The following is a 57671-nucleotide window of genomic DNA, read 5'->3' on the forward strand; positions in this document are numbered from 1 at the left end:
CCGCGCGGCAGGCGCGTAGCGAGCGCGAGGTGGTCAAGAAGGCCGACGCGGTAAAGCAGGCCAAGCGCGAACCGGTACGCATCGAGGCCGCGCCTGCGCCGGTGACCAAGAGCGAGCGGGCCAAACTCGAAACCCAGATTCCGCTGTTCGTCGGCGCCGCCACGCCGGGCGAACTGCCGCCGTTGTCATTGCTGGACGAGGCGCCGCCGCAGGGGCCTGGCTATTCCGAGGAAACCCTCGAAGTGCTCTCGCGCCAGGTCGAGTTCAAGCTCAAGGATTTCAAGATCGAGGCCAAGGTGGTCGGCGCCTATCCGGGTCCGGTGATCACCCGTTTCGAGATGGAACCGGCACCGGGCATCCGCGGTTCGCAGGTGTCAAGCCTGGACAAGGACATCGCGCGCGGTCTTTCCGTGGTCAGCGTGCGCGTGGTCGACGTGATCCCCGGCAAGAACGTGATCGGTCTGGAGATCCCCAACACCAACAAGCAGATCGTCTACCTGTCGGAGATCCTGCGTTCGGACAAGTACGACCAGCTGAAGTCGCCGCTGGCGCTGGCGCTGGGCAAGGACATCGGCGGCAAGCCGGTGGTGGTCGACCTGGCCAAGATGCCGCATCTGCTGGTGGCCGGCACTACCGGTTCGGGCAAGTCGGTGGCGGTCAACGCGATGGTGTTGAGCCTGCTGTACAAGGCCAGCGCGAAAGACGTGCGGATGATCATGATCGATCCGAAGATGCTGGAGCTCTCGGTGTACGAGGGCATCCCGCACCTGCTGGCGCCGGTGGTCACCGACATGAAGGAGGCAGCCAACGCGCTGCGCTGGTGCGTCGCCGAGATGGAGCGCCGCTACAAGCTGATGGCCGCGGTCGGCGTACGCAATCTGGGTGGCTTCAACAAGAAGGTGAAGGACGCCGAGAACGCCGGGCAGCCCTTGCTCGATCCGCTGTTCCGTCCGAATCCGGACATGCCGAATCTCGCCGCGGAGCCGCTGGAGCCACTGCCGTACATCGTGATCATCATCGACGAATTCGCCGACATGATGATGATCGTGGGCAAGAAGGTTGAAGAGTTGATCGCCCGTCTCGCACAGAAGGCGCGTGCCGCCGGCGTGCACCTGATCCTCGCTACTCAGCGTCCGTCGGTGGACGTGATCACCGGTTTGATCAAGGCCAACATCCCGACTCGCATCGCGTTCCAGGTGTCCAGCAAGATCGACTCGCGCACGATTCTCGATCAGTCCGGCGCGGAAGCGCTGCTCGGTCACGGCGACATGCTGTACCTGCCGCCCGGCACCGCCACGCCCGAACGCGTGCACGGCGCTTTCGTCGACGACCACGAGGTGCATCACGTGGTCGCCTGGCTGAAATCGCAGGGTGCGCCGCAGTACATCGAAGGCGTGCTGGAGGAAGTGCAGGCCACCAGCGACGGCAAGTACATCAACGACTCCGGCTTGCCGCAGGATGGCGAGGAAGGCGGTGGCGATGCCGATACGCTGCTGTACGACAAGGCGGTGGCGGTGGTCACGCAGACGCGTCGTGCCTCGATCTCCGGCGTGCAACGCCATCTGCGCATCGGCTACAACCGCGCCGCGCGACTGGTCGAGCAGATGGAGCAGGATGGTGTGGTCAGCGCGCCGCAGCACAACGGCAACCGCGAAGTGCTGGCCCCGCCGCCACCCAAGAACTGACGGCTGGCGTCCATTAAGCGATCGCTGCGCACACTGCCAGCCTTCGCCATCTATGTTCCAAGGGAAGACCGATGAAACGCTTGATGCTAGTCCTGTCCACCTTTGTGCTGGCGTTGTCACTGAGCGCCGTGGCGCAGGCTGCCACGGGGCCGGCGCGCACGCGGCTGGACGCGTTTGCCACCGGCCTGCATTCGCTGACCGGGCAGTTCACCCAGTCGTTGACCGACATCAACGGCCAGAGCACCAAGACCAGTTCCGGCACGCTGGCGCTGGAAGCACCACGCCAGTTCCGCTGGGACACAGTGGCGCCATACAAGCAGACCATCGTGGCCGACGGCAGCCGCGTGTGGATGTACGACCCGGAGCTGGAGCAGGTCACCGTGCGCGTGCAGAGCACCGAGGAAGCGCACAGCCCGCTCACCGTGCTGACCGACGTCAAGCAGCTGGACAAGAACTTCAAGGTCGCCGAACAGGGCGAGCACGACGGACTGAGCTGGTTGCGGCTCACCTCCACCGCGAAGGATCCACAGTTCGACTACGCCGACCTCGGCTTCGATGCGAATGGCCTGGCGCGCATGACGTTCCGCGACCAGCTCGGTGCCACCACCGACATCCGTTTCTCCGGCTGGCAGCGCAATGCGCCGATTCCGGCGTCCGCCTTCAACTTCGTGCCGCCGAAGGGCGCCGACGTGATCGGCGACGTGCCGGTGATCACCACGCAGCCGTTGAAAGACTGATTCCGCGATGCCGGTGCTGCGCCAGTTGCCGGGTTGGGCGTGGATCGGCGGCGGCGTACTGGCGTTCATCGCGGGCATCGTCAACGCCGCCGGCTACATGGGGTTTCGGCATCAGTCGATCACCAACCTGACCGGTTCCAGCAGTCTGCTCGGCGTCGCGCTGGGTACCGGCGACAGTGGCGAGGCATGGCACTGGGCGTTGTCGATCGGCGCATTCGTGACCGGCGCCGTCCTCAGCGGATTGATCGTGCAGCAACGCACGCTGAAGCTTGGCCGTCGCTACGGGGCAGCGCTCGTGCTGGAATCGCTGCTGCTGTTTGCCGCGGTGCCGTTGCTGGATGCCGGCAGCTCGATCGGCCTGTACCTGGCAGCGATGGGTGCCGGGTTGCAGAACGGCATGGCCAGTACCTATAGCGGCATGGTGTTCCGTACCACCCACGTCTCCGGCATGTTCACCGACTTGGGCATCTATATCGGTCAGCGCCTGCGTGGCTTGGACGTGGACACGCTGCGCATCCGCGTCTGCGTGCTGGTGGTGGTGACCTTCACGCTCGGCGGTGCGGCTGGCGCGTTGTTGTTCCGTGTGCTGCAGGAACGCACGCTGTTGATTCCGGCGGTGCTCACCGGCCTGTGCGGTGTGACCTACGGCTTGTATTGCCAGTACACGATGAAGTCGGCTACCGGTATCAACGCGGACTGACGACGGCGCGCTTCAGCTCGCCGTGGCGCAGCGATTGCGGCCGTTGTGCTTGGCCTCATACAGCGCCTTGTCGGCACGCGACAGCCATTGTTCGATGGATTCACCCGGATGCAGCGCGGCGATGCCGATGCTGACAGTCACCGGGATCATGCATCCGTCGTGGGCCACCGTCGTACTGGCCAGTGCCGTGCAGATGCGCCCGGTGATTTCCTGCGCATGCTGCAGGCTGGTGTCGGGCAGGCACAGCACGAACTCCTCACCGCCATAGCGGCCAACCAGATCGCCTTGCCGGCAGTGCTGCTTGATCACCTCGATCGCACCGCGGATCACCGCATCGCCGGCTAGGTGGCCATGAGTGTCGTTGATCTGCTTGAAACGATCGAGGTCGAACAGCGCGATGCAGACCGAGCGCCCCTGTGCGCGCTCGCGCACGCCCCCGGCCAGTTCCAGAAAACGGCGCCGGTTGTAGACGCCGGTCAGTCCATCGGTGCTGGCCAGCTCGTCGAGGCGCAGGTTGGCGGCGAGCAGGTCGCGCGTGTGTTCGGCGATCTGCTGCTGCAACTGGGTGGCCTGCCGGCGCAGATAGAGCGTGCGCAGATGGACCAGCAGGAACACCAGCGCGATCAGCAGCAGTACGGCGATCAGCCGGCTGATCGTGGTTTCGTACCAGAGCGGCTTGACCACGATGCCGACACGGGTTTCGACGGTGCGGGGTTGCATGCCGTGGGTCGCCGCACGCAACTGCAGCCGGTAGTCGCCGTGGGGCAGGTTGGTATAGATCGCGCTGGGCAGACCGCCTCGGGGGATCTTGGTCCAGTCGTCGTCGAGGCCTTCCATGCGATAGCTGTAGGAGGTTTCGAGCGGTGTCTGGTAGTCGAGCAGGGCGAAGTCCAGCCGCAGGTTGCGGCTGTGCGAATCCATGCGGATGGTCTGGCCGTCGCGGGGAAGTTCCCCGAACGGCACTTCGTTGCCATTGACGATGGCATGGGTGATCGTCAGCGGCGCGGCTGCGGCTGCCGGCGCACGCCAGTGCGGCCGGATCACAGTCAACCCGCCGAGACCACCGAACAGCAGTTCGCCACCCGGCGCCCGCGCGGCACCCACGTAGACATAACTGGGGATGTGCAGGCCATCGCGCGGGCCGAGGTTGTGCACGGTCTGCGTGTCGCTGTCGATCATTGACACGCCATTGGAAGTGCTGACCCACAGGTTGCCGCGGTCGTCATCCTGTATGCCACTGATCTTGTCGCTGGTCAGTCCCTGCGCGATGCCGATGGTGCGGAAACGGTAGGGGCTGCCTGGCGAATAATGGTCGATCACACCCAGCCCGCCGGAGGTGCTTACCCACAGTCGCTGCTGCGGATCCAGCGTGATCGAGCTGATGTAGTTCTGCGGCAGGCTGGAGGGATCGCCGTTGCGGTGGGTCAGATTCTCGAAGCCGTCACGGTCCAGCGAGTTGCTGGCAATGCTGATGCCGTGGGTGGTGCCGTACCACCAGCTGTCGCCGACGCGATCGATCTGCCGCACGGTGTCGCTGCCGAGGCTGTTCGGATCCTTCGGATCGTGACTGACATGATCGAGTACACCGCTACTGGTGTCGTAGCGATACAGGCCGTCATAGGTGCCGATGAGGATGCGTGAGCCGTCCCGTTGCAGGCTCAGTACCGGTTTGTTTCCCAGCTCCGGCACGATCGAGGGCTGGATGGCCAGCGTGTCGGGATTGATCCGGGCCAGCCCCTGGGTGCCGACCACGATCGAACCATCCGCTGTCTCGACGAAGGTCTGCACGTCGCGACGGATCTGGTTGCCGCCCAGCTGCAGATGGCTCATGCGGCCGACTTTGAGATCGATCATGTCGATCCGGCCAGAACCCAGGCCAAGCCAGATGCGGCCGCGTGTATCGACATAGATGCCGCGTACGCTGGTATCGCTCAGCGCGTTCTGCTCCAGCGGCGAGGGCAGCAGCGAGAAGGCCGTGCGCGCGTTGGGGTTTGTGCGGGCGAGGCCGAGGTCGGTAGCGACCCAGATATTGCCCGAGCGATCCTGCAGCAAGCCGCGCACCGAATCGCCCGGCAACGAGGAGGCGATCGCTGCATCGTGCTTGATCTGGCGCAGTTGGGTATCGCCCGCGGTGTACGCGAGCACGCCGCTGCCGTCGGTGGCAATCCACATCGTGTCCGCTGCGATCTCCAGAAAATCGCGCGCGGTGGCTTGCTGGGCACCGTTCCGGGAGCCGCTGAAGCCCGGCACCGGATGCCACTGGCCGTCGGTATCGCGATAGGCCGCGCCGGCCTGCCCACTGCCGACCCATAGCCGGCCAGCACGATCCTCATGGATGGCCCAGATCTGGTTGTTCAGCACGCTGGCCACGATGCCGGCCGGATACTCCGGCTGCTCGAACGCGGTCGCGCCGGCACGGCGCACGAACAACCCCTTGTTATTGCCCAGCCATAGATTGCCGGCGCGATCCTGCATCACGCTGAAGTTGCGTGGCGCGGTGCCGGCACCGGTTTGCATCCGGGTAATCGTGTCGGTGTGCAGATCGAGGTGATCCAGCCCCGCATCGGTGGCGATCCAGACACCACCGGCGTGATCATCGGCGAGGTCGTAGATCTTGCCGTCCGAGGTGCCGTTCGCGCCGATCGGATAGTTGTGGAAGCGATTGGTCGCCGGGTCGAGGCGCACCAGTCCACCGGCGTTGGTGCCGATCAGCAAACCACCGTCGGGCAGTGCGAGCAGGCTGCGCACATAGGCGTCGGGCAACGCCGGATTGCTGCCGTCGCGAGTGTCGAAGACCTGCGTGCGATAGCCGTCATAGCGGGCCAGGCCGACCATCGTGCCGACCCAGACCAGACCGCGCTGATCCTGTGCGATCGAGGTGGTGATCGACTGCGGCAGCCCTTCGGCAATGCCGGTCTGATCGAACCAGGGTGCGTCGAACGGTGCCCATGGGTCGCCGGGCGAGGTTGCAGCAGCAGCGGCGAAAGACAGCAACAGCAGCCCGAGCAGGCTCAGACAGCAACGGCGAAAGCGGCGCTGCGGATCACTCATGCGGCGCGCAGGTGACCGGGTCCATGCATGCAGGCAATGCCTGTATCCATGGCCATCGATGTAGAGGAAAAGTGCAACCCGGACTTCACTTACGTCCCGCCCCCCGGCGTGCATGGCGGGTCAAGGCCGCCATGGAGTCCATCATAGCGGCAAATCCCGCTCACGATGACGGCAGGGAAGATCAAGCGGGGTGGCGCACCGCTTGCGGCAGAGCATGCGTGCAAGCTCGACGCAGTCGGTGCGCCTCTGCCTTACCCGCCTGTGGCGGGCGTCAGTGCCAGGGCTTTTCGTAGCTCGTCACGCGCTGCGAGGAAATCCGCCTGCCAAGCCGGGTCCCGCAGCAATTGGGCTGCGATGACGGTGCCGGCGATCCGGCCTGCTTCCACGTCGCTCGGGAAATGCACGCCCATCACGACGCGATGCCGGGCGTAGAGTGCCGCACGATCGAAGATGGCAGTTCGCTTCTCCGGCAACATGTTGGCCAGCAGGACCGCGGTGGTGTAGCCGAACGTGGCATGCCCGCTCGGATAGCTCCAGTCGCCGGGCTTTTCCACGCTCAGCGGATGCACCTGGTCGGAGACCTCAGCCGGTCGCGGATGGTGCCAGAAGGATTTGGCCGCGTCGACGGTGACCTTGTCGAGTTTGTTTACACGTTTGAAAAACGCGGCCGTGCGGGGCAGAGCATCAGCTGTCAGACCCGGGCCGAGCACGTCGGCAAAACGGAATGCCGAACGCTCCGCGTCGGCCTTGGCCGCTTTGTCATCGGCCGTGGTTCTCGCCGACTGCACAACGAGTACGGCCTGGAGATCATCCAGCGCGGCTGGTGACCCTGCTGCTGGCGGTGGTGCCAGCAGCAGGGTCAGGTCGATGGCATCCGTCCTGGTGCTCCCATCGGCGGCAAGTGCCGGGACGACGGGCAGCAACAGTGCAACGAGCAGGAGAAAACGGCGGGCCATCATTGGAAATTGGCCGACAGAGTGACGAAAAAGTTGCGCTCGGGAATGGTGTAATACAGTGGCGTGCCAGCACCACCGGTGGTGCCAGCCAGGGCGTTGATGGTCGTGTTGTTGAACACGTTGTTGACCTGCACGCCGATCTTGAAGTCCTTCAGGTCACTGATGTGCGGATCGAACTTGTAGCTCACGGCGAAGTTGGTCACCGCATAGCCGCCAATCGGCGTGTCGTCCTCCACATTGGCCGTGTAATAGGTCTTGCCGACGAACTTGTCGACCAGGGACGCGTAGAAGGGACCGTTGCTGTAGATGAAGCCCAGCGCAGCGGTCTTGTGCGGCGTGTTCGCGTTCCACGCGTTGTCGGTGGTCTGGATCGCACGGTTGAGCGAGCCGTTGGCGTATACACTGAAACCGCCGCCCAGCATGTAAGTGCCTTCGAGCTCGAGGCCTTTGTAATGCACGCCGCCGCCGTTGTAGAACTCTTTGATACCGCCGATCTTGCGGCTCTGGACGAAATTGTTGAAGTTGATCTTGTAGATGTCGCCCGACAGCGTCAGGCGATCGTTGGTCCAGGTCGTGCCGAGCTGGAGATTGGTGGTTTTTTCCGGCTGCACCGCACTGTCGGAGACGGTGGGGTTCGGCACGTAGAGCAGGTTGAGGTTGGGTGCCAGGTAGCCTTTGGCCCACTGTGCGTAGGCCGTCCAGTTCGAGCTGAACGCATAGTGGAGCGCAGCCGATGGCAGGGTGGCGTTCCAGGCCTTGGAGTAGTTCAGCGGGGTTCCCGTTTTCTGGTTCACCGAGGCGTCGAGGTTGCGCTTGAAGTAGTTGTACTTCACGCCGCCGATGAACCAGGCGTTGTCGGTGATGTTCCACTGATATTCGACAAACGGCTGGACCGTGACCAGCGAGTCGTTCATGCGGCGATCGGCCGATGCCAGCGCCAGCGTAGGTGCGCCGGGCGCGATCACGGGATTCAACTGGTTGAGCGTGTCGTCGAATTCATACAGCCAGCGTATGTCGTCCTGGTGGTCGTACCACACACCGGTGCGCACTTCGCCCGGACCGATCTCCTTGCTGAGACGGAAGATGTCGCCCCACGAGCGGTTGGTGTTGCGCATGTGCTGGCCGGGCACGTCTGTTGGGCTGTAGAAGGTGCCATTGGGCGTTTCGCCGTTCGGGTCTTCGCCGTTGTAGCCGAAATGGTTGTAGCCGTAGGTGTAAGCCTTGTTGTCGATCGTCCAGCCGGCGAACTCCGAATGCAGGCCGATGTAGCCCATGTTGGTGTTGATCTTGTCCTGGTTGTAGCGGTAGTAGGCCTGACTGGTCGGGTCGTTGTTCAGTCCATAGTTCACGCCGTACTGTGCGATCTGCGCCTTGGTGGCGCCGAACGGCACGTACTGGTTGAGGTTGTTGTACATGGCAGCGAAGGTCAGCGTGGTGTGGTCGCCCAGCGGCTGCACGACCTTGGCGAACACGCTCTGACGGCGCTGGCCGGAGTAGGTGAGATAGCCGTCCGAATCGCTGTTCTGCACGTTGATCACGGCGCTGGTGCCGCTGTTGGTGAAGCGGCCCGTATCGATGCGGGCGCCTTCCACGGACGTGTTCCAGCTGCCCAGAGTGATATACGGGCTGATGCCGAATTGATTCTTCGGACTGATCGAATCCACCGAAATGGTGCCGCCGAACGTGGCATTGCCCAGCGTGCTGGCCGTGCCAGGCCCGCGATCGACCACGACACTGCTGGTTTCCTGATTGGTGAAGTACGAGGTGGAATGGTGCGTGAAGTCGTTGGAGTCCATCCACGGAATGCCATCGAACGTCACGTTGTACTGACCGTCCTGGAAGCCACGAATGGAAACGACCGCCGATTCCATCAAGCCAGAGCCGTTTGGCGTCACGGTGTACACGCTCGGTGCGATGGCCGCGGCGTCGGAGTAGTCGCCGGTGGGCGCAATGTTTTCCTGTATGTACGTGCTGCCGATGATCGACTGCGGCTGGGTCGCCACGGTCGAGCCCTGGGTGGGGGCGATATCGCTCACGGTCGTGGCGGTACCGGTGACCTGGACCGCGCTGAGATTCTGGGCATTTTGTATCGTGGCGGTGTTCGCTGCCGCACCGTTGGTAGAACCCGTAGTGGCATCTGTCGTCGTGGTGTCGCCGGCAAAGGCGGGGCCGGACAGAATGGCGGCGATGCAGAGGGCGAGAAGGGCAGGTTTGCGAAAATCGGTGGTCGAGGTCGGCCGCGTCATGGGTTGTCCCAAAGTTGTTGTTGGTTAGGGGCGCAGTGCGGGGCGCAAACCTAGTTATCCGATATGACAATTTGGCAACAGCCGTATTAATTGAAAATCTTTCGACATAATCGAAAGTTAATGCGCTAAGCCAGAGCTAAGCTTGGTAATGTGATTCGATTGAAATCGGCGTAATGGGTGATTTTCATCACCGATTAATGCCGTCGAATATCGCGATTTAGAAGAGCGCCTGGATCGGCGCTTCGCGATCAAGGCGCACACCTGGACATGCGTGCGGAGCGGGGCATTCATCGCTGGTGACTGGCCGCATGTCTTATCATCCGACTATGTCATCCCGTGTTTCATCCAGCGCCCCCGGCCTGTTCGCCGAACCCGATGCACTCAAGCCGCTGGCCGAGCGCATGCGCCCGCGCAGCCTTGACGAGATCGTCGGCCAGCAGCGGCTGGTCGGGCCGGACAAGGCGCTGCGCCGCGCGCTCGAAGCCGGCAAGATCCATTCGATGGTGCTGTGGGGGCCGCCCGGTTGCGGCAAGACCACGCTGGCGTTGCTGGTGGCGCGTTACGCCGATGCGGATTTCCGCGCGATCTCCGCCGTGCTGTCCGGCCTGCCGGACGTGCGCAAGGCGCTGGCCGAGGCCGAGGTGAATTTTGCGCAGGGCCGGCGCACCGTGCTGTTCGTCGACGAAGTGCACCGCTTCAACAAGACCCAGCAGGATGCGTTCCTGCCGCATATCGAAAAAGGCGTGATCATCTTCATCGGTGCCACCACCGAGAACCCGTCGTTCGAACTGAACTCCGCGCTGCTGTCGCGCTGCCGCGTGCACGTGCTGGAACCGATCTCGACCGACGATATCGTGGCGGCACTCAAGCGTGCGCTGGGCGACAGCGAGCGCGGCCTCGGCGAGTTGCAGCTGCAGGTAGGCGACGAGTCGCTGGAATCGATCGCCCAGGCCGCCGACGGCGACGTGCGCCGTGCGCTGACCCTGCTGGAAATCGCCGCCGAGTTGGCCGAAGACAAGCGTATCGACGAAGTCACCTTGACTCAGGTGCTGGCCGACCGCACCCGTCGCTTCGACAAGATGGGCGAGCAGTTCTACGACCAGATCTCGGCGCTGCACAAGTCGGTGCGCTCATCCGATCCCGACGCCGCGGTGTACTGGCTGTGCCGCATGCTCGATGGCGGCGTCGATCCGCTGTACCTGGCCCGACGCATGACGCGCATGGCGGTGGAAGACGTCGGCTTGGCCGAGCCCCGCGCCTGGCGCATGGCGCTGGACGCGTGGGATACCTATGAACGTCTCGGCAGTCCCGAAGGTGAGCTCGGCCTGGCCCAGTTGGCGATCTGGCTGGCGATCTCGCCCAAGAGCAACGCCGCCTACATGGCCTACAACAAGGCCCGCGCCGCGATCCGCGAGGGCGGCACCTTGGAAGTGCCGATGCACCTGCGCAACGCGCCGACCAAGTTGATGAAAGGCCTCGGCTACGGCAAGGGCTACCAGTACGACCACGACGCCGAAGGTGGCATCGCCCTCGACCAGCAATGCCTACCCGACGAACTCGTCGGCAGCGTGTTCTACGAACCGGTCGAACGCGGGCTGGAACTGCAGCTGCGCGAGAAACTGCTGGCCCTGCGCGCCGCCCGCGAGAAGGCCCGCAAGTAGGAGCCCGCTCGCGGGCGATGCTCTGATGAAACGATGCATCGCGCTTCAGGCACTGCTGCGCGCGCCCTTGCCGTAGTCGCGACGTCCGGCATAAATTCCCTGCATCAATCGGGAGGGTGAATCATGCGCGTGCTCGTGGCAGGTCTGATCGGCGGCATTCTGATGTTCGTGTGGGGTGTGATGGCGCATATGGCGCTCGGCCTGGGCAATGTAGGCATCAAGCAGCCGGTCAATGAAAACGTGGCGCTCAGCGGCCTGCAGGAAGGGCTGGGCGGACAGGCCGGTGTGTACATACTGCCGTCGCTGGATCCCAAGAAGATGGGCGACGCGGCCGAAGTCAGGACGTATTCGATCAAGGCTGTCCGCTCGCCGTATGCCTGGGTGGTCTATCAGCCGCAAGGCACCGACATGATGCAGATGGGCCCGCAGATCGGCCGGCAATGGGCGTCCGATACCCTGAGCGCGCTGGCGCTGGCGTTCGTGATGGGTCTGGCCGTGCTCGGCTTCCGTCGCCGTCTCGCCATTGCTGCCGCCGCGGCGGTGTTCGCCTGGCTCAGCACCATGCTGCCGTACTGGAACTGGTATCGCTTCCCGCTCGACTTCACGCTCGCCGCCCTCGCCGAACAACTGATCGGCTGGCTGATCGCCGGCGCCGCAATGGCCTGGTGGCTGGGCCGCAGCGAACACAAGCTGGCCAGCTGAGTTGTTGCCTTGCTCCCTCCCCTACGTGCAGCAGGGGAGGGCTGGGGAGGGGTGAAGCTCCCACGCCAACCGCAAGTTGCATTGCGGCAATAGCCGCCCGGCAGCGATAATTCAGGGTTCAAGCCTTATCTGGACTCGATCATGCTGGATCCCGCACTGCTGCGCTCGCGCCTCGCCGAAACCGCCGCACGCCTCAAGGAAACCCGCAACTACACGCTCGACGTGTCCGCCGTCGAGGCGCTGGAGAGTTCGCGCAAGCAGCTGGCGATGGAGACGCAGGAGCTGCAGAACCTGCGCAACACGCGTTCCAAGGCGATCGGGCAGGCCAAGGCAAAGGGTGAGGACGTCGCCGCGCTGATGGCCGAGGTCGCCGGCCTGGGCGACAAGCTCAAGGCCAACGAGCAGGCACTGGCCGATGCGCAGGCGAAGCTCGCCGAGATCGCGCTGGGCATTCCGAACATCCCGCACGCGTCCGTGCCGGTCGGCAAGGACGAGCACGACAACGTCGAGACAAACCGCTGGGGCACGCCGCGCAGCTTCGATTTTGCGGTGAAGGATCACGTCGAGCTGGGCGAGCGTCACGGCTGGCTCGATGGAGACGCCGGCGCCAAGCTGTCCGGTGCGCGCTTCACCGTGCTGCGCGGCCAGCTCGCGCACCTGCACCGCGCACTCGGCCAGTTCATGCTCGACCTGCACACCGGCGAACACGGCTACCTCGAATGCAACGTGCCGGTGATCGTCAACGCCGAGAGCATGCAGGGCACCGGCCAGCTGCCGAAGTTCGAGGAAGACCTGTTCGCCACCGAAGTCGGCGAGACGAAGCGCTACCTGATCCCCACCGCCGAAGTCTCGCTGACCAACCTGGTGCGCGACACCATCCTGGACGCCGACGCATTGCCGCTGCGCATGACCGCGCACACGCTGTGCTTCCGCGCCGAGGCCGGCAGCTACGGCCGCGACACCCGCGGCATGATCCGCCAGCACCAGTTCGAGAAAGTCGAGATGGTGCAGATCGCCCGCGCCACCCACTCGTATGTGCAACTGGAAGAAATGGTCGGCCACGCCGAGAAGGTGCTGCAGAAACTCGGCCTGCCATACCGCAAGCTGCTGCTGTGCACCGGCGACATGGGCTTCGGCTCGACCAAGACCTATGACCTCGAAGTGTGGCTGCCCAGCCAGCAGGCCTATCGCGAAATCTCCAGCTGCTCCAACTGCGAGGACTTCCAGGCGCGTCGCCTGCAGGCCCGCGTGCGCAACGCCGATACCGGCAAGCCCGAACTCGTGCACACCTTGAACGGCTCCGGCCTCGCCATCGGCCGCACGCTCATCGCGGTGATGGAGAACTACCAGAACGCCGACGGCTCGATCACCGTGCCTGAAGCCCTGCGCCCGTACATGGCCGGGCTGGACCGCATTGCATGAACGCGCCGGCGCCCGTTCGCGGGAAGTGGGACAAGGTCGAGTTCTACACCAGCTACTTCTTGCTGCTGGTGCTGATCTCCTTCATCGGCACGCGGCTGGCTTTCGCCACCGTGTGGCAACTGCCGACCATCGACTTCGTCCTCTCGGTCATCGCCATGCTGCTGGTCCTCGCCAGCTTCTGGTTCGGCCGCCACAGCCGCCGCTGGCGCCTGTGGACCATCGGTTTCGCCACCGCCACCCAGATCGTGCCGATGGTGATCCGCGAACCGGTGCTGTTGTTCCCGTTGCTCGGTGCGCTGATCCCGATCGCGATCCTGGTGGGGTGTCTGATGGCGCTGTCGAAGAAGGACGCAAACGCTAGCCCACCGACAGGTTCCTGATAAACTTCGACGCTCGCTGGCAGCTCAAGCTGATCAGCAACAAATTTGGAGAGGTGGCCGAGCGGTTTAAGGCAGCAGTCTTGAAAACTGCCGTAGTGGTAACACTACCGTGGGTTCGAATCCCACCCTCTCCGCCATATAGCAAAGGGCCCTGATTTTTCAGGGCTTTTTTTGTGCTCGGAGAAATTGGCGCGTGGATGCCGGCATTCATGTGGGTCTGCTTGTCCATTTATGGCAGACGGGTAGTTTCAGACTAACCTCCTATGAGGGGAAGATTTTCGCGCTAGATCCTTGGGTGGCATTCCAAGTGAAGAAGTGCCCTTGGCTGTCGCGCCGCCAGCAGCACTGAGACCTTGCAAGCGCAGTGGAGATGCGGCTCCGAGTGCGCCATGATCGGAGGACTGTGCCGTTCTTAGCCTTAGTTCTGTCGCCTTGAGCCGAAAGTGGCTAATTGCATATGGGGATGGCCGTTTACGGCACGAAAAGTGCTTTGAATAGCGTTTTGCAGGAAGGGGCCAAGATGGAATTTGAAGAGAGCGAATCGACGGGGGCTCAAGAGGGCGCCATCTTCCAGAGCAACTTGCCATTGGGGGAAAAATTAGAACGCGCCCGCCGCGAGCTTCTGGATCTATCCGCTCGAAATCGGCTTCTGAATATGCCGAGGGGCGCGAGCAAGGGCCGTTCCATTGAAATCGTCGACGAGAAGACCAGTGAGGTCTTCCGCCTGTTAGCGCGGGAGGGGAAAGCGTTCACTTTCGTCGCAGGAAGGGCAGCAGAAACCGATGCTCTGGTGCCTGTTGAAGGCGAGGCGGCAAAGGAGGCTGATGAAATCTTGGAGCTGGCGCAGCCCGACGACGAAACCACTGACGAGCGAGGCATCCTACGACGCCACACGGATACGAAGCTCCAAACCCGCTTGACAGGGAAAGGGCTCCAAAAGCGTCTGTTGGAGCTCTACCTGGATTCAAAAACACTGGAAGAAGAGCAAGGTGTCAATGTCCTGTTCCTTACGCTGGGAGCGATGAAGTGGGTTGATCCGAACAATGCAGCCAATGTTCGATATGCCCCACTTTTGCTGGTGCCCGTGACACTGGATCGAGGCAACGCAGGCGAACGATTTAATCTTCGCGCGCGGCCCGAAGATTTCGCATCAAACCTGTCTCTGGAAGCCTATCTTGATCGCGTCCATGCCATACGCATGCCGGCCTTCGAAGCCAGTGACAACTTTGACCCGCTGCCTTATCTGGAAGAGGTCAGGACATGCATTAAGACCAAACCCGATTGGGATGTGCTGGTCGATGACATGTCGGTTGGATTCTTCTCTTTCGCCAAGTTTTTGATGTATCGCGATCTGGACGCAGCAGTCTGGCCGCAAGGGGCGAAGATCAGCGATCGGCCTCTGATCCGCGGCTTGTTGTCCGACGGGTTCAGTGGTGGCAGCGGCATGGCGGATGAAGACGCCAATATTGATCCGCTGATTCCGCCCTCGGACATGCTCCACATCCTCGACTGTGACAGTTCGCAAGCACTCGCGATCTACGAAGTGCGTAGAGGCCGCGACTTGGTCATTCAAGGTCCGCCGGGCACAGGCAAGAGCCAGACCATCGCCAACATCATTGCCTCGGCCATTAAGGATGGAAAGAGCGTTTTGTTTGTGGCCGAGAAAATGGCCGCGTTGGAAGTGGTGAAGCGGCGGCTCGATGAAAAAGGCGTTGGCGATGCTTGCTTGGAACTCCACAGCAACAAGACAAACAAACGTGCGGTGCTAGAAGAGTTACGGCGAACTTGGGAGCTAGGCGCGCCGCGTGGCGAAGATCCGGGCACGCTATTTGCCCGACTGACCGAAGCACGTGATGCACTCAATGCACACGCCACCCGCCTGCACCAGGTGGAGGATGCATCGGGTCTCTCAGCTCATCAAGTGATGGGACAGCTGACGCGCTTGCGGGCGGAGGGTGAGAAAGCCAACGACCTTGCTTTGGGTTCGCCTGAACAGTGGGGTCTGGATGGGTTTGCCATGCGTCGGGGGTTGTTGGTCGATTTGGCCACTCGCGTCGAAGACATCGGCAAGCCCGCCGATCACGCTTGGGTTGGGGTTGGGCTCGAAGCCATCACCCCTGCAGATATGGACAGGCTGATTGATAAAGTTCAATCCTTGGCCACACATTTGGCCAATGCATCGACGCATTTCGAACAAGTGGCGGCGTTGGTCGAACTTGAGTCACCCCATCGCTTCACCGATCTCGCCTCCATCGTTGAACTCTGTCAGCGAATCGCCAGAGCCCCGGCACTTTCAGCAGAGGCCATGGGACATGGAGCATGGACGCAAGAGGAAACAATCCAGGCGCTCCTGCGCGAAGGGCAGCGTTATGAACAGGCGCGTCATGCGCTCAATGGAAAGCTGAAGGATGCGGCGTGGGATGCTGATCTAACTGGAGCCCATCAGGCGCTGTCGGAACTTCCAGCAACATTTGCGTCTGCTCAGTTCGAGCGCCTGAAACACGCCGTCGAAACGTTGCCGCGTCTATTGACCGAGAGCGATGCCCTTGCACACGCTTTAGGACGGGAAACAGGTGCGACGCTGGCGGATATGGAATTGCTCGGGCGCATTGGCGAGCGAGTGGCAGCGGCACCGCCGGCAAGTCCCGAAACTTTTGCTTCCGATCTCTGGGATGGTGGCGTGGAGCGCGCAGGCGATCTTGCTGCCGCGGTCGCCACACTGGAAACCACGCACACCACGCTCGGCACCCAGCTTTCCGAGATGGCGTGGGATCTGGATCTGGCACCTGCTCGTGCGACGTTGGCTGCTCGTGGAACCAGTTTCTTTCGGCTCTTGAGCGGTGAATGGCGCCGGGCGAATCGTTTGGTTCAATCCGTCGTCACCACTCCAAACCTGCCATTGCCGGTCACCTTGGCGCTTTTGGACACGTTGGCTCGTGGGCAAGCCGCCAAGCGAAGCATTCAGAAGGAAGAAACTTTTGGTCGGAGCGCGTTTGGCGACGATTGGCGGGGTGAGCGTTCACGATCAGCGCCCATGCTGGCACTCGTTGAGTGGATGCGCTCTCTCAAAGGTTTGGGCGCGGAGCCAAGAATCATCGCATCGCGTAGTCCTGAGAAAACTGACATCGCATTTCGTTCCAAGCACCTCAACGAACTTCGGACTGCCATCACTCCGGCGCTCCATGACGTCTGGACCGATCTGGCCCAAGTGCGGGCAGCGGCCGTGGGCGAAGTGCCCGTGGTGGAGAAGGCTGATCTCCCGACTCTCCTGCAAATGGCTGTCCGGTATACGCATGCACGTTCCACTGCTGGTGCTGTTGCGGCGGCACTTCCCGATGCCGCTGGCGATATTGGCGCCCTGCTGGATCGCCTGGCAGCGGGACAATTGGCTCGAGAAGCCGTGCGAACCCAAGCCGCCTTCGGCCTAGATGCGTTTGGTGACGCTTGGCACGACGAGACCTCGGATTGGGCCTATTTGGTTGGGGCTTCCGCGTGGATGGTTGCCAATGCAGACATTCGAGCGCTCGCCGGGCGGGTGAGGGAGCGTGCCAGTTTGCTCCCGCGTGCGAAGCTGCTGGTGGCAGCAAAAGCCCATGCGCTGACCAGCTTCAACGCGATTGCCGCTGATCTTCAACTGGATCTCGTCGCCTCCGTGGGAGCGTCCAATGTGGAGGAGGCGGTCATCGCCACAGTGACGTGGCGATTAAACCGCTGGATTGCCGAGCATGAGCAGTTGTTTCGGTGGGTGGCATATCGAGACCGGGCTGCACAAACCACGAAGTTCGGATGTGGTGATGTGGTTGCCCGTTTGGGCGATGGCAGGTTGGCATCAAAGGCGGTCGTTCCAGCCTTTGAAATGGCGTATTTCGAGGCGACCTATTCCCGCATGGTGCGTGCCCGCCCGGACCTCGGCCGCTTTGACGGTGTGACACATGGTCGTTTGGTGCGCGAATTTGCCAAACTGGACCGGGAGCGAATCAATGCCGCGCAAGTGGAAGTGGTGCGCGCGCATTACCGAGCGGTTCCACCGAGGGATGGTGGTGCGTTGGGACCCTTGGGGGTATTGCGAGGGGAAATCCAGAAGCGGCGGGGGCATATGCCCGTCCGAAAGCTGATCGAGCGCGCTGGGCCTGCGGTAAGGGCGTTGAAACCCGTGTTCATGATGAGCCCGCTTTCCGTCGCTCAGTTTCTAACACCCGGGGCAATGACATTCGATCTACTGGTGATGGATGAGGCCAGCCAGATCCAGCCAGTCGATGCACTGGGTGCAGTTGCGCGTGCTGAACAGGTGGTGGTTGTGGGTGATCCCAAACAGCTGCCACCCACCGCGTTTTTCGCGAAGATGACCGCGGCCATCGACGAGGATGACGATGAAGACAATGCCGCCACGGTGGCCGACATTGAAAGCATCCTCGGCCTGTTCACTGCGCGCGGTCTGCCGATGCGCATGCTTCGCTGGCACTACCGCAGCCGGCATCAGTCCTTGATCGCGGTGAGCAATCAACAATTCTACGAAAACAAGCTCTTCATCGTCCCCAGCCCCTACACCGCCCATAGCGGAAATGGACTGCGGTTTCACTATGTCCCCGAAGGGCTATTTGACACGGGCAACAAGCGAAACAATTTGGTCGAAGCCAAAGTGGTTGCGCAGGCGATCATTGCCCATGCCCAAAGCCATCCGAAGCTCTCGCTGGGCGTTGCTGCGTTCTCCGCTGCACAACGTCGAGCCATCATCGACGAGTTGGAAGTACTCCGTCGTGGCTTGCCGGCAGAAGTCGAGGAGTTCTTCAAGGCGCACCGGTCTGAACCTTTCTTCGTGAAAAATCTGGAAAACGTCCAGGGTGACGAGCGCGATGTCATCTTCATTTCGGTGGGCTATGGTCGTTCCGTGCCAGGAGGGCGGGTGCCAATGCGTTTTGGTCCTCTGGGGACCGAGGGTGGTGAGCGTCGTTTGAACGTGCTGATCAGTCGGGCGAAGCGTCGGTGCGATGTGTTCGCATCAATGACCGACGAGGACATTGAGCCCAGCTTCGCCGCCGGCAAGAAGGGTGTGTTTGCCTTTCGTTTGTTCCTCCAATATGCCCGCACGGGCAAGCTTTTCACCGCTGAACATACGGGTCGAGATTTCGACAGCGTGTTTGAGGAGCAGGTTGCTCATGCCTTGCGGACGCGAGGCTATGAAGTTCAGCCTCAAGTCGGTATCGCAGGCTTTTTCATCGATTTGGCGATCATCGACAACGACCGACCTGGCCGCTACCTGCTCGGAATTGAGTGTGACGGGGCGCCTTATCACAGCGCGCGGTCTGCTCGGGATCGTGACCGCCTACGTCAAGCTGTATTGGAAGAGCACGGGTGGACGATTCATCGGATCTGGAGCACCGACTGGTTCCAGCGTCCCGCTGAGCAATTGGAGTTGGTGGTTCAACGCATCGAGGCGATCAAAGCAGAATTTGATGAGCACCAGGAAGAAGTTCGTTTGACCGATCAGTTGGACGTTGAGGCGCCTTATGTAGAACGCGAAGACACCCAGGTCGGTGGTGACGCCGACACGGAGTTTGTTCCCTATGAAGAAGTGGCCCTCAAAAAGCCTGCGCATCGGTCAGAAGATCTCCATCTCACGCCGCCAGGCATCTTGACTGATCTGGTTGTTCAAGCTGTCACGACGGAAGGCCCAGTTCATGCTGACCAAGTGACCACTCGCGTCCGCGATGCATGGGGCCTCAAACGGACTGGTGCACGGATAGAAGAAGCTGTCAACAAATCCGTGGACATCGCTGTGCGACTTGGTCGGATCATTCGTCGCGGAGAGTTCTTGTCGTTACCTGACGTCGTGCCAGTGCCGCGGGATCGCTCAGAAGTGGTCGCGATCGCTCTGCGGAAAGCTGAGATGTTGCCGCCCAGCGAGATTGAGGTGGCGATATTGACTGTGGTGCGTAAGAACTTCGGGGCCACGCGTGAACAAGTTATCCAAGCGGTCGCGCGAGGGATGGGTATTCAAAACACCAGTGCCCAGGTGCGCGCTGTCATTGATGAGGTGGTGGCTTCGGTGCTCACGGCTCGGCGATTGGTTGAAGTTGGAGGGATGTTGACCAACGTGGCTGATTAAGAATGCGCGTCAGCACTTACGAACTGGCTAGCAGAAAAGGTGTCAGGGACAGGTGTCAGGGACCAAAAGAGGTGTCAGGGACAATTTCCTGAAAGGTGCTGCGGACGGATCGGTTCCGCTCGTGGGTCGAAGCCGGAGCCGGCTGTTTCGGCGTGGTGCGACAGATCGTACGAGCACCACGTTCTTCAAATTGTCCCTGACACCATTTTTTGTGTGCATGGGCGAGAACTGCAGCGATCAGAGATCCAGTGCGTGGATGACTTGGGTCGAATCGCCCGGGTCGAGCCGGCGACGAAAACCCAGATAGCTGGCGAGGTCGCGCATCCCCTCGTTGTCGGCGGCGTCGAGTGAGAGCATCTGCTTGAAGCCGTTCCTGCGGGCGAGATCGATCAGGTGGCGCATCAGCAGCACGCCGAGGCCGCGCTGGCGCCAGTCGTCGGCCACGGTCACCGCGCATTCGCAATGGCCTTGTTCGTCGGTAGCGCTGTAGCGGCTCACCCCGACTTCGCGCAGCTTGCCGTTGTCGTGGGCCAGCGCGACAAAGGCCATTCGCTGATCGTAGTCGACATCCATCAACTGGTTGATCAGTTCCGGGCTGGCCTCCTTGAACCCACCCAAAAAGCGGAACCGGCGCGAATCCGGTGACAGTCGGTGGATGAAGTCTTCCTCGCGCTCGCGATCCTCTTCCCGCAACGGGCGAATCAGTACGCGCGTACCGTCATTGAGCGATTCGATCCAGTGCGTACCGCCCAGTGACTCGAAATGGAGGGCGGAGGCGTCGTCGACGCTGGCTTGAAGATGAAGGGTGCTGGACATGGTGGTGTTCTCGATGCGTGATCGTGCGGCTCCGCAGCCCGGCAGGCGGGCACGGCAACTTGGCTTCCTGCACGATTCATTTGTACGCCGCTACCGGGCGGTGCCAGTTGACCTCCGTCAATTGGTCGCCGTGTCACGCTGCAGTGCGACGCTATGCGCGGGTGAAATGGGCGGATGGCGGCGTGCGGCGCGAAGGAGCTCAGCCGACGCCTTTCTGCTTCGATGCGACGTCGGTGCGGCAGAGGCCGGCCAGCAGGTCGGGACGCAGGATGCGCACGGATTTCCGGTTGACTTCGAGCACGCCCATTTCCTCCATGCGCGAAAACAGCCGGCTCACCGTCTCGACCACCAGACCGAGATAGTTGGCGATGTCATAGCGTGACATCGACAGGTTGAGCGCCGTGCCGTCGCGCTGCAGGCGCTGGTAACGGTCGGACAGGCTACGCAGGAAGGTGGCCAGCTGTTCCTGCGCCTGCTGCCTTCCCATCATCATCAGGTGCCGATGTTCCTCCACCACTTCGCGACTGATCACCCGCATCAGTTGTCGATGCAGCGCAGGCACCTCGCTGGTGACCTGCTGCAGCTGGGTGTAGGGCAATTCACAGATGCTGGAGCGTTCCAGTGCCTCGGCGTGGCTGACGTGCTGGTTCGATGCCAGCGCGTCGAAGCCGATGATCTCGCCGGGTAGGTGGAACGCGAGTATCTGCATGTTGCCCGATTCGTTTTGCACGAAGGTCTTCAGCGAACCGGAGCGCACCACGTAGAGCGCATTGAACTTGTCGCCGTCGCGGTACAGCACCGCGCCGCGATCCAGCATGCGCTTGTCCTTCACCGTGGCATCCAGCCGGTTCAGGTCGTCCGCGCCGATGCCGGCTGGCAAGCACAGCTCCTGCAGCGCGCAGGAGCTGCAGCTGCGACGCAACTGATTGAGATCGAGCACAGTGGCGGTGGGTTCCATGAACACCTCTCGCACGGGCGGAAACCACCAGCCATGGGATTTCCTGTCTTCAGAACCTAGCACGCGGCTGCTGCAAAGCCAGTGAATTGCTGAGTTTCCCGTTGGCGGCGGCCTCAATGGCCTGATCAGGGTGGCTGATTGTCGCGCTGACGGTTTTGGTCGCGACAACACCAAGCTCTGGCTGCAACTCGAATGGTTATGGTCAGCAAGCATTGGTACGCGCGTTGCCGACTTCGGTGCTGCGATATCTGCGGCCGGATTGATCGTGGTCAAGTTGTCGCAGGACGGTTGGCGCGAAGCTAGTCACACCGGCATCAAGTGGGGAGTGGCAGATGAGAGCCATGCAGGGAGTGGTCGTCCGCGCGGATAGCGCTGCAGCTGTGCGAGCGCCCGATGCGGCTGCGCTGCCGCAGCACGGGGTGGCAACGGTGACCGCGCGGTTCAAACCTGTGAAAGGGAAGCCGCTGGCTGCGGGTGACACAAGACGGCCCGGACCGTTGTCGTTACTCAAGGGGACAAAAGCATGAGCATCAAATCCATCGGCATCGGTTGGTTGCTGGTCTGCATCGGCGTGTTTGGCTGGTTCGGTCTGATCAACCCTGCACGGGCCATTCCGGCGTTCGCCCGGCAGACCGGCCAGGCCTGTGTGGCTTGCCACGTGAGCTTTCCCGAACTGACGCCTTACGGGCGCATGTTCAAGTTGAGCGGTTACACCATTGGCACACGGCAGGCGCTGCCCTTGGCTCTGATGGCGCAGTTCGGGGTTACCCACGTGCGCAACAACCGCGACGACCAGGGCCAGAAGATCGTGCCCAAGACTGACAAGCCAGTACTCTCCGCCGCCAGCGTGTTTGCCGGCGGCAAGATCAACGACAACATCGGCGGCTGGATTCAATGGACCTACAACAACCTGGCCGGCAACGGCGATGTCGGTCACAGCGGCATCGACAACACCGATCTGCGCGTGGTGGGCCGCTCGGAAAACACCGACAACACCGACATGCGCTGGCTGTACGGACTCACCGTCAATAACAACCCGACTGTGCAGGACGTGTGGAACAGCACGCCGGCGTTCGGCTTCCCGTTCACCACGCCACCGAATGGCATTGGCGCCGCGGCAGCCACCATGCTCGACGGCCAGCTCGGCCAACAGGTGGCTGGCGTGGGCGGCTACATGTACTGGAACCGCACCGTCTACTTCGAGCTGTCCGGTTACCAGACAGCCGACGGTTTCTTTGCGCCGCTGCGCGCCGGCACCGACACCCAGACGCCCGGCGGTGTCCATCGGCTCAGCGGGGTCGATCCCTACTGGCGGCTGGCCTGGAACCGCGAGTGGGGCGCCAACTCGCTGATGCTGGGCACCTACGGCGGCCACTTCCGGGTGTATCCGGACAACACGCTGCCATTTACCGACACCGATCGCTTCACCGACATTGCGGTCGATGCGCAGTTTCAGCACATCAGCCAGGACCACACCTACACCTTCCAGTACACCCACATCCACGAGAACCAGGACTACCGTGCCAGTTATCCGGCCACCCTGGCCGGAGTGCCGATCGGCGTGGGTCCCACGCCAGTCAACGCGCACGACACGCTGATCACCGACAAGCTGAAGGGCACCTACTATTTCGACCGCAAGTACGGCACCACGCTGGCGCTGGTCAGGACCCACGGCACTGCCGACGCGGGCCTCTACGCCCCCGGATCCGTAGGTGGCAGTGTCAACGGTCGTCCGGACACCGAGGGCTACATCCTTGAACTGGATTATCTGCCGCAGCAGAACCTGCGCCTGATGCTGCAGTACTACGGCTACAGCAAGTTCAACGGATCGCGACGCAACTACGATGGGTCAGGGCGCCCGGCGAGCGACAACAACACGCTGTTTGCCAACATCTGGCTGGTGTACTGAGATGTCCGTCACCACAGCATCAACGTCCTCGGGAGAACGCCGCATGAAGCGCATCGGAGTTGGCCTTGCCACACTCGCCTGCCTGTTCACCGCACTGGGCGCCACGGCGTTCGCGGCCAGCGGCGTCACCCCGGTATCCGCCAGCGATGATGCGGCGATCAAACTGGCCAGCCAGGTCTGTTCCAGTTGTCACGGCCCCGGCGGCAACAGCCAGTCGCCCACCTTTCCGCGGCTGGCCGGACAGCAGCAGGCGTACGTGCTGGCCCAGATCAAGGCGTTCAAAAGCGGCGAGCGCAACGAGCAGGAAGCGCACGATTACATGCTCGGCATGACCACGCTGATCGATGACGCCACCGCCGAATCGCTGGCGCGCTACTTTGCCAGCCAGCCCCCTCCGAAGGGCATTTCGGGCGATCCGGCGGCGGTGGCGGCCGGCAAGAAAATCTTCGAGCAGGGCATTCCCAGGCAGGTCGTGGCATGTGCCACCTGCCATGGTGCGCATGCCGAGGGCAACGGCATCTTTCCGCGGCTGGCCGATCAGCACGCGGCCTACATCGTGCGTCAGCTGACGGTGATCCAGCGCAACCTGCGCAATTCTCCAGTCATGCACGGCATCATCAAGAACCTCACGCCGGAGGAGATGAATGATGTGGCGGCCTACCTGCAGTCGCTGTGACGACGGCAGCCGGCAGTGATCGGTTGGCCACAGCCAACCCGTGCTGTGCGGGTTGGCGCGACGACGAGTCCACACACATCAAAGGAATCAGAACTATCCGGGTCAGAGTCACTTACCCGACACCCTTCTTCAGAGCTGGCGCTTCGCCTTCAGTTGCACAAGCACTTTCACAAGACTGCTCTGACCGCCATCGCGTAGATCAGCGAGCGTAGTGGTGAGCGCAAAATCCGGCCGCAGCCCCACCGACTGAATAGCAAACGGCCGCGTCCGACTAGGCGCAAAGTGATCTCGCGCCAACATGTCGACCAACGCGCCCTCATCATGCGCGCCTTCGCCAAGAGTGCCCGCAGGATCGAACACCGAAAAATTGCCGCTGAGCCGCACGGCATAACCAGAGCCAGACAGCGGTGTACCCGGTTCGCCGTTGAACTCGAAGCCGCCGCCTGCACCAACGGTGCGCTCGCCGACCACAGTGGCGCCCGAGGCCCACAACCAGCTCGCCATGAATTCGCCTGCCGAGCGCGTGCCGGCGTCGGTCAGCACGACCAGTGGCGCATGGGTGGTGACGTGGCCGCAGCTCGGGTCGGTGTGTTCCTTGGCGAGTTGCACGGTGCCGGCATGCTTGCCGGCGAACAGGTCGAGGGTGGCGAGCGACGGTTTGGTGCCGAGCGCATCGGCCAGCAACCACGCTTCGCGGTCGAAGCCGCCGAGATTGCCGCGCAGGTCCAGCACCAGTACGTCTGCATCGCGGGCCGCGCTGTCGGCTTCGCGGATGACGTTGCGCACCACCGCGCAGTAGCCGGCAAGCATGGCGGTGTCGTCGCTGGCACCGGGTTGTTTGCTGGCCGCATCGGCAGCGGTCACGAAGGCGTCGTCGTACTGCGGCGCGAACGCACCCATGCGCAGTGTGCCGATGCGCAGGCCTGCAGCCGTGAAGCGTTGCGGTAGGTCGGCTCGGTTGATCGCGGCGGTCATCGATTTGGCCAGTTCTGCATCCACTGGCTTGTAGTGCAACGTAACGGTTTTCGTCTGGCTCTTGGCGTCCTGCAAGTGCAAGGCAACTGCGCCGCCGAGTCCGGCAACGCGATGCACTACCGGCGTGGCGAGCCCAAGCTCCGTGGCTGCTTCCGCATAACGGCCGCGGCGTTGACCGCCGAAGGTCAGCGTCGCCGCGTGTTGCATCCACGCATGGACGTCCTGGCCGTCGATAGCCAGCACCTGATCGCCCTCGGCGACGTGCGCGTTTCCAGCGGTGGCATCGAACACGCGCCAGACGATCACGCTGCCGTCGCTGGCGGTGCGAAACAGCACGCCCAGGGTTTCGGTTTTTCCCGCCTTGGCGCCGACCAGCGCGACGTGCTGGTCCTGCAGCGCTGCAAGTGCGCGGGTGAGTGCATCGGCGTCGGGAAGGGCAGGTGCGATGTGATCAGCCGACCAGAAAGCGTGGCCCTGGACCTCGTCCGGAAAGTCGTGGCGGTAGCGTTCCACGTAGCGCAGCGAGGGATAGCTGTGAGTCACCTGCGCACGCAGTTGGCTGCCGTCATCGACCTTGGCTGCATATGCACTACCCAGCATGGTCAGTGCGCATAGCGCTGCGATGGTTCGAATCTTCCCCTGCATGACGTTCCCCTGGCTGCGTGGTGTCGAGCGCGATGCCTCTGATCGTGCGAGGAAGCATGAAGGCAGAATCATGCCGGGTGTCCTCGATGCGATGGAGTGTCGCAAGTCATGCCGAAAGCCGCGGTCGGTCCGACATCATTCTTTGAGTTACCCCGAACGAAAATGCAGCGACGCGGTAGCAGGCCATTTGCGTCACTCAAAGCCGCAAGCCGCCACCACCCACACTCATCTCGAACGTCGTGGATGGCGGTCAGTACCGCGTCGGTTAATCGCCGGGTATCCATTTGCACGATCTACTCGATCAGAAGGTACTTGTCTTCACGCGCTGCGTTATCTTGAGAGAGTGATTGGCCAGTGCGCGGTTACTTCGCGTTGGGCACGCCCAAGTCACCCCCTGCCAACGGAAGGTCATCAGCTCATCCCGGACAGTGAGATGCACTATGCATGACGAGACGCGCAACACGACCGACAGCACGACTGGCCTTGAACCTGATCCTGACACCCGCGATGCCCAGCGCTTCCCCCGTCTGGCCGACGAAATGGCCGAACGTGTCGCGGCTTATGGCGAGGTCGAGCAGGTGCCCACCGGTACGGTTCTGTTTGAACGCGGTCAACGTGGCGCGGATTTCTTTCTGGTGCTGGAAGGCGGCATCGAAATTATCGATCTCGACAGCGATGGCCATCCGCGAACGATCGCCACGCATACGCGCCATGGATTCACCGGCGAGCTCGATCACTTCAATCTACGCAGGATCCTGGTATCGGGCTTGACGGTGGCCGATAGCCGTTTGATCCGCATTACTCGCGAAAACTTCCGCAGGCTGGTCAGCGCAGAGCCTGACATCGGCGAGATCATCATGCGCGCGTTCATTCTTCGCCGCGTGAGCATCATCCAGCAGGGTATTGGCGGCGTCGTGTTGATAGGGCCGAGCCATGGCGCTGACACGCTGCGGCTACAGCGATTCCTGGTTCGAAACGGTTACCCGCATCGCCTGATCGATACGGATCTCGACCCGAAGGCGGCCGGGCTGCTCGACACGTTCGAAGTCCAGCCGCATTTGTTTCCCGTCGTGGTTTCGCCAGACCATCAGATGTGGATGAACCCGTCGACGGCGGATCTTGCCGATAGGCTGGGGCTGACCGAATCGCTCGAACCTGGCCACGTCCATGACCTCGCCGTGGTGGGAGCAGGGCCGGCGGGGCTCGCGGCAGCGGTATATGCCGCCTCCGAAGGCCTGGACACCATCGTGATCGAAGGCATGGCGCCCGGAGGTCAGGCCGGCACGTCGTCGAAGATCGAGAACTATCTGGGGTTCCCTACCGGCATTTCCGGGCAGGCGCTGGCTGGGCGTGCGCAAATTCAGGCGCAGAAGTTTGGTGCTCGTCTGGCCATCTCACGCAACGTGGTGAGCCTTCACTGTGCGTCGCAGCCCTACCAGCTGGAGCTGGATGATGGGCAGCGGGTGACGGCGCGCGCCGTCGTGATCGCGACAGGCGCGCGCTATCGCAAACTCGATGTGCCCAACTACGACCGCTATGAAGGACAGGGTATTCATTACGCTGCCACGCCGATGGAGGGGAAACTTTGCGCGGGCGAGGAAGTGGTAGTGGTGGGTGGCGGGAATTCCGCCGGTCAGGCTGCGGTGTTTCTGTCGCGCATCGCCGCGCACGTGCATGTGCTTGTGCGCGCGACGGGTTTGGCAGCGACCATGTCCGACTATCTCGTTCAACGTATCCATCAATCGCCGCGGATTACCCTGCATACCGAAACGCAGATCGTGGCCCTTGAGGGAGGCGACCGGCTGCAACAGGTGACATGGTCCGGGCGGCGCGACGGTTCATCCGAAACCCGGGCAGTCACCAATGTGTTCGTGATGGTCGGCGCCGAGCCGAACACGGATTGGCTTCATGGCTGTCTCGCACTGGATGCAAAAGGTTTCGTCACTACCGGCGTCGATGGCGACGGCATGCCCACCTCCGTACCGTTCGCTACCAGCAAGCCCGGCATCTTTGCGGTGGGGGATGTGCGTAGCGGTTCGGTCAAACGGGTGGCGTCCGGTGTCGGCGAAGGGTCGGTGGTGATCCAGGCGGTGCATAAGTTTCTGAATCCCGAGGCGGGCTAGATTCATCGTCACGCGCTCCTGCTGTCGCTCATCCACCTTTCATCGCAAGAAATCACTCCTTGAGCAGCTTTGGAGTTTTCGCCACTATGCCCGGGGCGCCCATACAGCCCGGCGCTCAACCGCCATGCCTGCAACCCGCAGCCTTGGCATACAAGGGGGCGATGATGATAAGGATGTTGCGTCTGGCCTGCCTGGGCATCTGCGCCTTGCTCGCAAGCCAAGCCTGGGCAGACACCTGCCAATTGAAGGATTACGGCACCTTGCCGGTGGAAATGGTCGGTGGTCAAGCCACGACCATGGTGAAGATCAACGGGAACGATACGCGCTTCATCCTCGATACCGGGGCTTTCTTCAACACCATGTCGCGTGCCAACGCGATGTCGCTCGGGCTCAATCTGCGACCTGCGCCATTCGGTTTTCGCATCGGCGGCATTGGCGGCTCGGCGGGCGTCCAGTTCACCCAGGTCAAGGACTTCAACATCCTCGGTACGTCGCTCCACAATATCGCTTTCATCGTCGGCGGCACGGATACGGGCCATGGCTTGCTCGGCGCCAACCTGCTCGATCTGGTCGATCTGGAAATCGATCTGGCACATGGCAAATTGACCCTGCTCAGTGCGGATCACTGCGATAAACAGTCGCTGGCCTATTGGTCCAAGGATGGCAAGTACAACATTGCCGACATCGAGCCGGCGGTTAACCAGAACGACCGGCGCACTTTTTTCAGCGTGACGATCAACGGCAAGAAGGTGCGGGCGGTGCTCGATTCAGGGGCATCTGCCACCGTGCTCAGTCGTCGCGCCGCCGAGCGGCTCGGCATCGACCTTGCTGCGCCTGAGGTCAAAGCTGGCAGTAGCAGCATCGGCATTGGCGCCAAGGCGGTCAAGACATGGACGGTACGCATTGATACGTTCTCGGTCGGCACGGAAACCATCCAGCACAGCCAGATGCAGGTGATTGACGGAAACATGGGTGACACCGACATGCTGCTTGGCGTGGATTTTCTGCTCGCCCATCACATGTTCATCGCCAACAGCCAGAAGAAAGCCTATTTCACCTACAACGGTGGGCGCGTGTTTACCTACGCCGACGCGCCGAGCGACAGCGATAAACCCGATGCCGGCGCTGCTGCGGACGACAACGGCGCAACGCCAAAAACCGCGCCCGATTATGCTTTGCGTGGCGAAGCGGATCTGTCACGCGGCGAACCGAGGGCAGCCGTAGCCGACCTGGATGAGGCGATCCGCATGGCGCCCGATCAAGCCGCTTATTATGTTGCCCGCGCGCGGGCACGTGTGGCGAACAAGCAGCCGAATGCGGCGCTCGACGATCTGGACAAGTCACTGAGCCTGGATCCGAAGAACGTCGATGCCTTGCTGCTGCGTGCTGAATTTCGCCTCGTGCACAAGGATCGCGCGGGTGCGACAGTCGACGTGACGGCGGCAAGTGGCTTGGCGCCTGCGGGATCTACGCAGACGCGCGTGATTGCCAGCCTGTATATCCAACTCGATCAGCCGGCTGCGGCGCTGCCGATACTCGACGACTGGATTCGCTTGCATGCCAATGATGCCTTGCTTGGCTCGGTGCTCAACGCGCGCTGCTGGGCGCGTGGCCTGAGCCATCAGATGCTCGACGATGCCTTGAAGGATTGCCGCAAGGCGATCAAGCGCGATGGCGAAAAGCCGGCCTACCTCGACAGCCTCGGCCTGGTGCAGTTGCGACTGGGGCATTACCCCGAATCGATCACGGCTTACGAGCAGGCCGTCGCGCAATTGCCGCATTCCGCGTGGACGCGCTATGGCCTTGGCCTGGCGAAAATCCGCAGTGGCCAGACCGACGCGGGCCATGCCGACCTGGTCGCCGCACACGCGCTCGATCCGGACATCGAGGCACGTGCCACCAAGTATGGTTTGACCGCGGCGGGGCCATAGATCGCAAGGGAAATATTCCGAGTGCTATCCGGGCCACCTCAATGGGATCGCCCGGTCCTGAAAACCACTACTTCATCGACAGCCAAGCGAGTGTGGCGATGACCAGCGTTTCGACGCCGGTGCGCAGGGTAGGCTGGATGACTGGCGCGAATCGTGGGTTGTGGTTGGTCGGCAGGTCGTTGAGTCGGCCGGCTGCTTTTGCTTTCGCATAGACATCCGCATCGGTGCCGCCGACGAACCAGAACACCGATGGCACTTTCCACTGTGCGCCGAAGCAGCCGAAGTCTTCACTCGCCGAGGTCGGCAAGGTTTTTTCGACGCGCCCCTCCGGGAAATACTGGCGGAACGCATCGCCGATTTTCTGATTCGCGTCGGCATCGTTGACGACCAAGGCGTAATGATCCAATTGCGTGATTTCCGGTGGCTTGGGCGCGCCCGACGCGGCCGCTTCGGCATTGACGATGCGCGTGATCGCGGCAAGCACGCGCTGGCGCACGCCTTCGTCGAAGGTGCGCACATTGAGCTTGATGATCGCCTCGTCGGGGATCACGTTCTCCTTGGTGCCGGCCTGCAGCGAGCCGATCGTGACCACCGCAGCTTCGGTCGCGGCGAGCTCGCGCGAAACGATCGTCTGCAGGCGCAGCACGGTCGACGCGGCCATCACCACCGGATCGATGCTTGCCTGCGGCATCGAGCCGTGCGCGCCGCGACCGAACAGGCGGATCTGCAGACTGTCGCCAGCGGAAGTAATCACGCCGGCGCGGCCGCTGATGGTGCCGGCCACGCCGACCATCACGTGCTGGCCGAGCACGATGTCGGGCTTCGGGAAGCGCTCGAACAGGCCGTCGTCGATCATCGCCTGCGCGCCGGTGCCGGTTTCCTCGGCCGGCTGGAATACCGCCATCACGGTGCCACGCCAGTGCTCGCGCGCCTGTGCGAGCAGGGTGGTCGCGCCGACCAGCCAAGTGACGTGCATATCGTGGCCGCAAGCGTGCATCACCGGCACCGTATGGCCATCCTTGTCCTTCGCCGTGACCTTGCTCGCGTAGGGCAGACCGGTCGCCTCCGCAACCGGCAACGCGTCCATGTCGGCGCGCAGCATCACGGTCGGGCCGTCGCCGTTGCGTAGCAGGCCGACCACGCCGGTGCCGCCGACGCCGGTGGTGACTTCGAAACCGGCTTTGCGCAGATGCGTGGCAGCAAGATCGGCCGTGCGTGTCTCCTGCGTCGACAATTCCGGGTGGGCATGGATGTCGGTGTAGAGCGCTTCGAGATCGGGCAACAGGCTCGGCAGATTCGCCAGCCACGTATCGGAAACACTCGCGTTTTTCGTGTTCATGCAAACCTCACGGCGCAGGCGTGGCGGGACCGTCGGGCCATTCTTCGCACGGACAGTCGGAGTGCATGCTGGAAGGCGACCGGGGACGCTACTGTCTGCCGAAGCCGGAGGCAATGCAAACCCGCATGGCGTACTGCAACGCGACCAGCCGGACAGCCACTGCGTTCCTCAAATTGCTCTTGCACGATCCTTTCGCTGTGGAGTCGAAGGCATCACCGAATCGATTGATTATTTCCGACCAGCGTCAATCTGGACCGGCCCAACCTCGGCTACAGTGGAGCTTCACCACGGCCGAGGCTGGATCATGAGCAAAGACAAATCGCATAAAAAGGACAAGTCGAAAAAGCACGACCTGTTTTCGTTGATGCTGGAACAGAGTGAAGTCTTCAGGGACATGGTGGCGCACTTTCAGAGTGCCTGGACGCCGAAAGTGTTCGTGCGCGGTAGTGTTGTGGCAACCGACACGGCTCCGGCTTCGGAGGCAGCTGTTGCAAAGAAGCCGGCTCGGGCTGCCAAGCCGGCGAAAAAACCTGTCACGAAGAAGGTCGCTCCGGTGAAGAATGCCGTGGCCGCACCAGCTGCGAAGAAGCCAGCCATCGCAACAAAGAAGAAGAGTGCGAAGGCTTCAGGTGCGAAGGGCTCCACGCCTGTCGAGGCAAAGAAGAGCACGGTCAAGGCAGCCAAGCGTCCGGCGAAGAAAGGCTCGCCGAAGAAATAGCCGGCTTGCTCACTCGGAGATACGCAACTTGTTGCTGTCTGCGGGCGATCTGCTGAAGCTGTTTGCGGACTCTTGTCCCAACCATGGGATCAGCCCGACCTCGGTCGAGTTGATCCCATGGTCCGACCCCATAGGGTTGAGGAGATCGGACGTGGAGAAGCGCTTTCCGGAAGAACGGGTCATTGGCTTCCCGCGGGAGCCTCAAGCACGCCATTCACTTCGCCTCCAGCAACGCTAAACCGCAGCCGTCCACCCTCAAGACTTGCCCGCAAGCCCCGATACTTCACCAGATACCTCAGCCCAACCATCGCGGCACCCAACCCCGACATCGCGCCAACCCAAAGCGCCCAGCGCGGCCCGAACGTATCTGCCACCCATCCCACCAGCGGCGCGCCGATCGGTGTACCACCCAGGGCAATGGCTAGCAGGATCGCCATCACCCGCCCGCGCATCGCCGGCTCGGTGGACAGTTGCACCAGGCTGATCGTCGAGGTGGTGAGGGTCTGCGCGGATACGCCGATGATGACGAGGGCGAGGCCGAACAGCCGGACGTTGGGCATGACCGCGGCCAACGCGAAGCCGAAGCCAAAGATGGCTGCACCCGCGAGCAGCAAGGCGATATGTGGTTTGCCGCGCTGGGCCGCCAGCAGCGCACCGGCGACCGAGCCGATCGCCATGACCGAGGTCAGCAGCCCGTATTCGGTCGCGCCGGCGTGGAACACGGTGACCGACATGGTGGAGATGAAGATCGGAAAGTTGAGCCCGAACGTGCCGATCAGGAACAGCATCAGCAGCACGGCTTTCAGGTCGGGTCGATGCCAGACATAGCGAAAGCCGTCGACGAGACTGCCGCGGGTACGCACCGGCCGGCTGCCGATATGCAGTTCACCGGTGCGCAGGAAACCCAGTGAACAGAGCACGGCAACGAACGACGCCGCGTTGATCAGGAACACCCAGCCGGTGCCCACGCCGGCGATCAGCACGCCGGCAATGGCGGGGCCGATCATCCGCGCCACGTTGAACGAAGTGGAATTCAACGCTACGGCATTCGACAAGTCGGCTTCGCCGACCAGATCGGACACAAAGGTCTGGCGCGCAGGGGCGTCGAACGCGGCGACGCAGCCAAGCAGGAAGGCGAATACGTAGACCTGCCACAACTGCACGAGTCCGCTGACGGTGAGCAGGCCCAGCCCGAGCGCCAACAGGCCCATCGCCGCCTGAGTGGCGATCAGCAGCTTGCGGCGGTCGAGGTGATCGGCGGCAAAGCCGGTCAGCGGCAGTAGCAGCAATTGCGGCCCGAACTGCAGCGCCATCACCACGCCGACGGCGGCGGCATTGTGACGGGTGAGCTGGGTGAGGACGATCCAGTCCTGCGCGGTGCGCTGCATCCACGTGCCGATATTCGACACGATCGCGCCGCTGGCCCAGACGCGGTAGTTGTAGTTGCGCAACGAGCGGAAGGTGCCTTTCATTTCACTCACGGCTTCCCGGGACTATTGCCGCCGTGCAGCCGTCCGAACATGCGTGCTGCAACCACGCCCATGAGCAGGACACCCAGTCCTGCAGCAGCCACATCAGCAGTCGAACGCAGGTCGAAGTTTCCCACTCGGCATAGCAGGATGTAGCTGAGAGCCAGGTTGAAGCATCCCCACAGGACGTTGACGGTCGAAGAAGAAAGCCCAACGCCATGCGGCGTGGCAAACGGACTCTGGAACGGCCGCCCCATCACGCCGCTGACAAAATGCGGAACCGCATTGGTGAGCAAGGCGCCGCCCAGAAACCAGGCGACATACGGTAGCGATGCCATGCTCACGCGCTCCTGCTGTCGAGCAGGTCGATGATCTGCTGCGTCGTGCCGGTTTCGCCCAGCCGCGGGAAGATCCGCGTGATGCTGTTGTGGTGGGCATCGGAATTCGTGTCGGTCATGGCGTCGACGGCGAGGGTGACGTTGTAGCCGTTCTCGTATGCGTGGCGCGCGGTCGATTCGACGCCGATGCTGGTGGAGACGCCGACGATCACGACTTGGGTGACGCCCAGCTTCTTCAGGTGCTCATCGAGGCCGGTGTGGGTGAATGCGCCCCAGGTGCGCTTCGTCACCGTGTAGTCCGTAGGTTGCTGGTCGAGTTCGGGCACCAGCTCGGCCCAGTCGGCGGGAAGCTCGCCCAGCTTGCGCGCCTGTTCCGCGCGACCCGGAGCGCCACCGTTGACGTTGACCAGCACCACGGGCAAGCCGTGACGGCGGAAGGCATCGGCCAACGCGCTGGCCTGCTTCACGACCTCGGCAGCCGGATGCGCAGTGGGGTAGGCGACGATGCCTTTCTGCAGATCGATGACGATCAGTGCGGTCTGTGGGTCAAGCGTGGTGAGTGCCATGGGGATTCCTTGGGGATGTGAGTGGCGACAGGTCAGGCAGGGCAGGTCAGGAGTCGGCGATGCGCTTGAGCAGCTCGACGGCGTTGGCGAGCTGCTTCCGCTCGGCCGGCGTCAGGTTTGCCCGCATGCTGCGGAACAGCCAGTCTTCCCGCGCCGCGCGGCTGGCCTTGATCAAGTCCCGGCAGGCCGCCGTGAGAGAGATGACGGTTTGCCGACCGTCGTTCGGGTCCGGCGCGCCGCTGACGAGTCCGGCCGTTTGCAGCACGGCCACCGTGGCGCCCATGGATTGCGGGCGCACGCCCTCGGCCAGTGCCAGCGTGGTCACGGTCGCGGGGCCGCCACGTTCCAGGTGCCCGAGTACCGAGACCTGCGACCAGGTCAGCTCACCCATGTGCAACTCCTCACGCAGGCGCCGCTTCAGCTTGCCCAGCACGACACGAAGTTCGCCGGCCACGGCCAGCGTGCGCGCCGCCCCCGGATCGCTCTTTGGTTTGACCATGGTCACGCCTGGCAAGTAAGAAGGAAAACTACGAAGGTTAACTTCATATATCCATGATGCGCGTGCAAGCGGACGGCGTCAAGTCGTCAAGCTGACGATGACGGCTGGTCGGGTGTATGTTTCACGGGATTCATGACCCGGACGGAGCTGGCCTTGATGTGAGCCGCCGGTCTCTGCGCAAGACAGCCGCGATGGATCGGTTTCGCCCTCAGTCTCCCCAGGTAACGAACATCACCACCGCCGCTGCAGCCATCGCGACCGTCGCCAGCCACCCGAACACCTTCAACGGCCACGGCATGGTGAACTTGCCCATCACTTTCCGGCTGGAGCCCATCAGCATCATCACGATCATCAGCGGCACGGCGGCCACGCCGTTGATCACCGCGCTCCAGTACAGCGCCTTGATCGGGTCGAGTGGGGTCAGATTCAGGGCGATGCCGGCGAGGCTGGCGAGGATCAGCACGCCATAGAAAAACTTGGCCTCGTGCGGCTTGTGCTCCAGTCCACTGAGCTGGCCGAACGCGCCGGACGCGGCATAGGCGGTGGCGCCGGCCAGCACGGGCACGGCCAGCAGTCCGGTACCGATGATGCCGGCGGCGAACAGCGCGAACGCCAGCTTGCCGGCCAGCGGTCGCAGCGCTTCGGCCGCCTCGGCCGAGGACTGGATGTCGGTCTTGCCGTGGGCATGCAGCACCACGGCAGCGGTGAGGATGATGAAGAACGCGATCAGGTTGGAGAAAATCATCCCGATCGTGGTGTCGATGCCGATCCGGCGCAGGGCGCTCGGTGCCTGCTTCGGCGCCCTGCGCAGCGACCTTCGCCGCTTGTTCGATCCAATCTCTTCCACTTCCTGCGATGCCTGCCAGCAAAACAGGTAAGGACTGATCGTGGTGCCGAGCAGGGCGACCAGGCCGACGGCGTATTTGGCGTTCCAGCTGATCGGCGGCACCACGAGGCTCTTGAGCACGGCCATCCACGGCACGTCGATGACCATGACGGTGGCCACGTAGGCGAACAGGCTCAGCGTGAGCAGCTTGAGCAACGGCGAGTAGCGCGTGAACGGAATGAAGATCTGCAGAATCAGCGACAGCACGGCAAAGACCGCCGCATAGACCAGCGCAGGGCCGCCAATCAGCAGCTTCAGCGCGGCGCCCATGGCACCGATGTCCGCCGCAAGATTGATCACGTTCGCCACGATGATGGATACGACCAGCCCATACACCAGCGCCCTGGGGTAATGCGTACGGATGCCGTCCATGAGCCCATGGCCGGTGACCCGGCCGATGCCTGCACTGATCGCCTGGATCGCGATCATCAGCGGCATGGTCAGCAGCGCGCACCACAGCATGCCGTAGCCGAACGCGGCGCCCACTTGCGAGTAGGTGGCAATGCCGCTGGGATCGTCGTCGGCCGCGCCGGTGATCAGGCCCGCACTCAGGTTTGCCCACGGCGGCTTTTCGATGCCGCCGTCTTCGGTGTTTTTGCGATCGACCATGGGATGGTTCCGGTGCGGGATGCTGCTCGGACATCGGACCTGGCGTGTGGTCAGAGGGGAGAGTGCCACTGCGGCGCCAGCATGCGTGTGCCTGTGCGTTGTGGATGTGAACAGTGCTTCTGCCGGCCGGCAGGCGGGCTTGGTATGTCCAAGTCCGGGTCCCGCGCATGGCGGGCGGCGATCAAGTCTGGTGCTGTGCAAACCCCGATGCGATGAACCAGGCGGCACCTGCAATCAAGCGGCGGTTCCGCCCACGCGCCCCAACGCCACCCCGATCGCCTCCAGCAACTGCTCCCCACCGAACGGCTTGCGCAGGAACACCCCGCGCTCGGGAATTTCCGCACACTGCACCTCGGGGTCGGCGGTGATCACGACGACAGCGATGCGGGGGTAGCGGTTGATCGCTTTCTGGCAGAGGTCGATACCGCTGACACTGCCGGCCAGGATGACGTCGGCGACGATGACGTCGATGCTCGGCGCATTTTGCATATGGCTGATCGCGCCCGCGGAGCCCAGCACCCGGATGGTCTGGAAATCTTCCGTGGCGGACAGGTGCAGGTCGATGGATTCCAGCACGAGGTCATCGTCGTCGACGATGAGTACGGTTTTCTTCGTTTCCACAGACTTCCCCCGAAAGCATTCAGCGCCGTCCAGCATATTCCCAGTCCGATGCCAACGGGGGCTGACTCACCTCGATTGGCAGGGGATGGCCGCGCGGACAGCGGATCGCTCAGCCCTTCACATCGGGCACATTGACCGCGCTGCCACCGCCGCGCTTCAGCAACCAGGCCAATACCGGCGGCGTGACCATGGCGGTGAGCAGCGACATCGCCACGATGATCGCGTAGATGCGGTTGTTGAAGACGCCGGCGGCGAAGCCGAGGCTGGCGATCACCACGCCGACTTCGCCGCGCGGCACCATGCCGAAACCGATAATGGTGGCGCTGCGCTTGCCCAGCGACAGCGAGCCGAGCCAGCCGCCGATCAGCTTGGAGACGATCGCGATCGCGGTGACCGCGCCCAGCATCAGCAGCGCGTCGGCGCTGGCCAGCTCGCGCAGGTCGATCTTGCTGCCAGTGACCACGAAGAAGAACGGCGTGAGCAGGGCGAGCAGCGGCATGGTCTGCTGTTCCAGCGTGTGCTGCTGGCGGGTTTCCGAGGCGATCATGCCGGCCAGGAACGCGCCGATGATCGCGGCCAGCCCGAACAGGGTGGACAGGTAAGCCAGCCCCAGGCACAGCGCCAGCACGATCATCAACGGCGAATGCGGACCCAGCGGTTTTTCCAGCCAGCTGGAGTTCCAGCGCATCACCCGCGCGCCGCCGAGGCCGACCACGGCGATGAAACCGATCGCGCCAACCAGCACCAGCAGCAAGTGTGAGAGGTTGAAACCGCCGCCGCCCTGCATCGACACCACCACGCCGAGCAGCAGCATGGCGAGGATGTCGTCGATCACAGCGGCGCCGAGGATCACCTTGCTCTCGATTCGCTGCAAGGCACCCAGTTCCTGCAGCACGCGGGCGGTAATGCCGGCTGAGGTAGCGACGAAGGCGGCGGCGATGAACAGCGATTTGTCCCACTCGAAGCCGCTGCCGTGCGCCCACAGGCTGCCCATGCCGAACGGCACCAGCACGCCCAGCACACCGACCAGAAACGCCACCTTGCCGACTTTCTTCAGATCTTCCAGCCGCGTTTCCAGGCCTACCGCGAACAGCAGCAGCACCACGCCGATTTCGGCCAGCACGTCGAGCGGCGTGCCGGTGGCGATCTGATCGGGGGTGATCCAGCCCAGCAGGGAAGGGCCGACCACGCAGCCGGCGGCGATCTCACCGACCACGCCGGGCAGCTTCAGTCGCTGCGCGATCTCGCCACCGATCTGCGCGGCAACGAACACGATGAACAGGGTGAACAGGATGTCGCTGGCGTGGTGCATGCGGCGCGCGTCCGGACAGTCGGCGGAGCCTGCATGCTACATGCACGTCGGCATGTGGTGGCAGCACCGATCGCGCGTTTGGTTACTCGGTCACGGCAGCGACGGGCAGCGGGCGATCATGGCGCAGCCGGCTGAACACGCGGCTGGCCGCGGCGGTGATCGCCGCCAGCAGCAGTACCGTCCAGCGGAATGCCACCACGTAGTCGTCATGCGCATGACCTTGCAGCATCGCTTCCATCAGAAGCGTGGACAGCGCGATGCCGAAACTCATCGCCAGGTACTGCGCGGTCGAGGCCATCGACGAGGCCATCGAAGCGTGCTGGATGTCCAGATCGTTATAGATCAGCGTGTTCATCGCGGTGTATTGCAGCCCGGAGACACTGCCGTAGAGGAAGGTGAGCAGGGTGATAAACCAGACCGGCGAAGTCGGGCCGAGCAGGGCGAATGCAGCCAGCAGCACCGCCATGATCAGCGTATTGCCGAGCAGCAGACGTCGATAGCCGAAGTGGACCAGTGCCCGGTTGATCATCCATTTCGCGCTGATCGAACCGAGCGCCTGCGGCACCATCATCAGGCCGGCCATCAGTGGCGACCAGCCGCAACCCACCTGCAGGAACAGCACCAGCAGCAGGAACATGCCGGAGATGCCGAGCCGGGTGAACAGGCCGCCAGCCAGCGACACCCATACGCTGCGCACGCGCAGCAGGCTGAGATCCGCCACCGGGTGCGCGGTGCGTCGGCTGTGCCACACATAGATCGTGCCCAGCAGCACGGCGAGCAAACTGCACAGTCCGATCCGCTCCCATGGCACCGGCTTGCTGCCGGCCAGTTCCGACGCGGTGAGCAGCAAGGCCGACGCTGCGGCAAACAGCAGGAAGCCGAACAGATCGAAGCGGTTGGCGCGTTCGAGTCGGTAATCGGGCATGTCGCGTTGGTTCATCCACACGCCGGCGATCGCCACCGGTACATTGATCAGGAAGATCAGTCGCCACGAGGTGAACTGCACCAGCGCGCCGCCCAGCAACGGCCCGAGCACCGAGCCAAGCAGGCCGAACGTGGCAACCGTGCTCATCGCGCGCACGAATTCGCGTTTGGCGATGCTGCGCACCAGCACATAGCGGCCGACCGGCATTAACGAGGCGCCGCCGACACCTTGCAGCACGCGCGCGGCGACCAGTTGCGGTAGCGTCTGCGCGACGCCGCACAGCAGCGAGCCCACGCCGAACACGATGATCGCGACGCCGAACACCCGCCGCGTCCCGAGTCGGTCGCACAGCCAGGGACTGGCCGGGATCAGGATCGCCAGGGTCAGCACGTAGCTGGTCAACGCGGTGCGCATGCCCAGCGGCGTCACCTGCAGTGCCTCGGCCATCGCCGGTACGGCGGTGTTGACCACGGTGGAATCCAGCGCTTGCATGAAGAACGCGGCGGCGACCAGCCACAGCAGACCGCGGAAGCGTTCGCGCGAGGAAAGTTCGGGCAAGTCAGGAGAAACCGGCGCTGACGTGGACGCAGCGGAGGCGGCAGCGTGGAGGTCCGCGGCGGCTTGGGGAGGCATTGGCCGGCATGATACCTGCTGTGACAGCTTGCTTTTCGTGAGCGGGATCTGCAGAGTCAGCCTTGTTTCATCTGCCAGTCATGCCCAGATAGGCATTGCGGCCATTTACGACCACACGCGCCGGGGCGGTTTCGTTCCGGCGCGTGCTTTTGTGCGGCAGGAGCCGCAAATATCAGGAAAAGCCATGAGCAGCAAACCACCGATCACTGTTTCCCGCATCGACCTGGCACGCATCGAAGCGTTGCTGGAGCGCCTGCCCGCCGCCGAAGCCGCGAATCTCGACGCCTTGCGCGCCGAGCTCGATCGCGCCGACGTGGTCGAACCGACGGAGATGCCGGCGCATACGGTGACGATGAACTCCGTCGTTACGTTCGAGGATGAGAGCAACGGCGAGAAACTCACCTTGACCCTGGTCTATCCGGCCGCGGCCGGTGCGCCGGGCACGGTGTCGATCCTGGCGCCGGTGGGCAGTGCCTTGCTCGGGCTGGCCCGTGGCCAGCAGATCGACTGGCCGACCCCGGACGGCCGCAAACGCCGTCTGAAAGTGTTGGAAATCACCTATCAGCCGGAAGCGGCGGGACATCTCCACCGCTGAGTGTTGCGACAGGCGGCCGGAACTCATCGGTATCGCTAAACTGCGGGAGATCCTGAGGAGACCCGCATGACCGAACGTCCGGCCCCTGCCGAAACCGTCGCCCGCGCCGTCGCGCTGCGGGCGCAGATCGAGCAGGCCAACTACCGTTATCACGTACTCGACGACGCGGACATCACCGACGCCGAGTACGACCGCCTGATGCGCGAGCTGGAAGCGCTGGAGGCCGAGCACCCCGCATTGGCCTCGACCGATTCGCCCACGCGCAAGGTTGGCGCGCGGGCGCACGGTGGCTTTGCCGAGGTGAAGCACCAGTTGCCGATGCTGTCGCTGGGCAATGCGTTTGAGCAGGACGGCGAGACGGAGCGCGAACGCTTCCGCGAAGTGGCGGAATTCGAGCGGCGCATCGAGCAGACGCTGGATCGGCGCGAACCCGTATTTTCAGTGGAGCCGAAGCTGGACGGGCTGGCAATAAGCCTGCGTTATGAGCGGGGCGTGTTCGTGCAGGGTGCCACCCGCGGTGACGGCGAGACTGGCGAGGATGTCACTGCAAATCTGCGCACCGTGCGTGCGATCCCGTTGAAGCTGCGCGGCAAGGGCTGGCCCGACGTGCTCGAAGTGCGCGGCGAAGTGATCATGCTGCGCAAGGATTTCGAGGCGTTCAACGAATACGCCCGTACGCACGACGAGAAGCCGCTGGCGAATCCGCGCAACGGCGCGGCCGGTTCGCTGCGTCAGCTCGATCCGGCGATCACTGCGAAACGACGGCTGAGTTTCGTCGCCTATGCGATCGGCGCCGTGGAAGGCGGCGAACTGCCGCCGACACATTCCGCCACCTTGCAGCAACTGCGCGAGTGGGGTTTTCCGGTGTCGCCGGAAGTGGATACGGCGCGCGGTTTCGACGGACTGCTTGCGTACTTCCGCCGTATCGGCGCGAAGCGCGATGCCTTGCCGTACGACATCGACGGCGTGGTCTACAAGCTGGACGACTACGCCGGTCAGCGCGAGATGGGTTTCGTTTCGCGCGCACCGCGCTGGGCGATCGCGCACAAGTTCCCGGCGCAGGAGCAGACCACGCGCCTGCTCGACATCGAGATCCAGATCGGCCGCACCGGTGCGGCGACACCGCGTGCGCGGATGGAGCCGGTGCAGGTCGCTGGCGTGACGGTGACCTACGCCACGCTGCACAACGCCGACCAGATCGCGCGGCTGGACGTGCGCGTGGGCGACACGGTGATCGTGCGTCGTGCTGGCGACGTGATTCCGGAAGTGGTGCGGGTGATCGAGGATCAGCGGCCAGCCGGCACAGTGCCGTGGACGATGCCGACGCATTGCCCGATCTGCGGTTCCGCCTTGATCCGCGAAGAGGGCGCGGCGGCCTGGCGTTGTTCCGGCGGACTGATCTGCGCCGCGCAACGCAAGGAAGCACTGATTCATTTCGCCTCACGTCGGGCGATGGATATCGAGGGTCTGGGCGAGCGCTTCGCCGAAGCGTTGGTTGAGCTGGACATCGTGCACACGCCGGCCGATCTGTATGCGCTTAACGTCGAACGTTTTGTGGCGATGAAGCAGGCGATCGACGAGCGGGATGGCACGACGCCGGAAACGGTGAAGGCCGGCAAAGTGGCGACGAAGTGGGCGGAAAACCTGGTCGACGGCATTGAAGCCAGCAAGCACACCACGCTGGCGCGCTTTCTGTTCGCGCTCGGCATCATGCATATCGGTGAAAGCACCGCGAAGACGCTGGCGGCGTGGCTGGGTCGGCTCGACTTCGTGCGCAGCACGCCGGCGTCGGTGTTGCGCGTATTGCCGGATATCGGCGGTGAAGTGGCCACCTCGATCGCCGGATTCTTTGCGCAGGAAGGCAACCAGCAGGTGGTCGATGCGCTGCTCGCCGCTGGCATTGTTTTCAGCGACGAGGCGGCGCCATCACCGTTGCTGCGCGAACGCCTCAATCTCGGCGTGTTGCTGGACATGGTGAAGGTCAACAAGCTCGGCCCCAAGAGCTGCAAGCTGCTGGCACAACATTTCCCCACGCTCGATCAACTGCTGGCGGGCGGTTCGGCGCACTGGATTACCGCCGGCGTACCGCAGGCTGCGGCGACCGGCCTGGAAAATTTTCTCGCTGACCCGGTGGCATTGGCCAAACTGCGCGAAGCCGAGGCAGCGATGCAGGGTTTGCTCGCGGCGATTCCGACCACGGCGGCGGTGACACAGGCACCACTGGCCGAGCAGACCATTGTGCTCACCGGCACGCTCACTTCGCTCAGCCGTGATGAAGCGAAGGAGCGGCTGGAAGCGCTGGGCGCCAAGGTCTCCGGTTCGGTCTCGAAGAAGACCAGCTTCGTGGTCGCCGGCGAAGCGGCTGGTTCCAAACTCGACAAGGCGCAGGAACTGGGCATAGCGGTGTGGGATGAGGCACAGCTGCTGGCGCTGCTGAAAGAACACGAGGCAGGTTGATGGATACGAATCGGATCGCTCCGCTGCAGCTGCGTGCGCGGCTCTACGCGCTGATTCGGGCGTTCTTCGCCGACCGTCACGTACTGGAAGTGGAGACGCCGATCCTGTCTGCGGCAGGCAACACCGAGCCGAACATCGAGAGCTTCAGCACGACATTCAGCGGTCACGTCGATGCCGGTGCGCGCGAACGCTGGCTACGTACCTCGCCGGAGTTTCCGCTGAAGCGTCTGCTCGCCGCCGGCATTGGCGATTGCTACGAGCTGGGCCGGGTGTTCCGTAATGGCGAAGCCGGTGGTCGGCACAATCCCGAGTTCAGCATGCTGGAGTGGTATCGCGTCGACTGGGATCATCGTCGTTTGATGGGAGAAACCATCGAGCTGGTCGAGGTGGCGCTGGCAATGGTCGGGCGACGCGCCGAGGTGCTGATCGAAAGCTACCGGCAACTGTTCCTGGACGAGCTGGGCATCGATCCGCTGCATGCGCCGATCGACGAACTGCGCGCGCCGCTGGCCGAATACAACATCGATCCGGATGGCTTGGTACGCGATGACTGGCTCGACCTGCTGATCACGCACAAGCTGCAGCCGGCATTCCCGCGCGACCGCATCACGGTGGTCCACGACTATCCGGCCACCCAGTGTGCACTGGCCAGAGTCCGCCCCGGCGAGCCGCCGCTGGCTGAGCGCTTCGAGCTGTACCTCGGATGTTACGAACTGGCCAACGGCTATCACGAGTTGAACGACGCGGCGGAGCAGCGCGGACGTTTCGAACGCGACAACGCCGTGCGTCGTGCGCGCGGTCTGCGCGAAGTCCCGATCGATGAACGTCTGCTCGGTGTGCTCGGCGCGCTACCCGATTGCGCCGGCGTGGCGCTCGGCGTGGAACGGTTATTGATGTGTCTGGCCGGCACTGACGCGATCGCCGACGTGCTCGCGTTCCCGTTCAACCAGGCATGAGGCGATCATGAGCAAGCCATTGCTGGGTGCCATCCACCATGTTGCGCTGATCTGCTCGGACTATCCGCGTTCGCGAGCGTTCTACAGCGAAACACTGGGGTTGCCGATCGTGCATGAGGTCTATCGCGAGGCACGCGATTCCTGGAAATGCGATCTGCTGGTCAGCCCCGGTGTGCAGCTGGAGCTGTTTTCGTTTCCCGATCCACCGCCGCGGCCGTCGCGGCCGGAAGCGCAAGGTCTGCGTCATCTGGCTTTTTCGGTGCCTGATGTGGATGCAGTGGTCGCCGTACTGGGCGAGCGCGGAGTGAGTTGCGAGCCGATCCGGGTCGACGAATACACCGGCAGACGCTTCACTTTTTTTGCTGATCCCGATGATTTGCCGATCGAGCTTTACGAGGCGGTTTGAGCCAGCCTGAACCCCGCCCGTTGCCGGGCGGGGCAGGTGACATCAAGCGTCGTTGCTTTCCAGAAGGTGGCGGTAAATCAGGCCGCCGATCGCGCCGCCGATCAGCGGCACCAGCCAGAAGAACCACAACTGCTCGACCGCCCAGCCACCCTGGAACAGCGCCACGCCGGTCGAGCGCGCCGGGTTCACCGAGGTGTTGGTGACCGGAATGCTGATCAGGTGGATCAGGGTGAGCGTGAGGCCGATCGCGATGCCGGCGAAGCCGGCCGGCGCGCGTTTGTCGGTGGCGCCATGGATCACGATCAGGAAGAACGCGGTCATCACCAGTTCGCACACCAGCGCCGCCGTCATCGAGAAGCCGCCCGGCGAATGCGCGCCGTAGCCGTTCGAGGCGAAGCCGCTGGCGCTGGCGTCGAAGCCGGCCTTGCCGCTGGCGATCACATACAGCACCGCCGCTGCCGCAATGGCGGCGATCACCTGCGCCACGATGTACGGAATCACGTCCTTCGCCGGGAAACGGCCGCCGGCGCAGAGCCCCACAGTCACCGCTGGATTGAAATGGCCACCAGAGATATGCCCGACCGCGTACACCATGGTCAGCACGGTGAGGCCGAAGGCGAGCGCGACGCCCGCGAAACCGATCCCGAGTTCGGGAAAGCCTGCTGCCAGTACGGCACTGCCACAACCACCGATCACCAGCCAGAACGTGCCGAAGAATTCGGCAGCCAAACGTTTGCTCATGCTCATCAGGAAACTCCTTGTCGATTGAATGCAGGCGCGCGCGGATACCACGAGCGCTACTCGTCACAACATGCGAAGACGTTTTCCCCAGAACCCGCTGCGGTTGCCGCAACGCGTGTCGATGGACGTGCGCTGCCACCCCCGACTTCATTCACCCGATATCCCTGCCGGTCACGCGCAGCATAAGCGAAGCCGGAGTCCGCTACGAGTGTGGCGATGCGCTATGTTGCGCAGGTCCTTGCCCGAGCGATCCGTGGAACTGCCGATGATTGATGCCGCCATTTTGCCCCCGTCGAATGCTTCCGCAGCTTCGCGGGCACTTGGCCGCCGCGATCTGCGCACGCTGAGCCTGGCCGCGCTGGGTGGCGCGCTGGAGTTCTACGATTTCGTGGTGTTCGTGTTCTTCGCGATTCCGTTGAGCCAGCTGTTCTTCCCGCATGACACCGCGCCGTGGCTGGCCCAGCTGCAGGTGTACGGCATCTTCGCCGCCGGCTATCTGGCGCGCCCGCTTGGCGGCATCGTGATGGCGCACTACGGCGACAAGCTGGGGCGCAAGAAAATGTTCACGCTCAGCGTGTTCCTGATGGCAGTGCCGACCCTGGGTATCGGCCTGCTGCCGGTGTATGCGCAGATCGGCATGCTGGCGCCGCTGTTGTTGCTGTTGCTGCGGGTGGTGCAGGGCATTGCGGTGGGCGGCGAGGTGCCGGGCGCGTGGGTGTTCGTGGCCGAGCATGTGCCGGCGCAGCGTGTCGGTTTTGCCTGCGCCAGCCTTACCTCGGGCCTTACCGTGGGCATCCTGATCGGCTCGCTGGTGGCGGCGCTGATCAACCGCGAGCTGACCCCGGCAGCGGTGCTCGACTATGGCTGGCGGTTGCCGTTCCTGGCCGGCGGCGTGTTCGGCTTCTTCGCGGTATGGCTGCGCCGCTGGCTCAGCGAGACACCGGTATTCGAAGCGATGCACGCACGCAAGGAGCTGGCCAGCGGCTTGCCGCTGAAACAGGTGTTCGAACGGCATCTGCCGAGCGTGCTGCTGTCGATGCTGGTGACCTGGATGCTCACGGCCGCGATCGTGGTGATGATCCTGATGACGCCGTCACTGGTGCAGTCGGTATTCCACATCGAACCGGCGCGGGCGTTCCTCGGCAACAACGTGGCCTCGTTCGCGCTGGCGCTGGGTTGCCTGTTTTACGGCTGGCTCACCGATCGCATCGGCTATGCGCGTGCGCTGCTGTTCGGTGCGATCGGATTATTGATATGCAGCTATGCGCTGTATCTCGACCTGCAGGCCGGTACGGCACATTTTGTTGTGTTGTATGCGCTGGCCGGTTTCGCGGTCGGTGTAGTTGGCGTGGTGCCGGCGCTGATGGTGGTGGCGTTTCCGCCGGCGGTGCGTTTCTCCGGCCTGTCGTTCTCGTACAACATCGCCTATGCCTTGTTCGGCGGGCTCACGCCGCCGTTGATCGGCATGCTGGTGAAGCGTTATGGCGTGCTGGCGCCGGCCCATTACGTGGCGTTTACGGCGCTGGTGGGTGTGGGCGTGGGGACGTGGTTGCTGGCTGCGAAGCGGAGCGGATAGACATCCATCGCACTTGCGGACAGGAGACGTCTCATTCGTCGTGGGCAAGCTTGATGGCGTCCTCGACGTCTTGTTGCGAATAGGTGCGGCCGGCTTACTCATTGCCTTTCAGCATAGGGAGACTGATTGGTGCTGGCGTGGAGAACTTCGCGTCGGGACGGTACATCGGTGCGTGCACGCTGAACGCTTGCGTCGCCGGCAGCGCGCCGAAAAGCTGCCGGTACAGCAGCACGGATTCCAGCAGCACTAGGTCGGGTCCGGGATGCATGTCATCTGCGTAGAGCCATGACTTTTTCGGAGATGTGGTCAGCCCGCGCTGGAGCCGATCGGATACCGCGACATAGGGCACGGTCACAGTACGCGCCGCTTGGGATTCCTCGTTCACAAGGACGGCGGATACCTCGGGCATAGTCTGGTACGTCCCGAGCAGCAACGGTACGGCCTTGGCATTGCGCGCAATACGGACCAATGCCATGGTGGAACCCTTGGCATCACGACACTTCGACGGCACGAAGCCGCAAAGGAAATCGCCGCCGCGTTCCTGCAACACCACGAAGTCATAGTGCCGTTGGGCGAGTGCGCGCGCGACGGAGCCGTCGCCGAAGTGCTCCGTCAGTGTCGCGCCGCCCTTCACGATCATGTCCGCCTGCAGCGACCGACCGTTCGCCGCAGCCAGCGCGCTGAGCGCAGCCGGCAGGTTGTTGACATAGGTCAGGCTGTTGCCCACGAACAGTACCTGCGTGGTAGGTCGCCGACTGCAGCCGATTTGCAAGAAGGCTAATACGGCAAGGGCCAGCACGAACAGACGCAGCACGTGACGCCCCGTCAAAATTCCAGCTCCTGTGCTGCGCACAGGTAATCGACTAGCGGTGCTGCACGTTTGAACGTCGCCAACGTCCATGGCAACAATTCGGTGGAGCAGGCCAGTGCTTCGTCGAAGTTTTCGCCGACCGCGAAATCCTTGCGCTTCAGGTCATCGATCAGCTCGTGCGCGGCATCGAAGCCACGTGGCGGCCGGCTCAGCGATTCGCCCCAGAACGTGAGGTGTTCGCGGAACGGCTTGCTTTGCGTGGCCTTCTTCCAGGTAGCCGGGTTGTCGACGATGAAATCGCGGATGCGCTTCAGCGCGTCCGGTTCCGGATGCCACATGCCGCCGCCGGCGAAGCAGTCGCCGGGCTGGATATGCATGTAGAACGACGGCGCGGGAATCTCGTGCCGTCGTTCGTGAAAGAAGCGCGATCCCTGCCACGGCTTGTACGGCAGCTTGTTGTTGGAAAAGCGCGTGTCGCGAAAGATGCGAAACAGCGAGCCGCCGTTCTTGCGCGGGTCGGCGCGGTAATGCGGGCTGATCTTTGCCAGTGGCGCCTGCAGGTCGGTGATCAGTTCGAGAAATGGCTCGCGCACGTGGCGCTCGTAGTCGTCCTTGTGTGCAGCAAACCAGTCACGACTGTTGTTCTTGTCGAGGGCGCGCAGGAAACGGAAGGTGGCGGGAGTGAAGTAGCTCTTGGACATGGTGATCGGCGGGTTTGATGGAGTGGTTCAGTCGATGCTGGCGGCGAGCTGTTCGCCCCAGGCCTGCAATTGGTCAAGCAGGGGCAGCCTGTCCTGCGCGGCCGGATCGTTGCGTAGTTCGCCGAGCCGGGCGAAGTAGTCGTCGAGAGTGAGACCGGTCAAGGCCGTGTGCCGGGTCAGTCGCGCCTGACGGAAGTGCTCCCAGCGCGTGCGTTCGTCGGCGTCCAGCGTCTGCGGCCAGTTGCGCGCACGGTAGCGGAACAGCAGCTCCGGATAACGCGTGTCGCGGAATGGAAACGCGCGTTCGCCCAGTTGTGCCGGCGGTGTGGCGCGCACCTGGGCGAGCAGGCGCTTGTCGGCGTCGGGCAGGAAGCCGCCGCCGTACAGCGCCAGCTCGGGGTCTTCCGGTGGCGGCAGTTCGGCCGACCGTTGGAATACCCGCCGCAGTTTTTCGGCCAGCCCGTCGACGGCACGCAGTACGTCGCGATGCGCCATACAACGATCGAGGTCGAGTTGCAGGCGCTGTTGATCCACGCCTTGCAGTACCGACAGAGGAGCCAATGCCGGCGCGTGGTTCGCGCGAACGGTACGCAGCGGGATACGTTCGATGCCTTCCGGCAGGTCGGCGCGGGCGGTGAAGATGCGGTCGGCAATCTCGTCCTCGTCCAGCGCCAGCCATTCGGCCGGGTCGGTCGCCAGGTCGTACACGATCACTTCGCCGGCGCGGCTGGGATGCGGCGCCAGCGGCGCGATCACGGCGAGGCAATGGCGGCTGGCCGGATAGCGTGACGAGACGTGAACCAGCGGCGTCATGTTCACCACATCGAGCAGTTCGAACACCTTCTGCTTGCGGCGCAGGCCGTAGTACCAGTCCCACAACCGTGGCTGGCGCACACGGATCAGTCGGGCCAGGTCGATCAGCGCGTAGACGTCGGACAGCGCATCGTGGGCGCGCTCCTGCTTGAGCTGGTTGGCGCGGGCCAGATGTTCCAGCTTGAAGCTCGGTGTGCCGTCCTCGCGGGTCGGCCAGACGATGCCTTCCGGGCGCAGCGCCTGGCACAGGCGCACCAGGTCGATCAGGTCCCAGCGCGAATTGCCGTTCTCCCACTCGCGGCCGTACGGCTCGTAGAAGTTGCGGTACAGCATCTGCCGGGTGAATTCGTCATCGAAGCGCAACGAGTTGTAGCCGACACCGCAGGTGCTCGGCGTTGCCAGCTGCTCGTGCACGCGGGCGGCGAAATCAGCCTCGTTGACGCCTTCGCGCTCGGCCAGCTGGGGCGTGATGCCGGTGATCATGCAGGCATCCGGATGCGGCGGCATCTCCAGCGACGGTTTGCCGTAGAACATCACGGGTTCACCGACGACCTCCAGCTCCAGGGTGGTGCGGATGCCGGCGAACTGCAGCGGCCGGTCGCGCCGCGGGTCGGCGCCGGAGGTCTCGTAGTCGTGCCAGAAGAAAGTCTGCATGGGCTGAATCATCGCATGCGGGTAACGCTGATAAACTCCCGCCACAAGGAGAGCTCATGAGCCAAGCCCACGAAGACAACCTGATCTGGATCGATCTGGAGATGACCGGCCTCGACACCGACAACGACTCGATTCTCGAGATCGCAACGGTAGTCACCGACAAGAATCTGAATGTACTGGCCGACGGCCCGGTATTCGCGATACGTCACGAGATCGACCGGCTGGAGTCGATGGACAGCTGGAATACCAACCAGCACCACAAGTCGGGTCTGTGGCGGCAGGTGCTGATCTCGGAAACCGATCATGCGATGGCCGAGCAGGCGACGGTGGATTTCCTGCGCGCGTGGGTGCCACCGGGCAAATCGCCGATGTGCGGCAATTCGATCTGCCAGGACCGTCGCTTCATGCATCGGCAGATGCCGCGGCTGGAACGCTATTTCCATTACCGCAACCTGGACGTGTCCACGCTCAAGGAGCTGGCACGGCGCTGGGCACCTGAGATCGCCAAGAGTGTCGGCAAGGAATCGGCGCATACGGCTTTGTCGGACATTCGCGACTCCATCGCCGAGCTGCGCCATTACCGCCGTTTCATGGGCGAGCTGGGCGGCAAGGTCGAGGCCTGAGTGCGCCACCGGTTGCCGGCCCCAGCAAGGTAATCACCAGTGAGGTAATCAGCATGTCGAACGATCTGTTTGCAACGGTACTGGATTGTGCCGGGCGTCCGTTGCGGCTGGATCGTGCGCGGGTAGTCGGCATCCTCAATGTCACGCCTGACTCGTTCTCCGACGGAGGTGCGCATGCCAGCGTGGAAGCCGCCGTGGCGCATGGTTTGCGCATGGTGGAGGAGGGTGCCGACATGCTCGATGTCGGCGGCGAATCCACCCGGCCCGGCGCGGCTGAGGTATCCGTCGAGGAAGAACTGCGCCGCGTCCTGCCGGTGATCGAGCAGTTGATCGCACGCACCACGCTGCCGATCGCGATCGACACTTCCAAGCCCGAAGTGATGCGCGCCGCAGTGGCGGCTGGCGCCGGCATGGTGAACGACGTCTATGCCTTGCGCCGCGACGGTGCGATGGATGCGGTCGCCGAACTGGGCGTACCGGTGTGCCTGATGCACATGCAGGGCGAGCCGCGCAGCATGCAGGCCGAGCCGCATTACGCCGACGTGGTCGGCGAAGTACATCGTTTTTTGACCGACCGGCTGTTCGCCTGCGAACTTGCCGGGATCGACCGGCGCAAGGTGCTGGTCGACGTCGGTTTCGGTTTCGGCAAGACGCTGGAACACAACCTGGCGCTGCTGTGCGCACTGGAGCGCTTCAGCAATCTGGGCAGCGGCGTGTATGCCGGACTGTCGCGCAAGTCGATGATCGGCACGCTGACTGGCCGAATCGAACCGGCCGACCGTGCGGCGGGTTCCGTCGCCGCCGCGCTGATCGCCGTCCAGCGCGGGGCGCGCATGGTACGTGTGCATGACGTGCCCGCCACGGTCGATGCGCTAGCCGTTTGGCAGGCCGTGCACGCGGCCGACGTGGTGCCGCGGCGCGATGACAAAAAGGCTGCGATGCCACGCTGGCCCGACGACGATTGAGAGCTGTGGCGAGGACAGGGCGGCGCTATGCTGCCGCAGCAGGGACAGGGAAACCCCCATGGGACAATGGACACGATGAATCAACGAAAATATTTCGGTACCGATGGCATCCGCGGACTGGTCGGGCAGTGGCCGATCAGCGCGGATTTCATGCTGCGGCTCGGTCGTGCCGTTGGCAGCGTGCTGGCGCGCGAGGGCAAGGAACGGCCTCAGGTACTGATCGGCAAGGACACCCGCATCTCCGGTTACATGTTCGAGGCAGCGCTGGAAGCCGGTCTGGTGGCGGCCGGCGCGGATGTGGGCCTGCTCGGTCCGATGCCGACGCCAGCGGTGGCGTTCCTGACCCGCTCGATGCGTGCCCAAACCGGCGTCGTGATCAGCGCTTCGCACAACCCGCATCATGACAACGGCATCAAGTTCTTCTCCGCGAATGGCGAGAAGCTGTCCGATGCGGTCGAACTGGCGATCGAGCAGGAAGTCGACGCCGACTTCGTCACCGTGGCGTCCGAGCGGCTGGGCAAGGCCATCCGGGTCAGCGATGCGGTGGCGCGCTATGCCGAATTCTGCAAGGCCACGGTGGCAGAGGATTTCAGCCTGCGTGGTCTCAAGATCGTGCTGGACTGCGCGCATGGCGCGACCTACCAGGTCGCCCCCAAGGTATTTGCCGAACTGGGCGCCGAGGTGCTGGCGATCGGCGACAAGCCGGACGGTTTCAATATCAATCACAACGTCGGTTCGACCCATCCGCAGGCCTTGCAGCAGGCGGTGCTGGCGCACGGCGCCGACATCGGCATCGCGTTCGACGGTGACGGCGACCGGGTAATGCTGGTCGACCGCCATGGCATGCTGGCTGATGGCGACGACATTCTCTACGTGCTGGCGCGCAGCCTGCATGCGCAAGGGCGGCTCAAGGGGCCGGTGGTCGGCACCTTGATGAGCAACTACGGTCTGCAGTTGGCGTTGGCGGAACTCGACGTGCCGTTGATTCGCGCCAACGTGGGCGATCGCTATGTGATGCAGCAACTGAAGCAGCACGACGGCATGCTCGGTGGCGAAACTTCCGGCCATATCCTGAGCCTGGACAGGGCGACCACCGGCGACGGCATCGTTGCCGCGCTGGCGGTGCTGGAGGCATTGACTTCATCTGGCCAGGATCTGGCCATGGCCCGCCAGGGCCTGAAGAAGTTGCCGCAGGTCATGCTCAACGTACGCGCCGCCGGTGCGCGCGAGGCGCTGTCCAGCAGCGAAGTGCAGCAGGCGCTGGCCGAGGTGGAGCAGACCCTGCACGGTCGTGGTCGGGTCGTGCTGCGTGCCTCCGGCACCGAGCCGCTGGTGCGCGTCACCATCGAGGGCGCCGATGCGGTGGAAGTGCAGCAGTTGGCAGAAAGACTCGCGGGGATTGTAAAATCCGCAGCCGAACGCTCGTGAACCTGTAGCAGTACTAGGTCGCCATGGATTGGCCCGACGTGCCCCGCTTTTGCGGTCGCGGATGAAATGACCGCACGTCAACCTTGTGGACTACAGCCATGAAGCATGTTCCAACCCTCGATATCCGCCGTTACGACACCGACCGCGATGCGTTTGTCGCCGAGCTCGGCGCGGCCTACCGTGAATTCGGTTTTTGCTGCATCAGCGGCCACGGCATCCCGCGCGAGCTGATCGACAGCTCCTACGATGTGTTCCAGCGTTTTTTCGCGCTGCCGACCGAAACCAAGATGAAGTACCACATCGCCGGCAGCGGTGGTGCACGGGGCTATACGCCGTTCAAGGTGGAGACCGCCAAGGACAGCCAGTACGCCGACCTGAAGGAGTTCTGGCATATCGGTCGCGAGATCCCGCGCGACTCGAAGTTCGCCGACGTGATGCCGCCGAACCTCTGGCCAGTCGAAGTGCCGGACTTCAAGCAGTACGGCTACGGCCTGTTCGAGGCGCTGGACCAGCTCGGCACGCGCGTGTTGCGCGCACTGGCGCTGCATATCGATCAGCCGGCAAACTTCTTCGAGGACAAGACGGACGTCGGCAATTCGATCCTGCGCCCGATCCACTACCCGCCGATCACCCAGGACAATATTCCGAACGTACGCGCCGGCGCGCACGAGGACATCAACTTCATCACCCTGCTGGTCGGTGCCAGCGCCGAGGGGTTGGAAGTGCTGAGCGACGGTGAGTGGTTGCCGATCACCACCGAGGGCGATGCGATCGTGGTGAACATCGGCGACATGCTGCAGCGATTGAGCAATCACGTGTATCCGTCCACCTCGCATCGGGTGGTCAACCCGCAGAACGAGAATGCGCGCAAGCCGCGTTACTCGGTGCCGTTCTTCCTGCATCCGAACCCGGACGTGATGCTGGACCCGCTTGATTCGTGCATCACGCCGGACAATCCGCGCCGCTACGACACCTCGATCAGCTCGCACGAATACCTGATGCAGCGGCTGCGCGAGATCAAGCTGATCTAGGGGCTTCAGGCCATCCAGAAGAATACGGCGGTCATTCGTTTGGTCGCCGTTTCCTGTCCCCAGTAGGCGGTGGCGCTGTGGATCAGATTGGCTTTGTAGATCAGCAAGCGGTTGAAGCGATGCGCCACGCGCACATCCTCGACAAACGCATTCGGCTGCACGAAACGATTGCCCAGCGCCTCGACCAGGTTATGGTGCGGCGGCATCACGATGTTGCCGCCAAGCTGGCCACCAGGCATGCGCTGGCGGAAGAAGCTGGTGCCGCACTGCTCCGGTACGTCGGGATTGAGATACAGCACGGCGGCGTAGCGGCACAGATTCGTTGAGTCGGTATGCGGCTTGGCGGCGCCTTCGAGGGAGCCGACCACTTGCACGCAATTGTGGTTGAGCTTGGTGCCGGCCTCGGTCTGCTCGACCCAGAGCCTCTTCGCGCCGGTCAGCTGACATACCTTCGCGTCCAAGGCCGCCAGTTCGTCGTCCAGCAAGGCAGGGATGGCACGCATGCCGGGCCATACCTCGCCGGTGTAGGGGTGGCCCAACTCCCAGTCGGTCTTGGCCAGGCAACGCGCGCGTATTTCATCGGCGTTTGGCAGTGCGTCGTCCACCACCCAGTAATCGCGACCTTCGGCGGGTTTGCGATAAGGCAACGGACGCATCTGGGTGGGAAACAGGGACATGCAGGTGAATGCCGGTGGTGAGTGAGCGGGCAACAGTAGCCGATGCGGCTATGCAAATTCGCACCTATGCGCTGGTATTGCGATAGCGCTTCGATTCGCGTGCGGAAAGCCACATGGCCAGCCGATCCGGCATCAATTGCACGACGGTCTTGATCGTCCGATTGACCCGGCCCGGGATGTACACGGCCTGGCCACGCTCGACCGCTGCAATACCCTGATGCACCACGTCTTCCGCACTCAGCCACATGAAGCCGGGCATCTTGTTCATCTTGTCGCGAGTGCGGGTGATGTCGTGGAACTCCGACCAGGTGAAGCCCGGGCACAATGCGCAAACGTTCACTCCAGCCGTGTGGTTCTCCAGCGCCAGCGACTGCGAGAACTTGATCAGGTACGCCTTGGTCGCGGCGTACAGCGTATGTCCGGCAGGACCGGGTACATGTCCGGCGAGCGAGGCGACGTTGATGATGCGACCGTAGCCACGCTGGCGCATGCCCGGCAGCAGTCGCCAGGCCAGCTCGGTCGGCGCGGTCAGCAAGACCTGCAGAAAGTCGGCGTGGGCCGTCCAGTCGTTGGCGTCGAAGCTGCCAGGCAGGCCGTAACCGGCGTTGTTGATCAGCCAGTCCACCTGCAGGCCATGCTGATCCAGTGCGTCCGCCAGCTCCTGTGGCGCGGCTGGATTGGCGAGGTCATGCGGCAGCACGGTTACCTTGGTGTCGTGCTGGCCGAACAGTTCGGCGGCCAGCGTTTCCAGTCGATCGGCGCGGCGTGCGGTCAGCACCAGATCGTGGCCTAGTGCGGCGAGTTGCCGGGCAAACGCGGCACCAATGCCGGACGAAGCGCCAGTGATCAGGCTGAGTGGACGGGATGGTGTCATGGTCATTCCAGGTGACGGATCGTCATTCTTGACCGCGCCGGTCGGTCGACGCCAGCTGCTCGACCGGTTTGCCGATACTCCGACCCATCGGTAAGCTTGCGGTTTGATTGCAGCGGAAGCAGACCATGCGCAAGAAATTTGTCGCCGGCAACTGGAAAATGCACGGCAGCCGTTCGATGGCCACGGCGCTGGTCAACGACATCGTCGCGGCCAAGCCGGATTCCATTGATGTCGCCGTGTTTCCGCCGTTTCCGTATCTTGCCGAGCTGGCCTCGCAGCACGCCAGCTCAGGGCTTGGCGTCGGTGCACAGGATGTCAGCGAGCATGAAGGGCAGGGTGCCTACACCGGCGAAGTGTCCGCGGCCATGCTGACGGATGTCGGTGCACGGTGGGTGTTGGTCGGCCATTCCGAACGTCGCCAGTATCACGCTGAGAGCAATGAACTGGTCGCGCGCAAGTTTGCCGCGGCGCGCGCCGGTGGCCTCACGCCGATCCTGTGTATCGGCGAGACGCTGGAGCAGCGCGAAGCTGGCGAAACCGAGGCAGTCATTGCGCATCAGCTGAAGGCCGTGCTGGCCGTCAACGGCATCGCCAGCTTCGATACGGCGGTGATCGCCTATGAACCGGTGTGGGCCATCGGCACCGGTCGCACCGCCAGTCCGGAGCAGGCGCAGCAAGTGCACGCCTTCATTCGTAGCCAACTGGAAAAAGAAGATGTTATGATTGCCCGTCTGACCCGACTGCTTTACGGCGGCAGCGTCAAAGCGGCCAATGCCGCGGAATTGTTCGCGCAGGCGGACGTGGATGGTGGGCTGATCGGCGGTGCTGCTTTGACCGTATCCGACTTCCTTGGAATCTGCGCCGCGGCGCATCAGGCGCTACAGGCTCAATAGAAACCTTATGTTCGTCATTTTCAGCGTGTTTTACATTCTGATCGCTGCGGCGATGATCGTGCTGATCCTGCTGCAGAACGGCGCAGGCGCCGAGGCCGGTTCCGGTTTCGGTGGTGGCGCGTCGGCTACAGTGTTCGGTGCGCGTGGTTCATCCACGTTCCTGACCCGTGCCACGGGCACTCTGGCGGGGTTGTTCTTCCTGCTGAGCCTAGGCATGGGCGTCTACCTGCACGCCAACGGTGCGCCGCATAGCAATGCCACTGATCTTGGTGTCATGGCTGCGCTTGCCGACAAACCGGCTGCGGAGAAGGCAGCGCCTGCCGCGCCAGCTGGCTCGGAAGTGCCATCTGCAGTCCCTGCTGCAACCAACAACGCCGTACCGGCTGCACCGCCGGCGGCAACCCCCGCCCCGACCCAGAGTCAGGGTGAGGTGCCGGCAGCTACGAAGCCGCCGGCCAAGCACTAAGCAACACACCTGCCCAGGTGGCGGAACTGGTAGACGCACTACCTTGAGGTGGTAGCGACGTAAGTCGTAGGGGTTCGAGTCCCCTCTTGGGCACCAATGAAGGGTTTCAGTGAATATCACTGGGACTCGATGAAACAAAGAAACCGCCTTCTGGCGGTTTTTTTGTTTGTGGACATGTGTCGAGTCTATCCGTGCTGGCGTATGCCAAGTCGCGTGATGGTGCCAAGAGGGGACTCGAACTTGGGGGCGTTGAAGTAGGGAAAGTACGCCGTGATTGCCGCACATAGCCTGTAGGCGCTGGCCGACATATCAGCTGTTTTCGGCATGGCACATTGCGCTCCATTGATGAAGCTTGTCGCGGGCATCTGCGCGTCAGGCCGTTGCGGTTTTCATCGCTGAATGGAGAACTGGCATGGTGACGATTTCACTTAATCAATCGGCTGCAGGAAGTTGGCATGTCTGTCGTTGCCAGATCGCACTGTTCAGTGATCTGCAGCTGGGGCCAGCGATCAAACTGGCCAGGGAAGTGGCGCGTGATGAACATCAGCGTCTGGGGCATCAGGTGTGTGTGAAAATGCCGGGCCCTAGTTCCATGATCGTGCTGGCGCGTTACGTGGGGAGTGATGACGTAGGTGCGGCCGACACGATGGCGGCCTGAGTCTGCTGACTGCGCCGCAGCAAGATGCGTATACGGTCGGTAGCTGTGGACGATGTTGCGCGATAACTAACCGTGTCGTGTTGCACATGTGGGCTGCGAGTTGCTTGCAATAGGGTGCTATGCAGCCTAATTTCAGGAAGCCCAACCAAGGAGGGCGTCAAGTGATCAATGTTGTCCTGGTGGACGATCACGAGCTGGTTCGCACCGGCTTTCGGATGATTCTGCAGCAGCAGTCGGATATCAATATCAGTGGTGAGGCGGGCACGGCGGAGGAAGGCCTGCGCTTGATCCGCACGCTGACACCGGACATTGCGCTGGTCGATGTGCACATGCCTGGCATGAGTGGCATCGAACTCACCGAGCGTGTGTCCCGCTCGAAACTATCCACGCATATCGTCATCGTGACGGTGGTCGACGATGCGCGCTTTCCCAAGCGGCTGCTTGATGCCGGTGCGCTGGGCTACCTGACCAAGGGCTGCAGTGCCGATGAACTGGTGTCTGCCGTGCGGCAAGTGGCCGGCGGCCGGCGTTACCTTGCTCCGGCAGTTGCGCAGCAACTTGCATTGGCCACCCTCGACGGGAGCACTTCGCCGTTCGACGTGCTATCCAGCCGCGAGCTGGAGGTGGCGATGATGCTGGTACGCGGCAAGCCGTTGACGATCATCGGCGAACAACTCAACCTGAGCCCGAAAACCGTATCCACCTACAAGCAACGTCTGATGGAAAAGCTGCATGTGGATCATGTGCTCAGC

47 protein-coding genes and 2 tRNA genes (2 of these 49 only partly in view) are annotated in these 57671 nt (G+C 63.1%); 28 read left to right on the plus strand and 21 right to left on the minus strand.

The genetic code is table 11. From position 1 onward, the window contains the following. The 3 genes from IE071_RS05340 to IE071_RS05350 all read left to right on the plus strand — a co-directional run. A protein-coding gene (locus IE071_RS05340; protein WP_189440074.1) for a DNA translocase FtsK crosses the window boundary here: on the plus strand, positions 1 to 1685 show its 3' portion. The gene continues 640 nt to the left of window position 1, outside the view; the window shows 1685 of its 2325 coding nt (coding positions 641-2325); its start codon lies off the left edge, out of view; it ends in the stop codon at positions 1683 to 1685. A 71-nt stretch (positions 1686 to 1756) separates the two neighbouring features. Further along, complete coding sequence (gene lolA / locus IE071_RS05345; RefSeq protein WP_189440075.1) at positions 1757 to 2422, plus strand: outer membrane lipoprotein periplasmic chaperone LolA; 666 nt, start codon at positions 1757 to 1759, stop codon at positions 2420 to 2422. Between the two features lie 7 nt (positions 2423 to 2429). After that, complete coding sequence (locus IE071_RS05350; protein ID WP_189440076.1) at positions 2430 to 3122, plus strand: YoaK family protein; 693 nt, start codon at positions 2430 to 2432, stop codon at positions 3120 to 3122. Between the two features lie 12 nt (positions 3123 to 3134). Here IE071_RS05350 and IE071_RS05355 read toward each other — a convergent pair whose 3' ends face one another. The 3 genes from IE071_RS05355 to IE071_RS05365 form a co-directional block, all read right to left on the minus strand. Further along, positions 3135 to 6173 carry a ligand-binding sensor domain-containing diguanylate cyclase gene (locus IE071_RS05355; protein ID WP_189440077.1) on the minus strand — a complete coding sequence of 1013 codons (3039 nt, stop codon included), beginning with the start codon at positions 6171 to 6173 and terminating at the stop codon, positions 3135 to 3137. 251 nt (positions 6174 to 6424) lie between these two features. Next, complete coding sequence (locus tag IE071_RS05360; protein ID WP_189440078.1) at positions 6425 to 7132, minus strand: acid phosphatase; 708 nt, start codon at positions 7130 to 7132, stop codon at positions 6425 to 6427. Then, positions 7129 to 9375 carry a TonB-dependent receptor gene (locus IE071_RS05365; protein WP_189440079.1) on the minus strand — a complete coding sequence of 749 codons (2247 nt, stop codon included), beginning with the start codon at positions 9373 to 9375 and terminating at the stop codon, positions 7129 to 7131. The genes IE071_RS05360 and IE071_RS05365 overlap by 4 nt, the downstream gene beginning before the upstream one ends. 326 nt (positions 9376 to 9701) lie before the next feature. Here IE071_RS05365 and IE071_RS05370 point away from each other — a divergent pair, with 326 nt between their 5' ends. The 6 genes from IE071_RS05370 (at position 9702) to IE071_RS05395 (ending at position 19646) form a co-directional block, all read left to right on the plus strand. Continuing rightward, positions 9702 to 11036: a replication-associated recombination protein A gene (locus IE071_RS05370; protein WP_189440080.1), complete on the plus strand. Its 1335-nt coding sequence runs from the start codon at positions 9702 to 9704 to the stop codon at positions 11034 to 11036. Positions 11037 to 11159: 123 nt separating this feature from the next. Then, on the plus strand, positions 11160 to 11738 hold the full coding sequence (locus tag IE071_RS05375) for a hypothetical protein (protein WP_189440081.1): 579 nt from the start codon (positions 11160 to 11162) through the stop codon (positions 11736 to 11738). 141 nt (positions 11739 to 11879) lie between these two features. After that, on the plus strand, positions 11880 to 13160 hold the full coding sequence (gene serS, locus IE071_RS05380; RefSeq protein WP_189440082.1) for a serine--tRNA ligase: 1281 nt from the start codon (positions 11880 to 11882) through the stop codon (positions 13158 to 13160). Beyond that, the gene (locus IE071_RS05385) at positions 13157 to 13540 is read left to right on the plus strand and encodes an LrgA (protein WP_189440083.1); all 384 of its coding nucleotides are present in this window, start codon (positions 13157 to 13159) and stop codon (positions 13538 to 13540) included. Before serS ends, IE071_RS05385 begins: the two co-directional genes overlap by 4 nt. A 47-nt stretch (positions 13541 to 13587) precedes the next feature. Then, a tRNA-Ser gene (locus IE071_RS05390) sits at positions 13588 to 13677 on the plus strand. A gap of 326 nt (positions 13678 to 14003) precedes the next feature. Continuing rightward, positions 14004 to 19646 carry a DUF3320 domain-containing protein gene (locus IE071_RS05395; protein ID WP_229792760.1) on the plus strand — a complete coding sequence of 1881 codons (5643 nt, stop codon included), beginning with the start codon at positions 14004 to 14006 and terminating at the stop codon, positions 19644 to 19646. 237 nt (positions 19647 to 19883) lie between these two features. Here IE071_RS05395 and IE071_RS05400 read toward each other — a convergent pair whose 3' ends face one another. Together IE071_RS05400 and IE071_RS05405 are read right to left on the minus strand one after the other, a co-directional pair. Continuing rightward, the gene (locus tag IE071_RS05400; protein ID WP_189440084.1) at positions 19884 to 20462 is read right to left on the minus strand and encodes a GNAT family N-acetyltransferase; all 579 of its coding nucleotides are present in this window, start codon (positions 20460 to 20462) and stop codon (positions 19884 to 19886) included. A 199-nt stretch (positions 20463 to 20661) separates the two neighbouring features. Continuing rightward, positions 20662 to 21420, minus strand: a complete 759-nt coding sequence (locus IE071_RS05405) for a cyclic nucleotide-binding domain-containing protein (RefSeq protein WP_189440085.1) — start codon at positions 21418 to 21420, stop codon at positions 20662 to 20664. 523 nt (positions 21421 to 21943) lie between these two features. Between IE071_RS05405 and IE071_RS05410 the strand changes: the two genes are divergently transcribed. Next, positions 21944 to 23329 (plus strand): hypothetical protein, encoded by a 1386-nt coding sequence (locus IE071_RS05410; RefSeq protein ID WP_229792761.1) that lies wholly within the window; start codon positions 21944 to 21946, stop codon positions 23327 to 23329. Positions 23330 to 23372: 43 nt separating this feature from the next. After that, on the plus strand, positions 23373 to 24005 hold the full coding sequence (locus IE071_RS05415) for a c-type cytochrome (RefSeq protein ID WP_189440086.1): 633 nt from the start codon (positions 23373 to 23375) through the stop codon (positions 24003 to 24005). A gap of 129 nt (positions 24006 to 24134) precedes the next feature. Here the strand turns inward: IE071_RS05415 and IE071_RS05420 are convergent, their stop codons facing one another. After that, positions 24135 to 25625 (minus strand): S41 family peptidase, encoded by a 1491-nt coding sequence (locus tag IE071_RS05420; protein ID WP_189440087.1) that lies wholly within the window; start codon positions 25623 to 25625, stop codon positions 24135 to 24137. A 440-nt stretch (positions 25626 to 26065) separates the two neighbouring features. Between IE071_RS05420 and IE071_RS05425 the strand changes: the two genes are divergently transcribed. Further along, positions 26066 to 27748 carry an FAD-dependent oxidoreductase gene (locus IE071_RS05425; RefSeq protein ID WP_189440088.1) on the plus strand — a complete coding sequence of 561 codons (1683 nt, stop codon included), beginning with the start codon at positions 26066 to 26068 and terminating at the stop codon, positions 27746 to 27748. A 173-nt stretch (positions 27749 to 27921) separates the two neighbouring features. Further along, a complete protein-coding gene (locus IE071_RS05430; RefSeq protein ID WP_229792762.1) occupies positions 27922 to 29679 on the plus strand; it encodes a retropepsin-like aspartic protease in 1758 nt (585 codons plus the stop codon). Positions 29680 to 29746: 67 nt separating this feature from the next. Here the strand turns inward: IE071_RS05430 and IE071_RS05435 are convergent, their stop codons facing one another. Then, complete coding sequence (locus IE071_RS05435; RefSeq protein ID WP_189440089.1) at positions 29747 to 31018, minus strand: M20 family metallopeptidase; 1272 nt, start codon at positions 31016 to 31018, stop codon at positions 29747 to 29749. Between the two features lie 304 nt (positions 31019 to 31322). On the opposite strand from IE071_RS05435, the gene IE071_RS05440 reads away from it, so the two are divergent. Beyond that, positions 31323 to 31736, plus strand: coding sequence for a hypothetical protein (locus IE071_RS05440; protein WP_189440090.1), 414 nt, complete (start codon positions 31323 to 31325; stop codon positions 31734 to 31736). A gap of 179 nt (positions 31737 to 31915) precedes the next feature. Here IE071_RS05440 and IE071_RS05445 read toward each other — a convergent pair whose 3' ends face one another. From IE071_RS05445 to IE071_RS05480, 8 genes are all read right to left on the minus strand, one after another. After that, complete coding sequence (locus IE071_RS05445) at positions 31916 to 33208, minus strand: MFS transporter (RefSeq protein ID WP_189440917.1); 1293 nt, start codon at positions 33206 to 33208, stop codon at positions 31916 to 31918. A 5-nt stretch (positions 33209 to 33213) separates the two neighbouring features. Beyond that, complete coding sequence (locus IE071_RS05450; protein WP_189440091.1) at positions 33214 to 33543, minus strand: hypothetical protein; 330 nt, start codon at positions 33541 to 33543, stop codon at positions 33214 to 33216. 2 nt (positions 33544 to 33545) lie between these two features. Beyond that, complete coding sequence (locus IE071_RS05455; protein WP_189440092.1) at positions 33546 to 34109, minus strand: isochorismatase family protein; 564 nt, start codon at positions 34107 to 34109, stop codon at positions 33546 to 33548. Positions 34110 to 34155: 46 nt separating this feature from the next. Beyond that, complete coding sequence (locus tag IE071_RS05460) at positions 34156 to 34608, minus strand: MarR family winged helix-turn-helix transcriptional regulator (RefSeq protein ID WP_189440093.1); 453 nt, start codon at positions 34606 to 34608, stop codon at positions 34156 to 34158. A gap of 208 nt (positions 34609 to 34816) precedes the next feature. After that, positions 34817 to 36103, minus strand: coding sequence for an NRAMP family divalent metal transporter (locus IE071_RS05465; RefSeq protein WP_189440094.1), 1287 nt, complete (start codon positions 36101 to 36103; stop codon positions 34817 to 34819). A gap of 234 nt (positions 36104 to 36337) precedes the next feature. After that, a complete protein-coding gene (locus tag IE071_RS05470; RefSeq protein WP_189440095.1) occupies positions 36338 to 36724 on the minus strand; it encodes a response regulator in 387 nt (128 codons plus the stop codon). A 109-nt stretch (positions 36725 to 36833) separates the two neighbouring features. Further along, positions 36834 to 38036 (minus strand): cation:proton antiporter, encoded by a 1203-nt coding sequence (locus IE071_RS05475; RefSeq protein WP_189440096.1) that lies wholly within the window; start codon positions 38034 to 38036, stop codon positions 36834 to 36836. 82 nt (positions 38037 to 38118) lie between these two features. Beyond that, positions 38119 to 39594: an MFS transporter gene (locus IE071_RS05480; RefSeq protein WP_189440097.1), complete on the minus strand. Its 1476-nt coding sequence runs from the start codon at positions 39592 to 39594 to the stop codon at positions 38119 to 38121. 184 nt (positions 39595 to 39778) lie between these two features. Here IE071_RS05480 and rnk point away from each other — a divergent pair, with 184 nt between their 5' ends. The 4 genes from rnk (at position 39779) to gloA2 (ending at position 44008) form a co-directional block, all read left to right on the plus strand. Further along, complete coding sequence (gene rnk, locus IE071_RS05485; protein ID WP_189440098.1) at positions 39779 to 40189, plus strand: nucleoside diphosphate kinase regulator; 411 nt, start codon at positions 39779 to 39781, stop codon at positions 40187 to 40189. A gap of 66 nt (positions 40190 to 40255) precedes the next feature. Continuing rightward, positions 40256 to 42646 (plus strand): NAD-dependent DNA ligase LigA, encoded by a 2391-nt coding sequence (ligA, locus tag IE071_RS05490; RefSeq protein WP_189440099.1) that lies wholly within the window; start codon positions 40256 to 40258, stop codon positions 42644 to 42646. Further along, complete coding sequence (epmA, locus tag IE071_RS05495; protein WP_189440100.1) at positions 42646 to 43602, plus strand: EF-P lysine aminoacylase EpmA; 957 nt, start codon at positions 42646 to 42648, stop codon at positions 43600 to 43602. Before ligA ends, epmA begins: the two co-directional genes overlap by 1 nt. A 7-nt stretch (positions 43603 to 43609) precedes the next feature. Continuing rightward, complete coding sequence (gene gloA2 / locus IE071_RS05500) at positions 43610 to 44008, plus strand: SMU1112c/YaeR family gloxylase I-like metalloprotein (protein WP_189440101.1); 399 nt, start codon at positions 43610 to 43612, stop codon at positions 44006 to 44008. 42 nt (positions 44009 to 44050) lie between these two features. On the opposite strand, the gene aqpZ is transcribed toward gloA2, so the two are convergent. Continuing rightward, positions 44051 to 44755 carry an aquaporin Z gene (aqpZ, locus tag IE071_RS05505; RefSeq protein ID WP_229792764.1) on the minus strand — a complete coding sequence of 235 codons (705 nt, stop codon included), beginning with the start codon at positions 44753 to 44755 and terminating at the stop codon, positions 44051 to 44053. Between the two features lie 259 nt (positions 44756 to 45014). Here aqpZ and IE071_RS05510 point away from each other — a divergent pair, with 259 nt between their 5' ends. Next, complete coding sequence (locus tag IE071_RS05510) at positions 45015 to 46325, plus strand: MFS transporter (protein ID WP_189440102.1); 1311 nt, start codon at positions 45015 to 45017, stop codon at positions 46323 to 46325. A 94-nt stretch (positions 46326 to 46419) separates the two neighbouring features. On the opposite strand, the gene IE071_RS05515 is transcribed toward IE071_RS05510, so the two are convergent. Genes IE071_RS05515 through sbcB form a run of 3 tightly spaced genes read right to left on the minus strand, consistent with a single transcriptional unit; the run spans position 46420 to position 49304 of the window. After that, positions 46420 to 47139, minus strand: a complete 720-nt coding sequence (locus IE071_RS05515; RefSeq protein ID WP_189440103.1) for an SGNH/GDSL hydrolase family protein — start codon at positions 47137 to 47139, stop codon at positions 46420 to 46422. A gap of 11 nt (positions 47140 to 47150) precedes the next feature. After that, the gene (locus tag IE071_RS05520) at positions 47151 to 47837 is read right to left on the minus strand and encodes a DUF2461 domain-containing protein (protein WP_189440104.1); all 687 of its coding nucleotides are present in this window, start codon (positions 47835 to 47837) and stop codon (positions 47151 to 47153) included. A gap of 27 nt (positions 47838 to 47864) precedes the next feature. Continuing rightward, positions 47865 to 49304, minus strand: a complete 1440-nt coding sequence (gene sbcB / locus IE071_RS05525) for an exodeoxyribonuclease I (RefSeq protein WP_189440105.1) — start codon at positions 49302 to 49304, stop codon at positions 47865 to 47867. Between the two features lie 56 nt (positions 49305 to 49360). Here sbcB and orn point away from each other — a divergent pair, with 56 nt between their 5' ends. The 4 genes from orn (at position 49361) to IE071_RS05545 (ending at position 53351) form a co-directional block, all read left to right on the plus strand. After that, a complete protein-coding gene (orn, locus tag IE071_RS05530; RefSeq protein WP_189440106.1) occupies positions 49361 to 49927 on the plus strand; it encodes an oligoribonuclease in 567 nt (188 codons plus the stop codon). A gap of 53 nt (positions 49928 to 49980) precedes the next feature. Next, entirely contained in the window at positions 49981 to 50892 is a 912-nt protein-coding gene (folP, locus tag IE071_RS05535; RefSeq protein WP_189440107.1) for a dihydropteroate synthase, read from the plus strand. Positions 50893 to 50967: 75 nt separating this feature from the next. Beyond that, positions 50968 to 52320 (plus strand): phosphoglucosamine mutase, encoded by a 1353-nt coding sequence (gene glmM, locus IE071_RS05540; RefSeq protein WP_189440108.1) that lies wholly within the window; start codon positions 50968 to 50970, stop codon positions 52318 to 52320. Between the two features lie 98 nt (positions 52321 to 52418). Beyond that, entirely contained in the window at positions 52419 to 53351 is a 933-nt protein-coding gene (locus IE071_RS05545; RefSeq protein WP_189440109.1) for an isopenicillin N synthase family dioxygenase, read from the plus strand. Between the two features lie 5 nt (positions 53352 to 53356). Here the strand turns inward: IE071_RS05545 and IE071_RS05550 are convergent, their stop codons facing one another. Together IE071_RS05550 and IE071_RS05555 are read right to left on the minus strand one after the other, a co-directional pair. Beyond that, positions 53357 to 54028, minus strand: coding sequence for a DUF6445 family protein (locus IE071_RS05550; RefSeq protein WP_189440110.1), 672 nt, complete (start codon positions 54026 to 54028; stop codon positions 53357 to 53359). A gap of 64 nt (positions 54029 to 54092) precedes the next feature. Next, entirely contained in the window at positions 54093 to 54902 is an 810-nt protein-coding gene (locus IE071_RS05555) for an SDR family NAD(P)-dependent oxidoreductase (protein WP_189440111.1), read from the minus strand. A 125-nt stretch (positions 54903 to 55027) separates the two neighbouring features. Here IE071_RS05555 and tpiA point away from each other — a divergent pair, with 125 nt between their 5' ends. From tpiA to IE071_RS05580, 5 genes are all read left to right on the plus strand, one after another. After that, positions 55028 to 55795 carry a triose-phosphate isomerase gene (gene tpiA, locus IE071_RS05560; protein WP_189440112.1) on the plus strand — a complete coding sequence of 256 codons (768 nt, stop codon included), beginning with the start codon at positions 55028 to 55030 and terminating at the stop codon, positions 55793 to 55795. 7 nt (positions 55796 to 55802) lie between these two features. Beyond that, entirely contained in the window at positions 55803 to 56261 is a 459-nt protein-coding gene (gene secG / locus IE071_RS05565) for a preprotein translocase subunit SecG (RefSeq protein ID WP_189440113.1), read from the plus strand. 11 nt (positions 56262 to 56272) lie between these two features. Beyond that, positions 56273 to 56357, plus strand: a tRNA-Leu gene (locus IE071_RS05570). Between the two features lie 316 nt (positions 56358 to 56673). Next, complete coding sequence (locus IE071_RS05575) at positions 56674 to 56919, plus strand: hypothetical protein (RefSeq protein WP_189440114.1); 246 nt, start codon at positions 56674 to 56676, stop codon at positions 56917 to 56919. Between the two features lie 161 nt (positions 56920 to 57080). Next, positions 57081 to 57671: the 5' portion of a response regulator gene (locus IE071_RS05580; RefSeq protein WP_189440115.1), read on the plus strand. The gene runs 63 nt beyond the window's last position; the window shows 591 of its 654 coding nt (coding positions 1-591); it begins with the start codon at positions 57081 to 57083; its stop codon lies beyond the right edge, outside the window.

Source organism: Rhodanobacter panaciterrae, from assembly GCF_014651895.1.
Taxonomy (GTDB): domain Bacteria; phylum Pseudomonadota; class Gammaproteobacteria; order Xanthomonadales; family Rhodanobacteraceae; genus Rhodanobacter; species Rhodanobacter panaciterrae.

What these genes read in the sequence shown, in the direction of transcription:
- IE071_RS05405 (WP_189440085.1), bottom strand. Translation starts at nt 21,420, where the DNA reads ATGGAACCCACCGCCACTGTGCTCGATCTCAATCAGTTGCGTCGCAGC.
- gloA2 (WP_189440101.1), top strand. Translation starts at nt 43,610, where the DNA reads ATGAGCAAGCCATTGCTGGGTGCCATCCACCATGTTGCGCTGATCTGC.
- IE071_RS05365 (WP_189440079.1), bottom strand. Translation starts at nt 9,375, where the DNA reads ATGACGCGGCCGACCTCGACCACCGATTTTCGCAAACCTGCCCTTCTC.
- ligA (WP_189440099.1), top strand. Translation starts at nt 40,256, where the DNA reads ATGACCGAACGTCCGGCCCCTGCCGAAACCGTCGCCCGCGCCGTCGCG.
- tpiA (WP_189440112.1), top strand. Translation starts at nt 55,028, where the DNA reads ATGCGCAAGAAATTTGTCGCCGGCAACTGGAAAATGCACGGCAGCCGT.
- sbcB (WP_189440105.1), bottom strand. Translation starts at nt 49,304, where the DNA reads ATGCAGACTTTCTTCTGGCACGACTACGAGACCTCCGGCGCCGACCCG.
- IE071_RS05435 (WP_189440089.1), bottom strand. Translation starts at nt 31,018, where the DNA reads ATGAACACGAAAAACGCGAGTGTTTCCGATACGTGGCTGGCGAATCTG.
- IE071_RS05450 (WP_189440091.1), bottom strand. Translation starts at nt 33,543, where the DNA reads ATGGCATCGCTACCGTATGTCGCCTGGTTTCTGGGCGGCGCCTTGCTC.
- lolA (WP_189440075.1), top strand. Translation starts at nt 1,757, where the DNA reads ATGAAACGCTTGATGCTAGTCCTGTCCACCTTTGTGCTGGCGTTGTCA.
- IE071_RS05575 (WP_189440114.1), top strand. Translation starts at nt 56,674, where the DNA reads ATGGTGACGATTTCACTTAATCAATCGGCTGCAGGAAGTTGGCATGTC.
- IE071_RS05455 (WP_189440092.1), bottom strand. Translation starts at nt 34,109, where the DNA reads ATGGCACTCACCACGCTTGACCCACAGACCGCACTGATCGTCATCGAT.
- IE071_RS05475 (WP_189440096.1), bottom strand. Translation starts at nt 38,036, where the DNA reads ATGCACCACGCCAGCGACATCCTGTTCACCCTGTTCATCGTGTTCGTT.
- secG (WP_189440113.1), top strand. Translation starts at nt 55,803, where the DNA reads ATGTTCGTCATTTTCAGCGTGTTTTACATTCTGATCGCTGCGGCGATG.
- IE071_RS05420 (WP_189440087.1), bottom strand. Translation starts at nt 25,625, where the DNA reads ATGCAGGGGAAGATTCGAACCATCGCAGCGCTATGCGCACTGACCATG.
- IE071_RS05440 (WP_189440090.1), top strand. Translation starts at nt 31,323, where the DNA reads ATGAGCAAAGACAAATCGCATAAAAAGGACAAGTCGAAAAAGCACGAC.
- serS (WP_189440082.1), top strand. Translation starts at nt 11,880, where the DNA reads ATGCTGGATCCCGCACTGCTGCGCTCGCGCCTCGCCGAAACCGCCGCA.
- IE071_RS05375 (WP_189440081.1), top strand. Translation starts at nt 11,160, where the DNA reads ATGCGCGTGCTCGTGGCAGGTCTGATCGGCGGCATTCTGATGTTCGTG.
- orn (WP_189440106.1), top strand. Translation starts at nt 49,361, where the DNA reads ATGAGCCAAGCCCACGAAGACAACCTGATCTGGATCGATCTGGAGATG.
- epmA (WP_189440100.1), top strand. Translation starts at nt 42,646, where the DNA reads ATGGATACGAATCGGATCGCTCCGCTGCAGCTGCGTGCGCGGCTCTAC.
- IE071_RS05400 (WP_189440084.1), bottom strand. Translation starts at nt 20,462, where the DNA reads ATGTCCAGCACCCTTCATCTTCAAGCCAGCGTCGACGACGCCTCCGCC.
- IE071_RS05445 (WP_189440917.1), bottom strand. Translation starts at nt 33,208, where the DNA reads ATGAAAGGCACCTTCCGCTCGTTGCGCAACTACAACTACCGCGTCTGG.
- IE071_RS05545 (WP_189440109.1), top strand. Translation starts at nt 52,419, where the DNA reads ATGAAGCATGTTCCAACCCTCGATATCCGCCGTTACGACACCGACCGC.
- IE071_RS05510 (WP_189440102.1), top strand. Translation starts at nt 45,015, where the DNA reads ATGATTGATGCCGCCATTTTGCCCCCGTCGAATGCTTCCGCAGCTTCG.
- IE071_RS05520 (WP_189440104.1), bottom strand. Translation starts at nt 47,837, where the DNA reads ATGTCCAAGAGCTACTTCACTCCCGCCACCTTCCGTTTCCTGCGCGCC.
- IE071_RS05460 (WP_189440093.1), bottom strand. Translation starts at nt 34,608, where the DNA reads ATGGTCAAACCAAAGAGCGATCCGGGGGCGGCGCGCACGCTGGCCGTG.
- IE071_RS05360 (WP_189440078.1), bottom strand. Translation starts at nt 7,132, where the DNA reads ATGATGGCCCGCCGTTTTCTCCTGCTCGTTGCACTGTTGCTGCCCGTC.
- rnk (WP_189440098.1), top strand. Translation starts at nt 39,779, where the DNA reads ATGAGCAGCAAACCACCGATCACTGTTTCCCGCATCGACCTGGCACGC.
- IE071_RS05370 (WP_189440080.1), top strand. Translation starts at nt 9,702, where the DNA reads ATGTCATCCCGTGTTTCATCCAGCGCCCCCGGCCTGTTCGCCGAACCC.
- IE071_RS05395 (WP_229792760.1), top strand. Translation starts at nt 14,004, where the DNA reads ATGGCCGTTTACGGCACGAAAAGTGCTTTGAATAGCGTTTTGCAGGAA.
- folP (WP_189440107.1), top strand. Translation starts at nt 49,981, where the DNA reads ATGTCGAACGATCTGTTTGCAACGGTACTGGATTGTGCCGGGCGTCCG.
- IE071_RS05465 (WP_189440094.1), bottom strand. Translation starts at nt 36,103, where the DNA reads ATGGTCGATCGCAAAAACACCGAAGACGGCGGCATCGAAAAGCCGCCG.
- IE071_RS05385 (WP_189440083.1), top strand. Translation starts at nt 13,157, where the DNA reads ATGAACGCGCCGGCGCCCGTTCGCGGGAAGTGGGACAAGGTCGAGTTC.
- IE071_RS05425 (WP_189440088.1), top strand. Translation starts at nt 26,066, where the DNA reads ATGCATGACGAGACGCGCAACACGACCGACAGCACGACTGGCCTTGAA.
- aqpZ (WP_229792764.1), bottom strand. Translation starts at nt 44,755, where the DNA reads ATGAGCATGAGCAAACGTTTGGCTGCCGAATTCTTCGGCACGTTCTGG.
- IE071_RS05355 (WP_189440077.1), bottom strand. Translation starts at nt 6,173, where the DNA reads ATGAGTGATCCGCAGCGCCGCTTTCGCCGTTGCTGTCTGAGCCTGCTC.
- IE071_RS05480 (WP_189440097.1), bottom strand. Translation starts at nt 39,594, where the DNA reads ATGCCTCCCCAAGCCGCCGCGGACCTCCACGCTGCCGCCTCCGCTGCG.
- glmM (WP_189440108.1), top strand. Translation starts at nt 50,968, where the DNA reads ATGAATCAACGAAAATATTTCGGTACCGATGGCATCCGCGGACTGGTC.
- IE071_RS05415 (WP_189440086.1), top strand. Translation starts at nt 23,373, where the DNA reads ATGAAGCGCATCGGAGTTGGCCTTGCCACACTCGCCTGCCTGTTCACC.
- IE071_RS05350 (WP_189440076.1), top strand. Translation starts at nt 2,430, where the DNA reads ATGCCGGTGCTGCGCCAGTTGCCGGGTTGGGCGTGGATCGGCGGCGGC.
- IE071_RS05410 (WP_229792761.1), top strand. Translation starts at nt 21,944, where the DNA reads ATGAGCATCAAATCCATCGGCATCGGTTGGTTGCTGGTCTGCATCGGC.
- IE071_RS05555 (WP_189440111.1), bottom strand. Translation starts at nt 54,902, where the DNA reads ATGACACCATCCCGTCCACTCAGCCTGATCACTGGCGCTTCGTCCGGC.
- IE071_RS05430 (WP_229792762.1), top strand. Translation starts at nt 27,922, where the DNA reads ATGTTGCGTCTGGCCTGCCTGGGCATCTGCGCCTTGCTCGCAAGCCAA.
- IE071_RS05550 (WP_189440110.1), bottom strand. Translation starts at nt 54,028, where the DNA reads ATGTCCCTGTTTCCCACCCAGATGCGTCCGTTGCCTTATCGCAAACCC.